The organism is Streptomyces cellostaticus (genome assembly GCF_023630175.1).
Lineage (GTDB): Bacteria > Actinomycetota > Actinomycetes > Streptomycetales > Streptomycetaceae > Streptomyces > Streptomyces cellostaticus_A.
In genome coordinates, this window is record NZ_JALLIN010000056.1 from 1 (window position 1) to 41453 (window position 41453).

The window sequence follows — 41453 nt, forward strand, 5'->3', positions numbered from 1 at the left end:
TTAGCTGAGAAGTTGTTCGTGAGGTAACTCTGCGCCGCAGCCGGCCAGCACGGACAGCAACAGGAACCGGGACACTTCCCGTCACGCTGAGCTGCAGCCGGCCAGCGCGGAGCGTGAACAGAACCGCGCAACGGTTGTCCAGCTTGACGCTTACCGACCAGCACCCAAGCCTGCGCCGGAACCGAAGCGACCGGAACCGCTCGGGGACACGAATCCCTTCCTTGCGCTGCTCTAGGCAAACCAAGCAGGCCCCGTCCATTCGGACGGGGCCTTTCACTGTTTCGACTACGCGACTGGGCAGGCCGCTCCAGGAAGCGCACGATTCGGGGAGCACGTCACCACTGCCAGGGACAGATACGAGGGACGTTCCAGATAGAAGCCGTACGACACATCAGCGCCCGAGTGCAGGTGTTCGGCAGCAGAGACCACCAGGCGGGCTAGGCGGGTTGTGTCTCGGTCCCGTTCCGCCGCGAACCGGGGCGCGTACTCGGCCAGCCGCTCACCGAGCCAGGTTGCAGCCTCCTTGGCTTCCTCCCATGTGCCACGAACGATGGAACGGGGCTTGATCAGCCAGTACGCCGTTTCAAGGGGCGGCAGGTCGACGGTCGGGAACTCCGCTGCGACCTCCCGGTAACGCTGGATCAGTTCTGGCCTGCTTCCGGCCGGGGGCGGCTCAGGATGTGGAGGTCGCCGCAGGGCCTCATTGTCGAAACGCTCTTTCGGGCCGGTCCATAGATAGCCGTGGTGGTGCACCAGTCGTTCCGTTCCGAGGAGTGCCAGCCGGGCCGGACCCAGGGACAGGAGGACCCGGCCCGGCTGGCGGGAGGGGGAGGCTCAGACGTTCAGGCCGAAGCGCGCCGGGTCGATGCCGGCCGCGTCCAGTTCCTCCGTGGTGAACCGCAGCGGTTGGGCGTCCGGCCGCTTGCTGTCACCCAGGGCCCAGGCGTCGTCACCGATCCGCGCCAGGGTCACGCACCCTTCGGTGCAGGGGCCGCCGCACGCCTTCACGAACGACGCCCCGTTGATGTCGAGCGCGTACAGATCACTTCCGTCCAGCATCACTGCACCTTCCTGCTCAACTGATCACGGCCATGACTGACCGTCGCCGCCCATACCGGGCGGGAGTTCAGGGATTCCACCGCAGGGGCGGTGTCTCACTCGGCGCGAACGACCATGGCGAACGAGGTCCGGATGCGCCGGAAACCGGCGTGCCCGGACCGGCCCGTGTGGCTCATGCACTCCACGTCGACGGAGGCCGAGTCATCGGCGGGAGTCGCCTTCCAACCGCAGTGCAGACACTCGGCCTCGAACGTCACGTCCGTGTCGGGATGCTCGATGATCCGGTGCATGACGTACCGCATAGCCGCTCTGACGCTCACAGCCCACCCCTACGGCTCCGCGCGTTGGCTGCGGCGACTCTGCCGCTCAGTCCCGCTGACGGGCTATTCGGCGGGGGCTTGTAGTCAGGACACTTCGGGCTCCCGCACTCACACCGAGGCCAGCGCAAAGCCGAACTCGGCGCCAGGTCCGCGCCTTCGGGGCCAGGGTCGCTCTTCTGCACCATGAGCACGCCGCCGACACCGAACGCTCCGGAGAGACGGGAGAGGAACTGTCGGGCCTCACTGCTGCCCAGATGATCAGCCGCTTCGGTCCTATGTGCCTTGCTGTCGCTCACCATGGCCCCCATCTTCGGCGGCCCACGATTGCGCCTCTAGCCTGTTTCCTGTTCCCGCAAAAAGTCGTTGCGGATGCTTTCGATCAGATCCCGCATTTCGTCGCCGGCCAGCGCGGCTCGCGCGAATCCTTCGAACTTATCAACGTAGAGACTCACATCTCGCGGGTCCGTAACGACGACTTCGGCATGGACGGTTTCAACCGTCACCATGCGGTCGTCACGGATGACGAAGGCATGATTTGCGATGTCATGTTGCTGAATTCGCAGAGGGACTATCCGGATGTCCACGTGGGAGAGTCGCGAAATGGAGACGATGCGATCAAGCTGAGCAGCCATCATCTGCGGTCGCACGATGCGCCAGCGCAGAACAGGTTCGGTGATGATGAACCGGAGCGACTTTGCGTTGTCGTAGAGAACCGCTTGCCGTTCGAGTCGCCCATTGATCGTTCGCGTGAGTGCGTCTTCACTCAGATTGTGCCGTTGCAGAATGGCCCTGATGTACTCGGGCGTCTGGAGCAGGCCCGGAACGAGCGCGGGTTGAAACAGCCGCAGTACAGACATCTGGGCTTCCAGAGCCTTGGCGGCCTGCTGGCCCTTGTGGACCCCGATTCGCTTGAGCAGGCGCCACGCCGTCGCTTCCGTCGCTGACGCGCGTGCGGCTTCCGCGTACTCCGCTTTGACCTCGTCCGAGACACCGATGGCGGTCAGGATGCGCTCTACGTCCGTCGAGCTGGGTGCCAGCTTCGCATTCTCGATCTTGGACAGCTTGGACGGAGACATGAGGGCGCTGCGGGCCACCGCTTTGGCTTCCTTGCCGGATGCCACTCGCAGCGCCCGCAGCGCGGCTCCAAGCTGTGCTCTGTTCACGTCCCGTACTTGGCCCACCATTCGGTGAACGGTTCCGCGTGCGCGAGAGCCGCATCACGGTACCGCGTGAATTCCGCTGTCCGTTCCGGCGGTAGCACTTCCGATCCCAGGTACTTTCCGCTTCCGTCGTAGTTCATCACGGCCACGGATTCGGAGTCGAAGAACCAGAAATCCGGAACGTTCTCCAGGGGGTTGGGTTTGTCGGTGATGTCGAGGATGAAGAACTCTTCACCCCCGCTCACATTCTTGTGGTAGCCCCAGTCGAGTTCGAACCTGAGATAGTCCGTGAGCGGGCGGGACAGGATATGGACCCGGTATACCCGCTTCCCCTTCTCGGTGTGCGAGCGTAGTTCTTCGATCCAGCCTGCGTTGTAGTCGTCTGGCTGTGTCTCCCCGGCCAGGAATGCCTGATAGGCGTCGACGCTCCCGGACTTGCTGTAGTCGTCCAGGGTCTCCAGCCGGAATGCCTCGCGTTCGAATGCCTCGAAGAGGTCGCCGAGGGTCCTAGATGAGGTTGTCACGGATGGCCTTCTGGATCAGTTCCATCGGGATCTCGACCAGGGTTTCGTGCGCGGGAATCTGAAGCCCGTGGTCGGTCGGCGTCTCGCCCTGTACCAGGAAGGTGCCGCGATCCGTGGCGTAGATCGTCGGGCAGTCCTTGATGTCGCACGTGCTGACCAGCTTGGTGACCTTCATGGTCTGGGTTCCCCTCTCCCGTGCCGCTGCCAGTACCCCGCCTCTGGGTTGATGCTCCCGAGGGTTGTGCGCACCGGTCAAGCGATCACGGTTGACGGAACGGGAAACCGCGTAACTTGCGTCGGGCCTGCTCGTATACCGCGCGACTGGCGGCGGGGCCTCCAGCGCGCCTCGGGCCTGCACAGACTGTTGACGATCATGGGGAAATGCTGGGGAGGCCCTCTCTAGGAGGGGTCTTCGTGCAGGTCAGGGTCGTATGACCTGTAAAGCACACAGATCTACGAGGGCACGAACCAGGTCCGGCGCATCGTCATGGCGCGCAACCTGCCGTAGCCGGTCTCGGAACCACGGTCCCCGGAAGGCGCCCCGCGGGGCGCCTTCCGTTCGTCTCGGGGCGCGTGACGACCGGTCGGTCACATGCGGGCCGGTGCGGGTGGGCGTAGGACGGAAGCACACGGGGCCCGATCCGGGTCCCCGCCTTCCCAGGAGGAGCCATGACCCAGCCCGGAACCATGACCCCGATGAGCAAGGAGATGCAGGACTGCGTCGAGGCCTGCATGACGGCGCACACCATGTGCGAGGAGGCCATGAGCTCCTGCATGCACATGGGCGGCCAGCCCCAGATGCAGATCATGCGCGCGCTCATGGACTGCTCCGAGATGACCCGGATGTGCTCCGACATGATGATGCGCCGCTCGCCCATGACCCAGGAGATGTGCGCGATGTGCGCCAAGGCCTGCGACATGTGCGCCGAGGCGTGCATGTCCATGCCGGACGACCAGCAGCTCATGCGCTGCGCGGAGGCGTGTCGCCGCTGCGCGGAGATGTGCCGGACCATGGCGGGCGCCCGGATGTGACGTCGCGCCTGCGTGTGATCAAGGGCACCTTCGCGGTGCCCTTGATCGTTCGTGCGGCAGGCTGACCGCATGACCGAGACGGATGCGACGACGGCCTTCGACGCCGCCGAACGAGCCATGTGGGCGGGGCGGACCGACGCCTACGCCCGCAGCTTCGGGCGCCTGTGCGCTCACACCGTGCCCGATCTGCTGGACGCCGCCGGCGTGGACGCAGGCACCCGGGTGCTCGACGTCGGGACCGGGACCGGCACGGCCGCGCTGGCGGCGGGGGAGCGGGGCGCGCTGGTGCGGGCCGTGGACGCCGATGCCGGGATGGCCGCCGAGGCGCGCCGGCGCGGGGTGGCCGCCGAGGTCGCGGTGCTGCCCGAACTGCCTTTCCCGGACGGTGCGTTCGACGCGGTGGTCGGCAACTTCGTGCTGAACCACGTGGGCCGTCCGCGTACCGCGCTCGCCGAGCTGCGCCGGGTGCTGCGGCCGGGCGGGCGGGTCGCGGTGACGCTGTGGGGCGCCCGGCGCGGGGGCGGGCAGGAGCTGCTGGGCACCGCGTGCGCGGCGGGCGGCGCCGTACCGCCGCCCTATCTGCCCCGCCTCGATCCGGACGAGGACTTCGCGCGGACCCCGCAGGGCCTGGCCGGGCTGCTCGCGCAGGCCGGATTCGGTGGGGCCGGGGCCGGGGAACTGGAGTGGGACCACCGGGCGACCGTCGAGGAGTGGTGGGGCGGGGCGGCCGCCGGGGTCGGCAACGTCGGGCTCGTCGTGACCTCGCAGGACGAGCGGACCACGGGCCGGATCCGGAGCGAGTACGAGCGGCTGTCCGCCCGGTACGACGACGGGGGAGGGCTGCTCGCCCTCCCCCATGTCGCGCTGCTGGCCTCCGGGACCGCCTAGTGCCGTGACCGGGAAGCTGCCGGCCGGAAGGCCCGCGGCGTCCGGCGGGCACTCTCGCCGCACCGGACGCCGCTCCTTGACGGGCGAACCTCGGCCGACGCGGCACTAGTCGCCGGAGACGGTCACCTTCTCGTCGTTCTTCAGCTCGTCCACCAGGGTCTTCACCTTCGCCTTGTCCCAGAGGAGGTTGCCGCCCGAGGAGCCGGCGATCGGCATGTTCATGGACGTGCCGTCACCGCTGCTGACACCCTTCATCGCCCAGAACATCGACGCCAGGTCCCACAGGCTCATGTCCTTGTCGACGGTGAGGGAGTCCAGGCCGGCGCCCATCGTCGGGTAGAACTTGAACGGGTTGAGGACCGTCGACGGGGTGGCGACCTGGTGGGCCAGCGCGGACAGGAACTTCTGCTGGTTCTTGGTGCGCTGCAGGTCGCTCGCCGCGAAGGCGTGCCGGGTCCGGACGAAGGCCAGGGCCTGCTCGCCGTTCAGGGTCTGCTTGCCGGCCTTGAAGTCGGCGCCCGACCACTTGTCCTTGAAGCCCTTGTCGAGGTTCATCTCGACACCGCCCACCGCGTCCACGATCTTCGCGAAGCCGCCGAAGCCGATCTCCACGTAGTGGTCGATGTGCAGGCCGGTGTTGAACTCGATCGTGCGGACCAGCAGTGTCGGGCCGTCCTCGGCGTAGGCCGCGTTCAGCTTCGTGTGGCGGCCCTGGTTCGGGTAGACCTTCCCGGACGTCGAGCCCCGGTAGGAGGGGATCGCCACGTCGGAGTCACGCGGCAGCGAGACCAGGGTGTCGCCGTTGGCGCCGACGTGCAGGATCATCATCGAGTCGGTGCGCTGGCCCTCCGCCGAGCCGGTGTGCAGCTTCTTCTTGTCCTCGGCCGTCATGCCCTTGCGGCTGTCGGAGCCGACGATCAGGTAGTTCGTGCCCTCGCCGGTCTCGGGCCGGTCGATGACCTGGGAGAGGTCGACGTCCCGGTTCAGCTTGGAGTCGGCCCAGAAGTAGGTCGCCACCGACGTGACGACGAGCACGGTCACGAGCGTCAGGGCCGTCAGCTTGATCCGCCGCCGCCAGTTCGGGGCGGGGCGCGGGCCTCTGCCATGGGGCTCGTCGGGGCCGCCGGGACCGCCTCCGCCGTAGACCTGGCCGGTGTTGTAGCCGCTGTCGTAGTCGTCGTACCCCTGACCGTCGACGTACGACGGCTGCTGCGGGACCCCGGCGCCACGGGGCGGCGCCGACGGGCCGGGCGTGCCGTACGGGCTCCGGCCGGGCGGTACCGCCGGGCCGCGCTGCACCTGACGCATCACGCGGGCGCCTTCCGGCTGCGCGCCGCCGCTGCCGCGTCCGTAGCGCGGGCCGCGGTTGTCGTCGGACCATCCCTGGGGCCAGTCATTCATGCGCCCCAGTGTGCAGGTCGGGGCCGTATGCCCCACAAGGGTTGTCGGAAAATAAGGGCGCCGCTGTTGCGAAGCTGACACAAATTCCGCGAATGTCACTTCGTCATAAGGTAGGGGCCATGACAGACCAGGCCCCGGACGCGATTCCGGAGATCCCGGGCAAGCCCACGTCCGCTTCCCGCACCACCCTCAGCCACATCATGACCCACAACGACACCAACCTGCTGGGGACGGTGCACGGTGGGGTGATCATGAAGCTGGTCGACGACGCCGCGGGCGCGGTGGCCGGCCGGCACTCCGGCGGTCCCGCAGTCACCGCGTCCATGGACGAGATGGTGTTCCTCGAGCCGGTCCGCGTCGGCGATCTGGTGCATGTGAAGTCCCAGGTCAACTGGACCGGACGGACCTCGATGGAGATCGGCGTGCGCGTGCTCGCCGAACGCTGGAACGAGTCCGCCCCGGCCACCCAGGTCGGCTCGGCCTACCTGGTCTTCGCGGCCGTGGACGCCGACGGCAAGCCGCGCCGGGTGCCGCAGGTGCTCCCGGAGACCGACCGCGACCGCCGCCGCTACCAGGAGGCGCAGATCCGCCGCACCCACCGCCTGGCCCGCCGCCGCGCGATCCGGGAGCTGCGCGAGAAGCGGGCGGCGGAGGGGTTCGAGGACTGACCCGGAGCGGCGGACCCGGCCCGGCCGCGGCGGGCCGGGGACCGGCTTTCCGCGGCCGGCCCCGCGCCGGTGCGCTGCCCCCGCCGGTGAGCGCGCCCGGTCGGCGGCCGTCCCGCCCGCCGGTCCGCCGTCACCGCTCACCCGCCCGCGGGTGCGCCGGTCAGGTGCCCTGCGCGCACACCACCTCGTTGCCGCGCACCACGCTGTGCTCCGGCCCCGCCGGGTCCCCGGACCGCACCTTGCGCACCTTGCGGGCGTCCAGGAAGTCGGACCCGGTGGTCACCTTCATCAGCGGCCCCTGACCGCGCACCGCGCGCAGCTCGCTGCCCGGCAGGGCCGCGGCCAGGGAGTGGGCCGAGCGGTCCCAGCGGGGGTCGTAGGAGATCACCGTGCGTGAGACGTCGTGGACGGCCGCGGTGACCGGCCGGTGGGTGGCGGCGAAGCCGGCCGCGGCGAGCGCCGCGTCCAGCCGCCTGGCGGCCCCCTCGGTGGGGGTGCCGTTCTCCACCTGCACCCGGATCTGCCGCGGGTCCACCTCCACCGGGACCGGTCCGGCGGCGGGCCGCGGCCGCTCCGCGCTGAGCGGCTTGTCCTCGCGCAGCGCCGTGAAGAGCCGGCCGGACGCCGCGTCGTCCCACTTCAGGGTCGAGCCGATCCCCTTGACCCGGTAGTTCATCTGCGCGATGGGGACGGTGGTGAACTCGGAGGAGGACGGGGAGAAGTTCCGCATCGCCCGGCCGAGGTCGAGCAGCTCGTCGGTGCCGAAGCCCACGTCGGCGCGCACCGAGCCGAGCACCGCCCGGGTCACGTCGCGGAACCGCATGGGGTTGAGCAGCACCCCGGAGGAAGTGGCCCGGTCGATGAGCGCGGCCAGGAAGCGCTGCTGCCGCTTCATCCGGCCCAGGTCGCTCGCCCCGTCGACGTGCCGGGCGCGCACGTACTGCAGGGCCTGTCCGCCCCTGAGGGTGTGGGTGCCGGGCGCGAGGTCGAGTCCGGTGTAGGAGTCCTTCAGCGGCGTCGTGGTGCAGACCCGGACACCGCCGAGCACGTCCACGGTGCGCATGAAGCTGGTGAAGTCGACCTCCAGGTAGTGGTCGATCTTCAGGTGGGTCATGTTCTCCACCGTGCTGACGGCGAGCTGGGGGCCGCCCTCGGCGTAGGCCGCGTTCAGCCTGACGGGGTGCGCGGCGCGCCGCCGGCCGGTGGCCGGGTCGTCGCGCGCGGGCACCTCGGCGAAGGAGTCGCGGGGCAGGCTCACCACGCTCGCCCGCTCCCGGTCCTCCGAGATGTGCACGATCATCATCGTGTCGGTGCAGTGGCAGGGCTGGCCGCCGAGGTGGTAGGCCCGCCGCTCCCCGTCACTGATCCTGTCGCGGCCGTCGGTGCCCACCAGCAGGACGTTCATGCCGTGCCCCGCCCGGGGCCGGTTCTTCATGTCCTTGAAGGCGTCGACCCGGGTGATGCCGGCGTCCAGGCTGGTGACGACCGCGTGGCCGATCCCGGCCGAGGCGAGGACCACCACGGACAGCGTGGTCATCGCACGCATCGCCCAGCGCGGCCGCCTGGGCCGCATCGCCCGGCCGCCCGGCCGCCCGGACCTGGGTGGCCCGGGCGGCCGGGGCGGCCTGGGCACGCGGGGGGACGGCTGCGCCCGGCGTTGCGGCCTGGGGGCGCGTCCCACGCCCTTGGCGGCGGGGGAGGGGGACCGTGGCGGGCTGGGCAAGGGGAACCTCCGGACGACGGCCGTACGTGGGATCCGTGAGCACGGTAGGCCGATACGATCCTCAGCCCGGTGATCGGCCCCGGCGGCGCGCACCGGTGTCCCCCGTTCGCGGTAACGTGAGCCCCCTATGAACACCAAGCCCGACGTGCGGCACCCCGCCGTGTCTGTGATCATGCCCGTCCTCAACGAGGAGCGGCATCTGCGCGGGGCCGTCCAAGCGATCCTCGCGCAGGAGTACGCCGGCGAGCTGGAGGTCGTGATCGCCCTCGGTCCGTCCACGGACCGCACGGACGAGATCGCCGCCGAGCTGGTCGCGGAACATCCCCGCGTGCACACCGTCCCGAATCCCACCGGCCGCACCCCCGCGGCGCTGAACGCGGCGATCAAGGCCTCCCGGCATCCGATCGTGGTCCGCGTCGACGGCCACGGCATGCTCTCGCCGAACTACATCGCCACCGCCGTCCGGCTCCTCGACGAGACCGGCGCGCAGAACGTCGGCGGTGTCATGCACGCCGAGGGCGAGAACGACTGGGAGCACGCGGTCGCCGCCGCCATGACCTCGAAGATCGGCGTCGGCAACGCGGCCTTCCACACCGGTGGCGAGGCGGGCCCCGCCGAGACGGTCTACCTCGGGGTGTTCCGCCGTGAGGCCCTGGAGCAGCAGGGCGGCTACAACGAGGAGTTCATCCGCGCCCAGGACTGGGAGCTGAACTTCCGCATCCGCGAGGCGGGCGGCCTGATCTGGTTCTCGCCGGAGCTCAGGGTGTCGTACCGGCCGCGGCCCAGCGTGAAGGCGCTCGCCAAGCAGTACAAGGACTACGGCCGCTGGCGTCATGTCGTGGCCCGGTACCACGAGGGCTCGATCAACCTGCGTTACCTCGCCCCGCCGACGGCGGTGTGCGCGATCGCCGCGGGCCTCGTGGTGGGCGTCGCCCTGACCCCGTGGGGCCTGGTGGTCCCCGGTGGCTACCTGGCGGCGATCCTGGCGGGCTCGGTCCCGGCGGGCAAGGGGCTGCCGCTCCGGGCGCGACTGCGGATCCCGGTGGCCCTCGCGACCATGCACATGACCTGGGGATGGGGTTTCCTGACCAGCCCCAGGTCGCTGGCCAAGCGGGTGATCGCCTCACGGCGCCCGGCGGTGCTCGAACCCCGCTGACGACGCGACACGAAGAGGGCCCCACCTGTGCGAGGCGGGGCCCTCTTCCGTGCGCTCACCGTCCTACCACCGGTAGGGCTTGTACACGTCCATGCACGGGGAGGTGTCCGAGCCGTTGAGGGCGTCGGAGTTGCTCGGCAGGTCACCGGCCCGCGGCGCCGACTTCTTCGGGTAGGCCGTGCCCGTGCGCCAGTCGGCGCCCACGACGACGGTGACCCCGGACACGTCGGTCGACCGCTCCACCTGGCCCGCCGGGATGCCCAGCGCCTTGGCCACGGCCTGTGCGTCGCCCTCCAGGTCGGCGCTGGGGTAGCGCACGAGGGTCCGGTCCGCCGAGACCGCCGCCGAGGTGTCGGTGCCCGCCCTCGCGTACCCGTGCCGCACGAGGACCTGGCCGATCGCGCGCGCCCGGCCCGGCACCGCGGCCTCGGCCGCGGACCGGGTGGCGTTCTGCACGAGCACTCCCAGCCGGGCCGCGTCCGTCGAGGGGGTCCGGGCCGGTTCGGCCTGGCCCTTCTTCTTCGTTTCCCCGCCGTTGCCGTCGAAGGGCACGTCGTCGCGGAGCATCCGCCACATCCTGTCCGCGCCGGCCTTGTCGGGGACCACGTGCTGGCCGTTCAGCGGGTCCTCGACGCTGGGCATCGTCACCGACGTGATGCGGTCGGACGGCACCGACTTCAGCTCCATGCCGAGGTCGTAGAGCTTCTTGACGGTGCCGATCTCCTCCGACACCGTCAGCGACCTGGTGGCCGCCTCGGCCAGGTCCGTCAGCCGGCCGGTGTCGGTGAAGACGCTCTGCTGCCGCAGTGTCCGGAGCATCGAGTTCAGGTACATGTGCTGGGCGCGGGCCCGCATCAGGTCACTGCCCCAGGCGTGCCGCGTGCGCAGCCACTGCAGGGCCTGCACGCCCTGGACCTTCTTCCGCCCGGCCCTCAGCTTCAGTCCCGAGCCGCCCCGCTGACTGGGCGTCGAGCGGTCCCAGACGTTCTGGTTCACGCAGACCTCGACACCGCCTATGGCGTCCGCCATCCGCACCACGCCCGCGAAGTCGATCGTCATCCAGTGGTCGATGTAGACCCCGGTGAGGTTCTCCCAGGTGGCAAGCGTGCAGCCGGCGCCGCCCCGGGCCAGCGAGGTGTTGATGATGTCGTTGGTGGCCGGGTACGACTTGCCGGTCCCGGGGTCCTCGCACTCGGGGATGTCGACGCGGGTGTCCCGGGGGATGCTCACCATCGCGGCGCTTCTGCGGTCCGCGGAGAGGTGGATGAGCATCTGCACGTCGCCGAGCGGCGGGTTCCCCCGGTTGTCCCTGCTGCCGCCGAGGGCCACGTTCGCGTCCGAGTTACGGCTGTCGGAGCCGATCAGCAGGATGTTCAGCGGTGTCTGGCCGGCCGCGTTCGGGCGGGTCCGCTGCGCCTTGGAGTCGTCGGCACCGGTGCGCCGGCCCTTGTGGATGTTGCCGTTGAGGTGCTCGTAGTACAGGTAGCCGGCACTCGCGGTGCCGAGTATCACCACGGCCAGCACGATCGCCGACCAGCGCAGTGCGCGCCGCCGGGGCGGGCGCCGGGCCGTCTCCGGGCCGCCACCACGGCGCCCCCCACCGTGCCCGTGCCGTCCGGACCCCTCCGGCGCGGCCGCCGGCCGCGGCGTGAGCGACATCGTGTCCCCGATCGCGGGGGGTTCCCCCCGCACACCGCTCTGCGACAACTCCCTGCCCTCCCCCACTTGCGCCCTGCAACGGGTCCGTCCCGCGTGGGGTTAGACGCACGACGGACCCGATGGGTTACCTGTGAGTCGCGCCGGAGCGTGAGCCGTGCCGAGCCGCGGACCGTCCGGGCCGGGAACGCTCCGGACCGCGGACGTCCCGGCCTACGAAGCGCACTGCACCTTGTCCGCCGTGGACTGGCCGTCCACCTCGGGTGCCTTCGTCGAAGCGGTCAGCGGGACACCGGCGCCCTTGAAGTCCTTGCCCAGGGTCAGCGTCATCGCGGGCAGTCCCTGGGAGTTGGTCACGCTCTCGCCCGGCTTCAGGGCCGAGCCGGACAGGCCCATGACGGCGGCCAGCCGGCGTGCCTGGGCCGCCTGGTCGGGCGCGTACTCGAGCGTGGTCCTGCTCAGCTGGGCGGGAGCGTTTCCGCCGTTCTCGGACTTGAGCACGCCCGCTTCGTTCTGCAGCCAGTTCAGCTCGGCCTGCGCGCTGCCCTGCGGGGCACCGCCGTTGAGGATCCGCACCCGCACCTCGGAGGCTGCGGACTTGGTGCCCTTCAGGCGGGCGGCCGCCTCGTCCTTGGCCTTCTCCCTCTCCGCCTTCTGCTTCTTCTTCACGTCGGTGAAGGAGACGTCGTTCTTGATGGCGTCGAAGACCGCGGGCCCCTTCTCCTGGTTGACGACGACGGTCGCGTGGACCTTCTCGGCGGGGTTGTCGACCACGGGCACCGTGAGGAACGAGATGTTCTTCGGCGGCACCTTCTTCAGCTCCAGTGCCACGTCCTTGAGCGTGCTCACCGAGCCGATGCCCTGGTCGACGGTCAGCGCCTTGGTGGCGGCCTCCGCCAGCTTCACCAGCTTGGTCGGGCTGGTGAGGGTGTCGCTGGACGACATCTTGCGCATCAGCGAGGCCATGAACTGCTGCTGCACCTTGATGCGGTCCAGGTCGCCCTGATTGCCCCAACTGTGCCGGGTACGGACGAAGGCCAGCGCCTGCTCGCCCGCGATCTTCGAGGGGCCGGCGGGCAGGTCGAGGTGCGAGTCCCTGTCCTTCACGGCGTGCTTCAGGCACACGTCGACACCGCCGACCGCCGTCGTCAGCGTCTTCACCGCGTTGAAGTCGACCATCATGAAGTGGTCCGGCACGATGCCGGTGACCGCCTTCACGGTGTTCATGGTGCAGCCCGGGTCCCGGCCGTCCTGGCCCAGGCTGGTGTTGAACCGGACGCCGCTGGTGCCCGCGATGACCTTCTTGCTGCCGTCGGGCTGGTTCGTCTCGCAGTCCGGGACGTCCACGATCAGGTCGCGCGGGATGCTCAGCGCGGTCGCGTTCGTCCGGTCCTTGGCCACGTGCAGCAGGATGTTGGTGTCCGCGTGGCCGACGCTGCCCTTGTCCCCGTAACCCTCGTTGCCCTTGCCGGTCCGCTTGTCCGTGCCGATGATCAGGATGTTGAAGGCGTCGTCCTTGCTGAAGCCGTCCTTGGCCGCGCTGGTGTCCGTCGTGGTGACGTTGCCCTCGAGGTGCTTGAGGTAGAGATAGCCGGCCGCGCCGGCGGCGACGAGCACGAACGCCGTGCCGCCCGCGGTCCAGGCCAGTGCCTTCTTGGCCGTCGACTTCTTCTTCACCGGCCGCCGGTTGCGCCGCCCCTGCGGCGGCTCCGGCTCGGGCTCGGCGCCACGGCGCCGCCGCGGAGCCGGCACGTCCGCGCCGCGAACCTGACGCATCTCCCGCGTCCCGCCCGCCGCCGGGCCGCCGCGCCCGCGCGCCGCGCCGTCGGCGGCCCGGGAGCCCGCCCTGCGCGGACCGGGAACCGCCGATTGCGGAGCGGAAGGGCTCAGTCGCAATTCGTATTCGCCGGTGTTCGGATTGAGCACCCACTGGTCTGCGGGATCGATGTTGTCCGCCCGCCCACGGCCTTGCGCGTCCACGGTTGTCCGAATCCTCCGTCGGGGCCACGCGGCGCCTTCCCCCTCGAGGCGCTCGGGTCTCGGTGAAACAGTGCACGACCCCAGGACGGACCTCGCGGCCGGGTGCACCGGATCGCTCACACTATCCGCCCAGTTCAGCGTCGAGCGACGACGGTGACAAATTCCACCTTCCTACAACCGGGCAATCCCCCTCATATTTGCGAACAAAAGTTTGTAGACCCGGTCGACGCCTTACTCGCAGGCGTGCTCGTCGGCGGTTTTGCCGCGGAAGACCGGAGTGGGGGAGGGGGCATTCTTACGGTTTTCTTCCCCGCCGCCGGGAACCGGCCGCGGGTCGGCCTCCACCGCGACCGGCCGGTCGGCCCGCAGCCGCGCGAACAGCCTCTCGGCCTCGGGCTCCACCAGTTGATCGCGATTGGCGTCGTAGACGTACGACTTCCGCGGCACCGTCAGGAACTGGACGTGGTCCGTGGGGATGTCGCGCAGTCCACGCACCAACTGGTACAAACCGCGCAGACTTGCCAGTTCCGGATCGGTGGTGAGCGAGGAGGTCGCCGCGTCCAGCAGCGGGTAGAGCTTCACCGGGTTCAGCAGGACGCCGCTGCTCTGCACCTTGTTCACGAGTGCGCCGAGGAACTGCTGCTGCCGGTCGATCCGGTCGGTGTCGCTGCCGTTGCCGAGCGTCTTGCGGGCCCGTACGTAGCCGAGCGCCTGCTCCCCGTCGAGCGTCACCTTCCCGGCCGGCAGCCTGAGTCCGGCGTCCTTGTCGTCGATGGGCTCCGGCAGGCACACCCGGACCCCGTCGACGGCGTCCACCATCTCCTTGAAGCCGCTGAAGTCGACCACCATGTGATGGTCGACGCGGATGTCCGTCAGCTTCTCGACGGTGCGGACGGTGCAGGCGGAACCGCCCACCTGGAACGCCCGGTTGAACATCGCGAACACCGGCTCGCTGCGGCTGCCGTCCGGTCTGTGGCAGCCGGGGATGTCCACCATCAGGTCCCGGGGCAGCGAGACGGCGGTGGCGCTGCGCCGGTCGGCGGCCAGGTGCAGCAGGATCGTGGTGTCGGACCGCTCGCTGCCCAGGTCCCGCCCGTACCGCCGGTTGCCCTGCCCGGCCCGCGTGTCGGAGCCGATCAGCAGGATGTTCTGCGCGCCCCGCACCAGCGAGGTCGGCCGCTCCCGCTCGTACCGGGCGAGTTCGGCGGCGGCCGCCTCGTCGGCGGTGATGTTGCCGTTGAGCCTGGTGTAGACGACCCAGCCGACGCCCGACGAGGCCATCAGGAACAGGGTCGCCCCCAGCGCCGTACCCCGCACCCAGCGCCGCCGGTGCCGCCGGGCCAGACCCTCCCCGCCGGCCGAGGACCCGAGACCGGGGCCGAGGGGCTTGCCTGCGCTGTCGGGCACGTCCGGTCACACCCCTCCATGGCGTACGAGCGTCACGTGCTGCTCCTACGACGATGGCGGCAAGGGGCGTGGCCGGCCGCCCTTTGTTACTCCGTTCGGGTGATGGCGGTGGGGTCGGTCCGGCCGGTCCGGCGCGTGCGGGGCGCGTCGGGCTCAGTGACGGGACGCGGTCACCCGTTCGCTCTCGATCCGCTTGTCCAGGCCCTCCGCGTCCAGCCGGTCCAGGTTCCGGCACAGCACCACGGACCCGCCGACGGCCAGCGGCGCGTAGAGCCCCGCGCTGAGCCCGTCCCACGTGTCGTACGGCAGGCCCGACAGCAGCCGGGCCCCCGGCCCCGTCAGATCCAGCGACGGCGCCTCGGACAGCGCCCGCTCGACCACCTCAGCCCCGCTGAACTCCGCCCCCGCGACGATCAGCGCGGGCTCCTCGGGGTCCACCGGGGCGAACGGCGTGAACCGGTCCCCCTGGCTCGGCGCCTCCACGGCGTAGTCGACGAAGCCGTCGGGCGTCCGCGGGAACCGCCCGCCGAGCGGCCGCAGCGCGAGCGCGACCCGCTCGCCGCGGCAGGCCAGGGCCGCCTCCAGGGTGTCCGGCCCGCTCACGACCAGATCGGCGGCGGCGGGGTCGCCGGCCATGTCCGCGACCGCGCCCACCGACGAGCAGGCGAGCAGCCACACCGCCGTCTGCCAGTGGGCGGGCAGCAGCAGCGCGACCCGGTCACCGGGCCCGATGGACAGGTCGCCCTGCAGGAGGTTCGCGGTCTTGGCCACCCAGTTGGCGAAGGTGGCCACGGACAGTTCCACGCGCTCGCCCGTGGCGTCGTCGTAGAAGGTCACCAGGGGGCGTCCGGCGTCCGCGTCGAGGGCGGAACGCAGCAGGTCGGCAGGGGTGCGATCGGTGGCATTCACCCGCGCAAGGGTACGCCGGGACGGTCCCGCGCACCGCGTGCCCGGGCCACCGGTTCGGCGCAACGGCAGCCGACGCACCGTCAGTTCCCCGATGGCGGAGCGCGGCCGCCGTGCCGAGGATCAAGGGCATGCGCGGATTCCTCGGCCTCCCGGCCGGCATCACCTCGATCGGCGTCACCTGCGCCGTCGCCCTCGTCCTCCCCCTCGCCCCGCCCGCGACCGCCGCGGCCCCGCCCGGCGGGAGTCCGGCCGGGGCCGCGGTCCCGGGCGGCACGCAGTCGCTGCCGCTGGCCCCGCTCGGCCGGGAGCGCACCCCCGGAGCCGTCCCCGAGCGGGGCCTGTACCGCACCGGCGTACGGCACTTCTCGCTCGTCGGCGTGATCTGGGACGATCCGGACGCCGCGCTGCGCGGCACGGTGCAGGTCAGGACCCGGTCGGCGGCGTCCGGCGCGTGGTCCGGCTGGCAGGACGTGGAGACCCACAACGAGGACCACGGCGCCGACCCGGCCACCGCCGAACGCTCCTCGGGCCGGGTGCGCGGGGCCACCGCGCCGCTGTGGGTGGGCGACTCGGACGGCGTGGACGTACGGGTGCGCGCCGACTCCGCGCCGGACCGGGCCGTCACGGACCGGGGCCGGGGCGGCGACCCGAGCCCCGCCCTGCCGTCCGGGCTGCGGCTGGAACTCGTCGATCCCGGCGGCGGGACGTCGGCCCGGACGCGGGCGGACAGCCCCCGCGCCCTGCCCGCGCTGAGCCGGCCCGGCACCGAGCCGGAGACGGACCGCCCGCGGGCCGAGGGCGAGCCGGGCGCCGCGGGCGGCCGCGCGCCCCAGGTCAAGCCGTACATCGGGCCGCGTCCGGGCATCGTGACGCGGCGGGGCTGGGGTGCGGACGAGTCACTGCGCGAGCGCGCGTTCGTGTACACGACGAAGGTCAAGGCAGCCTTCGTGCACCACACCTCCACGGGCAACAACTACTCCTGCTCGCAGGCCCCGTCCGTCATCCGCGGCATCTACCGCTACCACGTCAAGAGCATGGGCTGGCGGGACATCGGCTACAACTTCCTCGTCGACAAGTGCGGAACCATCTACGAGGGCCGGGCCGGGGGCGTCGCCCTGGCGGTCCTGGGCGCCCACACCCTCGGGTTCAACAGCAACAGCATGGGCGTCGCCGTCATCGGCAGCTACGGCTCGAGCAAGCCGTCCGGTGCCGCGGTGACGGCCGTCGCCAAGCTCACCGCGTGGAAGCTGGGCCTCTTCGGCGCCGACCCGCGCGGAAAGACGTACCTGACGTCGGGCGGCGGCAATCGCTACCCGAAGGGCAAGAGCGTACGACTCAACGTGATCTCCGGACACCGGGACGGGTTCGCCACCTCCTGCCCGGGCGCGCGGCTCTACGCCAAACTCGGCTCGGCCCGTTCCAGCGCGGCCCGGTACCAGGGCCGCTGAGGCCCGGGACGCGGCCACCGCCACGGGGAGAAACGCGCAGAGGAGGGAATCCCGGAGCCGATCCTGCCGGACATCGCGCGGCCGTCGAGGGCGTCGCCCGCCGTTCTGCCTACACTGACCGGCCGAAACGAGAAGTTCGGCCGGTCCCGGCAGGAAGCGGAGACGACCCGTGACAGAAGCGATCCTCCTGGTCGGCGGCAAAGGCACCCGGCTGCGCCCGCTCACGGTGCACACGCCCAAGCCCATGGTCCCGGCCGCCGGGGTGCCGTTCCTCACGCACCAGCTCGCGAGAGCGAGGGCGGCCGGGGTGGAGCACATCGTCCTCGCCACCAGCTACCTCGCCGAGGTCTTCGAACCCTGCTTCGGCGACGGCGCCGCGCTGGGCCTGCACATCGAGTACGTCACCGAGGAGGAGCCCCTCGGCACGGGCGGCGCCATCCGCAACGTGGCCCCGCTCCTGCGCTCCGGGCCCGACGACCCGGTGCTGATCTTCAACGGCGACATCCTGACCGGCCTGGACATCCGGGCCCTGGTCGGCACCCACGAGTCGACGGGCGCCGACGTCTCCCTGCACCTGACCAGGGTGACGGACCCGCGCGCCTACGGCCTGGTCCCGACCGACGAGACCGGCCGGGTGCTCGCCTTCCTGGAGAAGCCGCAGGCGCCGGAGGAGATCGTCACCGACCAGATCAACGCGGGGGCGTACGTCTTCCGCCGCTCGGTGATCGACACCATTCCGGCGGGCCGGCCGGTCTCCGTGGAGCGCGAGACCTTCCCGGACCTGCTGTCGGCCGGAGCCCATCTGCAGGGCATGGTGGACTCGACGTACTGGCTCGACCTCGGCACCCCCGCGGCCTTCGTGCGCGGCTCCGCCGACCTCGTCCTCGGCCGGGCCCCGTCCCCGGCCGTCCCCGGCCGCTGCGGCGACCGGCTGGTCCTGCCCACGGCCGTCGTCGCCCAGGACGCCAAGCTGACCGGGGGCACGGTGGTCGGCGAGGGCGCGTTCGTCGCGCAGGGCGCCCGGGTCTCCGGCTCGACGATCCTGCCCGGCGCGGTCATCGAACCCGGCGCCGTCATCACCGACTCCCTCATCGGCAGCCGCGCCCGGGTGGGCGAGCGCTCCGTCCTCACCGGCACGGTCGTCGGCGACGGCGCGGTGGTCGGCCCCGACAACGAACTCCGCGAGGGCGTCCGCGTGTGGTGCGACGCCCACATCCCGCCGGCCGCCCTCCGTTTCTCCTCGGACCGGTGACACCCCCTCCGTAGCCGCGGGCGCCCGCCCGAGCGCGGGTCGCCCGCCGCCGGGAACGGCAGCGGGGAGAACGGCTGGGACGGCGGCACCCCGCCGGCGCGGGCGAGCGGAACACCCCCGGGCCGGCACCGGCGCCGAGCACCCGACGGCCGCGTTCGGCACCGACACCGAGCACCCCGGGAACCCCGGGCCTGACGGAACACCGCGGACCTGGTGCGGCGTCGGCCGGGGTCCGCCCGCCGGGCGCCGCGACGGGGCGGACCCCGGCCGACGCGGCGCTGGTGCTGTGACCGGAAGGGTTCACCGGCTCGCGGCGCCCGGCACGGCACCTCGCCGCGTCGTCGCATCACCCGAGTACGTCCGGTACGCGGACGATGCTCCGCCTTGCGCTGCACCGCACCGGACGCCGCGAGCCTTCCGGCAAACCCTTCCGGTCACAGCACTAGAGCAACCCGATGTCCACCCGGGGCATCTTCGGCGCCCGCCGCCCCGGCACCTGCCCACTCAGCAGGATCAACCGAGCCGCCCGATGCCGCTGCCCCGCGTAGGGCTCCAGCAACCGCAGCATCTCCGTGTCGTCGGCGTCCCGGTTCCGGGCCAGCGCCCACCCGACGATCCCCGGCAGATGCAGGTCCCCGACGGTCACCGCGTCCGCCGCCCCATGACTGCGCTGGACCACCTCGGCCGACGTCCACGGTCCGATCCCCGGGACGACCTCCAGCCGGGCCCGCGCCTCGGCCGCCGGCATCCCCACCGCCTGCTCGAGCCGCGCGGCGACCCGCACGGCCCGCAGGATCGTCGAGGCCCGCTTGTCGTCGACCCCGGCCCGGTGCCACTCCCAGGAGGGGATCAGCGCCCACGCCCGCGGTTCGGGCACGACCCACATCGGACGCTCGAACGCGCCCGCTGGGCCCGGCGCCGGCTGACCGAACCTGCGCACCAGCAACCGCCACGCCCGGTAGGCCTCGTCCGTCGTGACCTTCTGCTCCAGCACCGACGGGATCAGCGACTCCAGCACCAGCCCGGTCCGCGTCAGCCGCAGCCCCGGCCGGCGGTGCCGCGCCAGCGCCACCACCCGGTGCCGGGGCACGAACGCGTCCGGATCGTCGGCCGCGCCCAGCATCCCGGGCAACTGCTCCAGCAGCCACTGCGCACCGGGTCCCCACGCCTCGCCGAGCACCTCACCGCCGCAGGCGCGTACCCGCAGCGTGCCCGGCCCGACGGGAGTCAGGGCGGTCCGCCACACGGACCCGTCCGGTGTGGTCCGGAACGTCGGATCGCCGGGCCCGCGCCGCAGCGGACCCAGCACCAGTCCTAGATCGAGCGGCCCCTGCGGCACCCAGCGCCGCACTTGCGCCGGCCCCGCGGCCTGCCGGGGTATCCCGGCAGCGGCACCGGCGGGCACACCGACGTGCCCGCCGCGCACGGTCGTGCGCGTGGGACGCGGAGCGAATCGTCCTGCCACTGGTGGACTCCTGGAGGGGGGCCGGGGCGGGGCTGTCCTAAGAGACTAGTGCCGCGTCGGCCGAGGTCCGCCCCGTCGCGATGCCCGGCGGGTACTCCCGCCGCACCGGCCGAGAGCCCGGGTACGCCCGGTACGGGGGCTTCCGGCCGGCACGCCGGGAGTACCGGACACCGCTCCTTGACGGGCAGACCTCGGCCGACGCGGCACCAGCCAGGCGGTCGCCGGGGCCGCCGGACACGACCCGGCGCATCTCGCGGCGCGGCAGCCGGAACCACCAGGCGTCCATCGGGCAGTCGAAGCGGCGCAGCCCCAGTTCCGGCCGGCCGCGCGCCAGGGAACCGCGGCCGTCGCAGGCGACGGTGAGCACGGCGCGCAGTTCGCCGGTGCGGCCGTCGCCGGTGCGGTAGCGCACCCCGGCCTCACCGCACCTCGATGAACGCCTGCGCGTCCCGCGGCGGACGCGGCCGCGGCTCCTCGGCCGGATGGCCCACCGCCACCGCGCCCATGGGGTCCCAGTCCGCGGGCAGTCCCAGTACCCCGCGCACCGTGTCCCGGCAGAACATCGTCGACGACACCCAGGCCGAGCCCAGCCGCTCCCCGGCCAGTGCGACCAGCAGGTTCTGCACGCCGGCGCCCGTGGCGACCACGAACATCTCGCGCTCCGCACCGTCCCGCCGCGCGTCCCCGTAGGTGTGCGAGCCGTCCATGACGAGGCACGGCACGACCAGGTACGGGGCGTTGCGGAGCACGTCCCCGCGCCGGACCCGCTTGGCGATGGACTCCTCGCTCTTGCCGTCCCGCCGCAGGTCGTCGATCCAGGCGTCCCGCATCGCGTCGAGCAGCCGCACCCGCGACTCCGCGGACTCCAGCAGCACGAACCGCCAGGGCGTGGTGTGGTGCGGGGCGGGCGCGGTGACCGCCGCGGCCACCGCGCGCCGGACCGCGCCGGGGTCCACGGGCTCGTCGGTGAAGGCCCGCACGGTACGGCGCTGGGTCACCGCCTCCCGCACGGCCTCGGACGTGCCGAGCCGGAACATGTCGTCCCGCGTGGCACGCACCAGCACCCGCGCTCCCTCGCCGTCCTCGCCGTCCACGACGTGGGGCAGCCCGCGCACCACGGCGACCGGGAGTCCGGCGGCCTTGCCCTTGACCAGGTCGCCCGCGGCGGCCAGTTCGTCGGCGGTGGCGACGACGGTGGCGCCGAGCGGGTTGCCGTGCGCGTCCGTGCCCCCGCGCAGATCGTCCAGCACCCGCACTCCGGCGGCACCGATCGCGACGTCCGTGAGCCCCGAGCGCCAGGGCCGGCCGAAGGTGTCCGTGACGACGACACCGACCCGGACGCCGAGGGCGTCCCGCAGTCCGTCGCGGATCGCGCGCGCGGACGCGTCCGGGTCCTCGGGGAGCAGCAGCACGGTTCCGGACGGGGTGTTGGAGGCGTCGACCCCGGCGGCCGCCATCACCAGGCCCTGGCGGTTCTCGACGATGCGCAGCGGACCGCGTCTGGCCACCACTCGCACGGTCTCGGCGTCGATCGCGGACTCGCGGTCGTCCGCCCGGACGACGCGGCCCTCCGCCTTGGACACGATCTTGGAGGTGACGAGGAGCACGTCCCCGTCGGCCAGCCCGGGTTCGGCGGCGGCGATCAGCTTGGCCAGGTCGTCACCCGGCTGCACCTCGGCGATTCCGGACGGGGCCCAGACCCGGTACTCGGGGCGCGGGCCGCTCACGCTCCCCGCACCTCCTCGGCCAGTGCCAGTGCCTCCCGCGCCATCTGCGCGGCCGCGTCCACGTCGGTCATCATCAGCGGCACCGCCCGGCAGCGGATGCCGTCCGCCTCGACCCGCTCCACCACGCCCGCGTCGACGGTGTCGACGAGCCAGCCGTCCAGCAGTCCCGAGCCGTAGTGCTCGGCGACCGCGGCGGCCGTCGACTCCACACCGACCGCGGCGAGCACCTTGTCGGCCATCCCGCGCACCGGCGCGTCCCCGACGATGGGGGACAGGCCGACCACGGGCACCCCGGCCTCCGCGATCGCCTCACGGATGCCGGGGACGGCCAGGATGGTGCCGATGGACACGACCGGGTTGGACGGCGGGAAGAGGATGACGTCCGCCTCCGCGACGGCCTCCAGGACGCCCGGCGCCGGCTTGGCCTGCTCGGCGCCCACCGGTACGACCGCCTCGGCCGCGACCGAGGCGCGCAGCCGCACCCAGTACTCCTGGAAGTGGATCGCCCTGCGTTCGCCGTCCGTCTCCACGGCCACGTGGGTCTCCACGCGGTCGTCGGTCATCGGGATCAGCCGCACGCCCGGCTTCCAGCGGTCGCAGAGCGCCTCTGTGACCGCGCTCAGCGGAAACCCGGCGCCCAGCATCTGCGTCCGCACGATGTGGGTGGCGAAGTCCCGGTCGCCGAGCCCGAACCAATCCGGGCCGACCCCGTAGGCCGCCAGTTCCTCCTTGAGGTGGAAGGTCTCGTCCGTCCGCCCCCAGCCCTGCTCCTCGTCGATGCCGCCGCCCAGCGTGTACATCACCGTGTCGAGGTCCGGGCAGACCCTCAGCCCGAAGAGGTGGATGTCGTCGCCGGTGTTGCCGATGACCGTGACGTCCGCGTCCGGCACGGCCCGCTTCAGGCCGCGCAGGAACCGGGCACCACCGATGCCGCCTGCCAGAACCACAATGCGCATGGGCCGATTCTCGCAGGCGGGTGCGACATCGTGTCAGGCGGTCGCCGGACGCGGTTCGGTCCGCGCCTCGCAGTGCGGGGAGCCGTGCATCGGCATCTCGGTCAGGCCCGGGTGGTAGACGTGCAGGCTCACCGCGGGCTCCAGCGCGTCGTTCACCACCTCGTGCACGTAGCCCGGCGCGAACACCCGCTGGGCGCCGGCCGCCAGCGCGCGCGTGCCCCGTTCGGTGCGCTCGGTCAGCGTCCCCTCCAGGACGGTGAGGACACCGGAGGAACGGCCGTGGTCGTGCCGCCCGCTGCCCTGACCGGGCACCCAGGACAGCAGCCAGACCTCGTAGCCGGGGCCGGTACGGAGCCGGTGGTACCAGCGGGTGGTGGCGTCGTAGCGGACGAGGTGCGCCCACTGGGAGCGGTCGGCGGCGACGGCGCGGGCGAGGCCCACGAACTCGGCGACGGTGGCGGGGTGCTCACGCGGAGGCTGGAGCAGGTGCGGGACTTCGAGGATGTCGCCGGCGATCTGGAGGTCGTTGTCGCTGTTCATCGGGTGAGGGGATTCCTCGGCGGGGAGTGGGGTCTGGGTGTCGCTCCGCGTCCGCCCGGGTCACGGGCGAGGAGCGGGGTCCCGGATGAGGGTCAGGGACGGGGAAGAGCGGCCGAGCCGGGATGGACTCGGGAGCAGCCGGAGCGCGATGGGCTCAACGGCTGGGACAGCAACAACAGCTGCGGCGCGCGCGTGCGGCACCGAGGGACCCGGCGGTGCGGGTCGAGACGGATGCCAAGTTCGCGAGCATGCCCCCAAGGACACCGGCTCACACCCGGACTGTCAACTCGACGCCCGGAAAGTGGGACATGGTTCACCTCATCCGGTTCATCTGTCAGGTGAAAGGTTTGTTCACCCGGATCCGGGGACACATGGCGCACAACCGAGCGCTCGACCCTCGTCGGAACGGGATCGAACGCGGGGGCGTCCTTCCTCGTACAGGGAACTGCGCGAGATCCGCCGCCCCGCCGGGCCGCTTTCCGTGTGTCAGGGTTTATGGCGATTTGAACACTTTCCGCATGGCCTTGGTTCCGCAGAGTGAATAACGGGCTCAATAGCAGATCTCGGCTTGACTCGCCCGGAGCAGCACACTTGTAATTTCACTCGTGTCGTTCAGCCGAAATCGGTAGCGGCTACGCACGGGGACGTGAAGACAGACGAGGGGCGCACATGACCGAGCTGGTGCAGCAACTGCTGGTCGACGACGCGGACGAGGAACTCGGCTGGCAGGAGCGCGCACTGTGCGCCCAGACCGACCCCGAGTCCTTCTTCCCGGAGAAGGGCGGCTCGACCAGGGAGGCGAAGAAGGTCTGCCTCGCCTGCGAGGTGCGCTCCGAATGCCTCGAGTACGCCCTCGCCAACGACGAGCGCTTCGGCATCTGGGGCGGTCTGTCCGAGCGTGAGCGCCGCCGGCTGAAGAAGGCCGCCGTCTGACCGGCCCCGGCCCCCGGCCGCGCTCCCGCCACCGCACGGCCGAGCGGCCGGACGGCGCCCCCGCAAACGTCGCGAACGGCCCGTCGCCCGTGGGTTATCCACAGGCGGCGGGCCGTCGTCGTGGTCAGCCGATAGTGTGGTCGCTCGTCCGAGACGACCCGCTGTCCCCTCGGGGCACAGGCGTCCACCGCAGTCCATCGAACCGGGGCCCGTACCTCGATGTCCGTGCACAGCCAAACGGCAGCTCAAGACCCGGCTGCCCATCCTGAGTTCCCGCGCCATGTGGTGACCGCGGTCCTCGTGTCCCACGACGGCGCCCGCTGGCTGCCCGACGCGCTGGCCGGGCTGCTCGGCCAGGAACGCCCCGTGCAGAACGCGGTGGCGGCCGACACCGGCAGCGCGGACGACTCCGCCCAGCTGCTCACCGAGGCCCTCGGCGACGACCGCGTGCTGCACCTGGCGCGCCGCACCGGCTTCGGCCAGGCGGTGGAGGAGGCGAGCCGCGTCGCCCCCCTCCTCACCCCCGAGGAGCTGCCGTACCTCAGGCGCCCCGGCGGCTGGGACCCGGTCACGCGCTCGTGGCGCGACGACGCCTACGACCTGCCCGAACTGCCGCACGGCGAGCCCGTCCAGTGGCTCTGGCTGCTGCACGACGACTGCGCCCCCGAGCCGGACGCCCTCGCCCAGCTCCTCCGGGTCGTCGACAACGAACTCGAACTCGGCCGCGACGACGTGGCGATCGTCGGCCCCAAGCTGCGCGGCTGGTACGACCGCAGGCAACTGCTGGAGGTCGGCGTCTCCATCGCCAACTCCGGCCGCCGCTGGACCGGCCTGGACCGTCGCGAACAGGACCAGGGCCAGCACGACCACGTGCGTACCGTGCTGTCCGTCTCCACCGCCGGCATGCTCGTCCGCCGCGACGTCTTCGAACAGCTCGGAGGGTTCGACCGCCGGCTGCCCCTGATGCGCGACGACGTCGACCTGTGCTGGCGGGCCCACACGGCCGGCCACCGGGTCCTCGTCGCCCCCGACGCCGTCGTACGGCACGCCGAGGCGGCCTCCCGTGAGCGCCGCACCGTCGACTGCGTGGGCCGCACCGCCGCCTCCCCGCACAAGGTCGACAAGGCCGGCGCCATCTACACCCTGCTCGTCAACACCCGCACGGCCGCGCTGCCCTGGGTGCTGCTGCGGCTCGTCCTCGGCACCCTGCTGAGGACCGTCGCCTACCTCGTCGGAAAGGTCCCCGGGCAGGCCGTCGACGAGATCCGCGGTCTGCTGGGGACCCTGCTGCGGCCCGAGCGGATCCTCGCCGGCCGGCGCGGCCGCGGGCCCTCCCGGATCGACAAGGCCGAGCTGCGCCGGCTCTTCCCGCCCCCCGGCGCGACCGTCCGCGCCACCGTGGAACAGGTCGCGGGCAACTTCTCCCGCCGCTCCGACCACGAGACCTCCTCGGCCGGCCGGCACGGCGGCGCCGTGGAGTCGGGCCCCGGCGGCGACGACGCCGACTTCCTGGAGATCGAGCAGTTCGCCCGGCTGAAGCGGATCGCCCGCAAGCCCGGGCCGGTGCTCTTCCTTGCCCTGCTGCTGGCCTCCCTCGTCGCCTGCCGCGCCCTGCTCGGCGGCGGCGCCCTCGCGGGCGGCGCCCTGCTGCCCGCCCCGGCGGGCGCCGGCGACCTGTGGTCCCGCTACCTGGACGCCTGGCACCCGGTGGGCGCCGGCGGCACCGCCGCCGCACCGCCCTACCTCGCCGTCGTCGCGACCCTCGCCTCGATCCTGTTCGGCTCCACCGGACTGGCCGTCACCGTGCTGCTGGTCTGCTCGGTTCCGCTGGCCGGCCTCACCGCCTACTTCGCCTCCCGGCCACTGGTCACCTCCCGCCTGCTGCGCGCCTGGGCCGCGATCGCCTACGCCTTCCTGCCCGCCGCCACCGGTGCCCTCGCCGGAGGCCGCATCGGCACCGCCGTCCTCGCGGTGCTGCTGCCGCTCATCGCGCGCGCCGGCGTCGCCGCGAGCGGCCTCACCCAGGCCTCGGGCGCACGCGGCAGCTGGCGAGCCACCTGGGCGTACGCGCTGCTGCTGACCATCACCACCGCGTTCACCCCGATCGTCTGGCCCATCGCGCTGATCCTCGGCCTCGGCGTACTCGTCCTGCGCCGCCGCGACCTCGTCGCCCACGGCCTGCGCTTCCTCGCCCAGCTCGGCACCCCGCTGCTGGTCCTGGCGCCCTGGTCGCTGACGCTGCTGCCGACCGGCTTCCTCAGGGAAGCGGGCCTGGAGTACGGCGCCTCCAGCGCCTCCGCGCTCGATCTGCTCGGGGCCGGCCCCGGTGGTCCCGGCACCGTCGACGGCGTGCTGCTCATCGGTATCGTCCTGGCCGCCCTGGCCGCACTGCTGCGCTCCGAGCGTCGGCTGGGCATCCGGACCGCGTGGGCGGTCGCCCTGGTGGGCCTCGTCTTCGCCGTCGTGTCCAACCACTCCACGTGGGCCGGACCGGCCACCCTCGTCTACGGCATCGCCCTGCTGGCCGCCGCTGCCCTGGGGGCCGACGGGGCACGCGCGCGCGTGGCCGAGCAGAGCTTCGGCTGGCGCCAGCCCGTCGCCGCCCTGATCGCCTTCGCCTCGGCCGCGGGCCCGCTGCTCGTCGCCGTCGGCTGGATGATCGGCGGCGCCGACGGCCCGCTGGAACGCCGGGACCCGGTGCAGGTACCCGCGTTCGTCGCCGAGGACGCCACCACCCGCGACCAGGCCCGCACCCTGGTCCTGGACAGCGACTCCACCGCACACGTGCGCTACAGCCTGGTCCGCGGCTCCGGCGCCCGCATGGGTGACGCCGAACTCGCCGCTGCCGACGGCGAGAACACCAGGCTCGACAAGGTCGTCGCCAACCTGGTCGCCGGCTCCGGCGCCGACCAGGCGGGCCAGCTCGGCGGCTTCGCCGTGCGCTACGTCCTCGTGCACAAGGGAGCGCCCCGCCAGATCCCCCGCGTCCTGGACGCCACGCCCGGCCTGAGCCGGCTCAGCCAGCAGGACGGCGGCGCCCTGTGGCGCGTCGACCAGCAGGTCTCCCGTGCCACCATCGTGCCCGCGGGCGGCACCGGCGCCGCCCGGTCCGTCGCCGCCGGGCCCGTGGAGATCCACACCACCGTCCCGTCCGGCTCCGCCGGCCGTGTCCTGCGCCTGGCCGACGCCGCCTCCGACGGCTGGACGGCCACCCTGGACGGCAAGCCGCTCACCGGCACCACCGTCGACGGCTGGGCTCAGGGCTTCCAACTGCCCTCCACCGGGGGCCGGCTGGACGTCGTCCACGACGCCCCGATCACCCACACCGCCTGGCTGTGGGCCCAGGGCGCGCTCGCCGTCGTCCTGGTCGTCCTCGCCCTGCCGGGCCGTCGCCGCGACATCGACGACGACCTGCCCGAGGAGCAGCCGCTGCCCGCCCAGGCCACCGCCGGAGAGGGCCGCCGCGCCCGCCGGCTGCGCGCCCAGGCCGAGGACGCGGCCGTCCCCGAGCAGCCCGGGGTGGCGGTTCCCGACCAGCCCGGGGCGGGCGTCCCGGGGCAGCCCGCCCCCGGCGACGTGCCACCGCCTCCCGGGGAGGCCCCGGCGGCCGTCCCCCAGCAGCCGGCGTACGGCGAGTGGGACTACCCGGGCAGCGACTACGCCGGTTACGGCACCGGCCAGTACCAGGACGCCGGACAGTACTCCGCCGGGGGCTACGACCAGCAGGCGTACCAGCCCGACCCCTACCAGAACGGCCGGTACGACCCCTACGCCTACGGAGGCACGACCGACCGGCAGGCGTACGACCAGCAGGCCTACCAACAGGGTTACGACCCGGCCGAGCAGCAGTACGGCACCGGCAGCGAGCGTCCCGACGGGAGCCAGCAGTGAACCGCACCACCCTGTCCCTGATCGCCTGCACGACCGCGCTGGCCGCCGTCACCGCCTTCGCCGCGCTCGACACCCCGTCCGCGTCCGGCACGGCCCCGGCCAGGGCGGCCGCCGAACTGCCCGTGGAGCGCACCAGCCTGCTGTGCCCCGCACCCAGCTCCTCCGACATCGCCGACACCTCGTACACGTCGTTCACGCCTGTCACGAAGGGCACGGCGAGCGGGGGCACGGCCCGACTCCAGGCGGCCACCGGGCAGTCGGCGGACGCGTCGAGCGGTGCCGGGAAGGGCAAGGACGCCGGGAAGAAGCCTGCCCAGGCGCTCCTCACGCCGAAGACCCCCGGCACGCCGGCCACCGGCGACACCTCCGGCGCCGACACCCCCGCACAGGTCGGCACCGCCGACGGCAAGTACGCGCCCGGCTGGACCGTGCAGGAGACCACCGAGGTGGTCGCGGGCACGGGCCGCGGACTGCAGGGCGTCAACTGCACGGCCCCCGACACGGAGTTCTGGTTCCCGGGCGCCAGCACGGCCATCGACCGCACCGATTACGTGCACCTCACCAACCCCGAGGACTCGGCCGCCGTCGTCGACATCGAGCTGTACGGCAAGGACGGCGCGATCAAGTCCTCCGTCCCGGACGGATTCACGGTCCCGCCGCACGGGAGCGAGCCGATCCTGCTCTCCACGCTCACCGACGAAAAGCAGACCGATCTCACCGTGCACGTCAGCGTGCGCAGCGGCCGGGTCGGCGCGGCGGTGCAGGCCCTGGACGACAAGGTGGGCGGCGACTGGCTGGCCGCGGCGGACGACCCGTCCGGCAGCCTGGTCCTGCCCGGCATCCCCAAGGACGCCACCGACGTCCGGCTGGTCGCCTTCACCCCCGGCGACGCCGATGCCGACCTCAAGGTCCGCCTGGCCTCGCCCGGCGGCCTGATCACGCCCGCCGGGAACGAGACCCTGCACGTGAAGGCGGGGATGACGACCGCGACCGACCTCGGCGACGTCACCCGCGGCGAGGCGGGCTCCCTGGTGCTCACGCCCACCGACCGGTCCGTACCCGTGGTGGCGGCGCTGCGCGTGGTGCGGGGCAAGGGGGCCAAGCAGGAGACGGCCTTCATCCCCGCCACGGCCCCCGTCGGCAAGCGGGCGACCTCGGCCGACAACCGCGGCAAGGCCTCGACCCTCTCCCTGGCCGCGCCCACGGCCACCACCACGGTCCGGGTCACGGCCTCGGCGGGCAGCGAGGGCGGCACCCCCGTGACGAAGACCTTCACGATCAAGACCGGCACCACGCAGGACGTAACGTCCCTCGTTCCGTCCGGCCTGAAGGGCACCTACGCCCTGACCGTGGAACCCGTCTCGGGAGGCCCCCTCTACGCCTCCCGCGCCCTGACGTCCACGGCGGGCGGGGTCTCCGCCTTCACCATCCAGAGCCTGCCCAGCGACCGGGGCCTGGTCTCGGTCCCCCGGACGCGGGAGGACCTGTCCCTCCTGCAGGAGTGACCCGGGGCAGGCGACGCCCGCGCGGCCGCGGCCACCCGAGCCGCGCGGCCGCGGGCGCGTGCCGGGTGCCCCGGGCTCAGTCCTCCCCGTACCGGGGATCGACCGTCTCCGGAGTCAGCCCCAGCAACTCCGCCACCTGCTCCACCACGACCTCGTGCACCAACGCGGCCCGCTCGTCCCGCCCCTTGGTACGGATCTCCACGGGCCGCCGGTACACCACGACCCGGGCCTGCCGTCCCTCCCGGGCCGGAACGATCCCGCCCAGGGGCACGGCCTCGTCGCTCCAGGCGTCCGGTCCCCGCACCTCCAGGCGCGGCACCTCGAGCACCAGGAAATCCATGTCGGCCAACTGCGGCCACCGCCGCTCCAGCCGCTCCACGGAGTCCCGCACCAGATCCGCGAAGACCTCGGCCCTGCTGGCCGCCAACGGCACCTGCGGCGGCGCGATCGGCCCTCGCATGCCCCGCCCGTGACGATCACGGCGACGGGGCCCGGGGCCGGTGGCGCGGGGCGGTACACGGTTGTCCATCACCGCAGAAGCCTAGTCGCCGCACGCCCCGCCCGCCCGAACCCACGCGGCAACCGGCCACCGGCGCTCCCGGTCCCCGGGCGCGGCACGACACGTGTCGCAGGACGTGTCACACGTTGACCATTCCGGCCAAGCTCTGGCTCGATTCCGTAACCCTCCAAGACCGGTCGACTCAAGGCAATTGACGGTGTTTGTGCCGACTCATGACCGAGAGCTTCCCTTCCCGGAACCCCGCCCGACCCCGTCGTCGCAGGTCAGCCAGGCCTGTTCGAGGGCTCCTGTGGGACGTCTCACACTCCGACACGGTGGCGTGACCTGGAGGAGAGTCGTCGCGGCCCGCTCAAGAGTGCGGTACCGTCCATCGTCGTGAGCCCTGTACGTCGCTGTTCGCGCACCGCCTGCGGCCGACCCGCCGTCGCGACGCTGACGTACGTCTACGCCGACTCGACCGCGGTCCTCGGCCCGCTCGCCACCTACGCCGAACCCCACTGCTACGACCTGTGCGCCGAGCACTCCGAGCGCCTCACCGCGCCCCGCGGCTGGGAGGTCGTCCGCCTCCTCGACGGCTCCGCTCCCGCGCGGCCCAGCGGGGACGACCTGGAAGCCCTTGCCAACGCCGTGCGCGAGGCGGCCCGTCCCCAGCAGCGGGCGGCCGAGGCGGGCGGCGGCGGGGCCCGTACGCCGGACCCCATGGAAGTCGCCCGCCGCGGGCATCTGCGCATCCTGCGCTCACCCGACAACTGAGTCCTGCCACGCGGAGAACCGATCCCGCACCCATCGGGACGGCGCGCGGGCCCACTTGCCCGCCATCCGACGTCCCGCGTCGGCCGACCGCCGGTCCGCACGTCCGCCCGCCGGGTGTCCGCACACCTGCCTCTCACCCCCGACGGGTAGTTTGTGGGCACCCATCGGACCTCAGGAAGGTTGGCCGTGACTGCTGATCTGTCGCAGATCGTGAAGGCGTACGACGTACGCGGAGTGGTTCCGGACCAGTGGGACGAACCGCTGGCCGCCCTCTTCGGCGCCGCCTTCGCCGAGGTGACGGACGCGACGGCCATCGTCGTCGGTCACGACATGCGCCCCTCGTCCCCGGGACTGTCCCGTGCCTTCGCACGCGGTGCCGCCGACCGCGGGGTGGACGTCACCGAGATCGGCCTGTGCTCGACGGACCAGCTCTACTACGCCTCGGGCGCGCTGAACCTCCCGGGCGCGATGTTCACGGCCTCGCACAACCCGGCGCAGTACAACGGCATCAAGATGTGCCGTGCGGGCGCCGCCCCGGTCGGTCTGGACACGGGACTGACCCAGATCCGCGAACTCGTCGAGCGGTGGCTGGAGTCGGGCGCTCCGGAACCGGCCGCCGAGCCGGGAACCCTCACCGGGCGCGAGACGCTGGAGGACTACGCGGCCCACCTCCGCTCCCTCGTCGACCTCACCTCCGTCCGACCGCTGAAGGTCGTCGTCGACGCGGGCAACGGCATGGGCGGCCACACGGTCCCCACGGTCTTCGCCGGTCTGCCCCTCACCCTCGTGCCGATGTACTTCGAACTGGACGGCACCTTCCCGAACCACGAGGCCAACCCCCTCGACCCGGCCAACATCGTGGACCTGCAGAAGCGGGTCCCGGCGGAGGGCGCCGACCTGGGCATCGCCTTCGACGGCGACGCCGACCGCTGCTTCGTGGTGGACGAGAACGGCGTCCCCGTCTCCCCGTCCGCGATCACCGCCCTCGTCGCGGTGCGCGAGCTGGCCCGCGCCGGCGGCAGCGGCACCGTCATCCACAACCTGATCACGTCCCGCACCGTGCCGGAGGTGGTGAAGGAGAACGGCGGCACCCCGGTCCGCACCCGCGTCGGGCACTCCTTCATCAAGTCCGAGATGGCCCGCTCCGGGGCGATCTTCGGCGGTGAGCACTCGGCCCACTACTACTTCAAGGACTTCTGGAACGCCGACACGGGCATGCTGGCCGCCCTCCACGTCCTCGCGGCCCTCGGCGGCCAGGACGGCCCCCTGTCGGCCCTGACCGCCCAGTACGACCGCTACGCGGGCTCGGGCGAGATCAACTCCACCGTCGCCGACCAGTCCGCCCGCCTCGCCGCGATCCGCGCCGCCTACGAGGGCCGACCGGGCGTCACGCTCGACGATCTCGACGGCCTCACGGTCTCCGCCGCGGACTGGTGGTTCAACGTCCGCCCGTCCAACACGGAGCCGCTGCTGCGCCTGAACGCGGAGGCCAGGGACGAGGCGACGATGGCGGGGATCCGCGACGAGGCACTGTCGATCATCAGGGCCTGAGCCGGCCGGCCGCCCCGGACCAGGGGGCGGCCGGACCCCGGGCCGGCGGGCGGCGCGCCGCCGGGAGCACCCGCGGGCCCGGCCCGACCCCGCCACCAGCGGTACGCTGACCAGCACATCGGCAATAGCACCTGCGCCCCGAAGGGACACCCTCATGCCGCTCGAAGCCGGCCTTCTGGAGATCCTCGCCTGCCCCGTCTGTCACGCCCCCCTGGAGGAGCAGGACACCGAGCTGATCTGCACCGGTCAGGACTGCGGCCTGGCGTACCCGGTCCGCGACGGCATCCCGGTCCTGCTCGTGGACGAGGCCCGCCGCCCCGCCTGACCGCTGAGCTCCCGCCCCGCGGGCAGCGCGGCGGCACCGCCGCGCACCGGCGAGGCGCCCGCCCCGCGTTCGAAGACCCCGTAACAGGAACCCGGCGACCGGAGGCTGCCGCCCATGCTCGACGAATCGCTGCTGGACAGCCCGGAGGGCCTCGCCACCGCCGACCGCCGCGGCCTCCTGCGGGGCGCGGCGGAGGCCGGTGCCCGTGTACGCACCGCCGTCCGGCACGCCACCGAGGCCGGTGTGGCCGAGCTCAGGCCGGACGGCCGACCCCGCGCCGTGCTGATCGCGGGCCCCGGTGCCGCCGCCACCCACACCGCCGACCTGCTCGGCACCCTGGCCGGCCCCGGCAGCCCCGTCATCCGGCTGGCGCCCACCGGCGTCGCGCCCGCCGCCGGCGCGCTGCGCTGGGAGATCCCGGGCTGGGTCGGCTCCGTCGACCTGCTGCTCATCGCCACTCCGGACGGCACCGAACCCAGCCTCTCCCTGCTCGCCGAGCAGGCCTACCGCCGAGGCTGCTCGGTCGTCGCCGTCGCCCCGGCCCACACCCCGCTCGCCGAGGCGATCGCCGCCGCCCACGGCATGTTCGTACCGATGGCCACGACGCCCTACGACCAGGAGGAACCCCTCGCCGCGTCCTCGCCGGGCGTCTTCTGGGCCCTGTTCACCCCGCTGCTGGCGCTGCTGGACCGCATCGGCCTGCTCGGCGCCGGGCCGGAAGCCCTGGAGAAGGTCGCCGACCGCCTGGACCACATCGCCGAGCGCTGCGGCCCGGCCATCGCGGCCTACAGCAACCCGGCCAAGACCCTGGCCGCCGAACTCGCCGACGCGCTCCCCGTCGTATGGACGGAGGGCCCCGCGACCGGCCCCGCCGGCCGCCGGTTCGCCGCCGCCCTCGCCGAACTCGCCGGCCGCCCCGCCCTCGTCGCCGAACTCCCCGAGGCACTCGCCGAGCACAGTGCCCTGCTGGCCGGCCCGCTCGCGGCCAGCGCCGACCCGGACGACTTCTTCCGCGACCGGGTGGAGGAGCCACCCGCGATGCACGCACGCGTGGTGCTGCTCCGCGACCGCCCGATCGGCGGCCTCACCGCCGCCCCCGCCGCCCGCGACCTGGCGCTCAGCCACGACACGCCGATCAGCGAACTGGAACCCGAGGAGGGCGACGCACTGGAGACCCTCGCGGAACTGATCGCCGTCACGGATTTCGCCGCCGTTTACCTGGCGCTCGCCTCCGGGGCCTGACCTTGCTCAGGGCGTCGCGCCCGGGCCCGCCCGGACCGACCGCCCCGTGCCCCACCACCGGGACACCGACCGGCACCGGGACACCGACCGGCACCGGCACACCGTCCGGCACCGGGACACCGTCCGGCGCCGGCACACCGTCCGGCGCCGGCACCGGACGAGCAGCGTACGTACGGAGACAGAGAAACCACATGGACCGCCTCGACAACACCGTCCGCCCCTACGCCTGGGGTTCCGCCACCGCCATCCCGCACCTCCTCGGCGTCGAGCCGAGCGGCGAACCGCAGGCCGAGATGTGGATGGGCGCCCACCCGGGCGCTCCCTCCCGCACCGCGCGCGGAACGCTCGTCGAGGTGATCGACGCCGACCCCGAGCGCGAACTGGGCGCCGCCGCGGTCGCCAGGTTCGGCCCGCGGCTGCCGTTCCTGCTCAAGCTCCTCGCCGCCGGCGCGCCCCTCTCCCTCCAGGTGCACCCGGACCTGGAGCAGGCCCGGCAGGGCTACGCCGACGAGGAGCGGCGGGGCGTCCCGGTCGACGCTCCGCACCGCAACTACAAGGACGCCAACCACAAGCCCGAACTGATCTGCGCGCTCACCGAGTTCGACGGCCTGTGCGGGTTCCGCGCCCCGGCCGAGGCGGCCGGCCTGCTCGACGGACTGGGCGTCGACTCCCTGAAGCCGTACGTCGACCTGCTGCGGGCGCACCCCGAGGACGCCGCCCTGCGGGAGGTCCTCACCGCCGTCCTCACCGCCGACCCGCGGGAAATGGCGCACACGGTCGCCGAGGCCACCGCCGCCTGCACCCGTCTCGGCGGCGACTACGCCCCCTACGCCGGCCTCGCCCACCACTACCCGGGCGACCCCGGCGTCATCGCGGCCATGCTCCTCAACCACGTCCGGCTGCAGCCCGGAGAGGCACTGTTCCTCGGCGCCGGCATCCCGCACGCCTACCTCGACGGCCTCGGCGTCGAGATCATGGCCAACTCCGACAACGTCCTGCGCTGCGGCCTGACCCCCAAGCACGTCGACGTCCCCGAACTGCTGCGCATCGTCCGCTTCGAGGCGGGCGACCCGGGCGTGCTGCGCCCCGAGGCCGCCCCGGACGGCGAGGAGGTCTACGAGACCCCGATCGACGAGTTCCGGCTCTCCCGGTTCGCCCTGTCCGAGGGCGGCACCACCCACGACCTCACCCTCGGCACCCCGCAGATCCTGCTCTGCACGGCCGGTTCCGTCCGGGCCGGTGAGCACGAGCTGACCCCCGGCCGGTCGGTCTTCGTCCCGGCGGGGGAGAAGGCCGAGGTGTCCGGGGCGGGTACGGTCTTCCGCGCCACTGTGATCGTATGACCGAGACTGTGGACACCTGACACGTCGCCACCCGTACGGGCTGCAACAATGACCCACCGGCAAAGCACGGGCAAAGCCGGGTACACGCCTGGACGGCGTGGACGGACGAGGGCGAAGGGACAACGCGGACACATGAGCGCGTCAGGCAGTACCAGGGCGATCATGGCGGCACTCGGCGCCAACCTCGCGATCGCGGCGTCGAAGTTCGTGGCGTTCGCGTTCAGCGGCTCGTCGTCGATGCTCGCCGAGGGTGTCCACTCCGTCGCCGACTCCGGCAACCAGTTCCTGCTGCTGATCGGCGGCAAGAAGGCGCAGCGCGAGGCGACCCCCCAGCATCCCTTCGGCTACGGCCGAGAGCGCTACATCTACGCGTTCCTCGTCTCGATCGTCCTGTTCTCCATCGGCGGCATGTTCGCCATCTACGAGGGCTACGAGAAGATCACCCACCCCCACCCGGTCGAGCACTGGTACTGGCCGGTGGGGGTCCTGCTCTTCGCGGTCGTCGCCGAGGGCTTCTCCTTCCGCACGGCCATCAAGGAGTCCAACGAACTGCGCGGCAAGCTGTCCTGGTCGCAGTTCATCCGCCGCGCCAAGGCCCCCGAACTGCCCGTCGTCCTGCTGGAGGACTTCGGCGCACTCATCGGTCTGGTCCTCGCCCTCGGCGGGGTGGGCCTGGCCCTGCTCACGGGCGACGGCGTCTGGGACGGCGTCGGCACCGTCTGCATCGGCGTCCTGCTGGTCTGCATCGCCCTCGTGCTCGCCGCCGAGACCAAGTCGCTGCTGCTCGGAGAGGCCGCGGGCATCGAGGAGGTCCGGAAGATCGAGGCCGCGATCGTCGACGGCGACACCGTCACCGGCGTCATCCACATGCGCACCCTCCACCTCGGCCCCGAGGAACTGCTGATCGCCGCCAAGATCGCCGTCCAGCACGACGACACGGCCGGCGAGGTCGCCAACGCCATCAACGCGGCCGAGGCCCGCATCCGCGCCGCCGTCCCCATCGCCCGCGTGATCTATCTCGAACCCGACATCTACAGCGAGGCCGAGGCCGCCAAGGGCCCGGACCCGGAGGCGACCCCGGGCGGGCCCGCCCCGCAGGAGGCCGGCCACTGATTGACGGGAACTCTTCGAAGGCGGACTGGGGGCTCCACCGTCTCCCGGTGTAGCTTGGGACGGAGCCAGACGTCGCTGCTGATGGCGGTCGGGCGGTCCCGCAGCGGACCGTCCGAGGGAGAGAGGGCCTCCGACGGACTGCGCTGCGCGCACGCGGGCATGCCTGTGTCCTCTTCTCGGGCACCCCTGTGTCCGCCGCCGCGCAGACCAGCCGTACCCACCTCGACCCAAACCCCGAGGAGCAGCTCGCAATGACGACTGTCGACAACCGACAGGACTTCAAGGTCGCCGACCTCTCCCTGGCCGAGTTCGGCCGCAAGGAGATCACCCTCGCCGAGCACGAGATGCCGGGCCTGATGGCGATCCGCAAGGAATACGCCGAGGCCCAGCCCCTCGCCGGCGCCCGCGTCACCGGCTCGCTGCACATGACCGTGCAGACCGCCGTCCTCATCGAGACCCTGGTCGCCCTCGGCGCCCGGGTCCGCTGGGCCTCCTGCAACATCTTCTCCACCCAGGACCACGCGGCCGCCGCCATCGCCGTCGGCCCGAACGGCACGCCCGACAACCCGCAGGGCGTCCCGGTCTTCGCCTGGAAGGGCGAGACCCTGGAGGAGTACTGGTGGTGCACCGAGCAGGCGCTGACCTGGCCCGACAGCGCCACCGGCGGCCCGAACATGATTCTCGACGACGGTGGCGACGCCACCCTCCTCGTCCACAAGGGCGTCGAGTACGAGAAGGACGGCAAGGTCCCCGGCCTGGAGACCGCCGAGTCCGACGAGCACCGCGTCATCCTCCAGCTCCTGCACCGCACCCTGGGCGAGAACCCCCAGAAGTGGACCCAGCTCGCCTCGGAGATCCGCGGCGTCACCGAGGAGACCACCACCGGCGTCCACCGCCTGTACGAGATGCAGCGCGACGGCGTGCTCCTCTTCCCGGCGATCAACGTGAACGACGCCGTCACCAAGTCGAAGTTCGACAACAAGTACGGCTGCCGCCACTCCCTGGTCGACGGCATCAACCGCGCCACCGACGTCCTCATCGGCGGCAAGACCGTCGTCGTCTGCGGCTACGGCGACGTGGGCAAGGGCTGCGCGGAGTCCCTGCGCGGCCAGGGTGCCCGCGTGATCATCACCGAGATCGACCCGATCTGCGCCCTGCAGGCGGCGATGGACGGCTACCAGGTCACCACCCTGGACGAGGTCGTCGAGACCGCCGACATCTTCGTCACCACCACCGGCAACAAGGACATCATCCTCGCGTCGGACATGGCGAGGATGAAGCACCAGGCGATCGTCGGCAACATCGGCCACTTCGACAACGAGATCGACATGGCCGGCCTCGCCCGGATCCCGGGCATCGTCAAGGACGAGGTCAAGCCGCAGGTCCACACCTGGACGTTCCCCGACGGCAAGGTCATCATCGTGCTGTCCGAGGGCCGCCTGCTGAACCTGGGCAACGCCACCGGCCACCCGTCGTTCGTGATGTCCAACTCCTTCGCGGACCAGACCCTGGCCCAGATCGAGCTGTTCACCAAGCCCGACGAGTACCCGACCGGCGTCTACGTGCTGCCCAAGCACCTCGACGAGAAGGTCGCCCGCCTCCACCTGGACGCGCTCGGCGTCAAGCTCACCAAGCTGCGCCCCGAGCAGGCCGCGTACATCGGCGTGGAGGTCGACGGCCCGTACAAGTCGGACCACTACCGCTACTGAGTCCGCAGTCCCGCTCGCCGGGGAGCGCACGGGTGCACCCCCACGCTCCCCGGCGGCAGGTCCGCCGATCCGCAGAGGCAGGCCCCCGCACCCCCGTGCCGGGGGCCTGACCCTTCGGCCCCGGACGGGGCCTCGGACCGGACCAGCAGCCGCAGCCGGACCGCCGGCCCGTCAAGACCCAGGACCCCCATGCCACGCGGCCGATATTCGCTCCACGATCCGCACGATCACACCCCCCTCGGGGAAGAGCACTTCCAGTGCGCGCCGGGCCCCTCCGGCTGGCGCTACGTCTCCCAGCTGACCACCCCCGCCGGCGACCACCAGGGCTCGGTCGATCTCACCCTGGACGACCTCGGCCGGCCCATCCGCCTCGAACTGCACGCGGGAGGCTGGCAGGTGCGAGGCGCCGCCCTCGAAGGCGTCACCTGGGTCCGCACCGACGCCACCGGAACCCATGCCGCCGAAGGCAACGTGCGCGCCCACGCCTTCACCGGCACGTCCCCCGCGTTCCTCGTCGCCACCGCCCGTCTCCTGCGCCTCACCCCCTCCTCGGCGACCCGTGTGCGCCTCGTGGCCTTCACCGACCCGGTCCTCGCCCCCCGGACCCTGGACCAGTCCTGGACCTTGCTGGACAGCGAAGCACACGACACTGACAACGGCCCCCTCACCGTGGACGCATACCAGGTCACAGCCCTGGACACGGGCGAGAGGCACACCGTGCACATCGCCGGGGACGTGGTTCTGTCCGCGCCCTGGATCGAGCTGGAAGACCTCCGATCACCGCCGTCCCGCTCCGACTGAGCGGCCGCCGGTGCCTCAGGCCGGCGGCGCGAATCCGGTGGCCGGGCGCCCGGCGGGCGACTCCGCAACCGGCGCGGACGGCGCGGACGGCGTGGACGGCGCCACGGGAATCCGTGGTGGAGCCGAGGCCGGGGGCCGACCCGTCTCCGGCGCGGTCGGCGGCGAGTGGCCGGACGCACCACCGGCGGCCCCCCAGGGCCCAGTGGACTCCCCGGGCGCCCCGGGCGCGGAGGCAGCGGACGATCCCTCCGGCGCACCCTCCCCGGCCCCGCCGAAAGCCCTCCTGGCCTCGCGGGACTGCCGTTCCTGGACCACGGCGGCCAGGAAGGCCGCCGGGTGCTCGCCGTGCGGCACCGGAGCACCCGTGCGCGCCGCGACGTCCGCCGCGAGCCGCTGCGCCATCTCCCAGGACACCTGCGGATCCAGTTGCCGCATCCGCGTCAGGTACTGCCGGACGGCGAGCCACAGCCCGTCCGGTACGGCCGACAGGTCCAGCTCGGCGAACCGTCCCGCGAGCCACGGCGGCGGCGGAGGCACCTGGCCGGTCTGCCCGGCGGGAATCCGCTCACGCACGACCAGGGTGCCCGCGAACACGTCGCCGAGCCGCCGCCCCCGCGCCGACACGAGCGAGGCGATGCAGGCCACCACTCCGAACGTCATCAGGATCTCGACCACACCGATGGCGCCGCGCACCAACGAGTGCCGGAACCGGACGGGCCCACCGTCGTCCCGCACCACACGCAGCCCGAACACCAGCTTCCCCAGTGAGCGGCCGTGGCTGAGGGTCTCCACCGCGATCGGCCCGCCGACCAGCACCAGCAGGAAGGAGGCGATCGACAGCGCGATCTGAGCGGCCTCGTCGAGAGACGACGTCGCCGCCACCAGCGCGAGCGTCACGCCCATGTACGCGAACACGGCCACGACCAGGTCGAGCAGCACGGCCAAGGCCCTGCTCGGCAACTTCGCGGGCCGCAATTCGAGCGCCACCGCCTCGCCGGTCACCAGCTCACTCACGCCTGTCGTCCTTCCCCTGGCCTGCCCCGTGAACCGCAAGTCTGCCAAGCTGAGGGCGCATCGCGCCGCAGTACGACAAGCTGAACGCAACAAGAGCATCCACGACGAGCAGTGGACGACCAGCCGAGGAGCAGGCAGACCCCATGGACCTGGACGTCTTCGTCTCCGCCCACCGCGCCGAGTGGGACCGCCTCGACGCCCTGCTCCGCCGCCGGCGCCGCCTCGACGGAACCGAGGCGGACGAGCTCGTCGTCCTCTACCAGCGCACCGCCACCCACCTCTCGCTCATCCAGTCCAGTGCTCCCGACCCCCAGCTGACGGGCCGGCTCAGCCAACTGGTGGCACGCGCGCGCAGTGCCGTGACCGGCACCCGCCGCGCGTCATGGCGGGACGTCACGCGGTTCCTGGGGCAGGGGTTCCCGGCCGCGGTCTATCGCGCGCGTCGCTGGTGGGTGCCCACCGCGCTGGTCTCCACCGCCGTCGCCGTCCTTCTGGGCTGGTGGATAGGCACCCACCCGGAGGTCCAGTCGACCATCGCGGCTCCCAGCCAACTGCGTGAGCTGACCCGGCCCGGCGGCGAGTACGAGACCTACTACTCCAGCCATCCCGCGGCGTCCTTCGCCGCCCAGGTATGGACGAACAACGCCCAGGCGGCGGCGATGTGCCTGGTCCTGGGGATCTTCCTGGGCCTGCCGGTGCTCTTCATCCTCTTCGAGAACATGCTCAACCTGGCGGTCGGCATCGGCCTGATGTCGTCCGCCGGCCGCCTCGACACCTTCCTCGGGCTGATCCTCCCGCACGGACTGCTGGAACTGACCGCGGTCTTCGTCGCCGCCGGCACCGGTCTGCGCCTCGGCTGGACCCTCGTCGACCCGGGTCCGCGCAGTCGCCGTACCGCGCTCGCCGAAGAGGGCCGGGCCGCGGTCGGCATGGCCATCGGCCTCGCGCTCGTCCTCTTCGTCTCCGGTGCCATCGAAGGCTTCGTCACTCCGTCCGGGCTGCCCACCTGGGCCCGTATCGGCATCGGGATCGCAGCCGAGCTGGCCTTCCTGGCGTACGTCTTCGTCCTGGGGGGCCGCGCGGTGCGGGCCGGCGAGACGGGCGACATCGAGGCGGCCGAGCGCAGCTCCACCGTGCCCCTGGCCGCCTGATGTGCATCCACGGTCTCTGAGCTGCTAGTCTCTGGTTCGCCCCGCAAGAGCCGTTGACACGGCCCGAGCGGGGAGGTAGATTCAAACAGTTGCCTAGAACTGGACAGGTTCGGGGCTGATCGTTTAGAATCTACTTGCTTCCCAAGGATCGCGGACGCGATCGAGGAGAAGCACCCCCTCCGAATTACTCAGAAATGAGTGGCCGGTCAGATCGGCCAAAAACTTCTGATAAAGTCGGAACCGCCGGAAAGGGAAACGCGAGAGCGGGAACCTGGAAAGCACCGAGGAAATCGGGTCGAGAAAAGATCTGATAGAGTCGGAAACGCAAGAC

The 41453-nt window shown here is 72.3% G+C and carries 37 protein-coding genes; 18 read left to right on the plus strand and 19 right to left on the minus strand.

Translation table 11 applies throughout. The features are described from left to right. Window positions 1–285: 285 nt before the first annotated feature. The 6 genes from MXD57_RS27690 to MXD57_RS27715 all read right to left on the minus strand — a co-directional run bounded on the left by MXD57_RS27690 (window position 286) and on the right by MXD57_RS27715 (window position 3238). Window positions 286–753, minus strand: coding sequence for a hypothetical protein (locus MXD57_RS27690; RefSeq protein WP_250404820.1), 468 nt, complete (start codon window positions 751–753; stop codon window positions 286–288). 81 nt (window positions 754–834) lie between these two features. Beyond that, entirely contained in the window at window positions 835–1059 is a 225-nt protein-coding gene (locus tag MXD57_RS27695) for a DUF397 domain-containing protein (RefSeq protein ID WP_046427928.1), read from the minus strand. Window positions 1060–1154: 95 nt separating this feature from the next. Then, entirely contained in the window at window positions 1155–1379 is a 225-nt protein-coding gene (locus MXD57_RS27700; protein ID WP_250404821.1) for a DUF7848 domain-containing protein, read from the minus strand. A 332-nt stretch (window positions 1380–1711) separates the two neighbouring features. Beyond that, a complete protein-coding gene (locus MXD57_RS27705; RefSeq protein WP_250404823.1) occupies window positions 1712–2542 on the minus strand; it encodes a helix-turn-helix domain-containing protein in 831 nt (276 codons plus the stop codon). Beyond that, on the minus strand, window positions 2539–3063 hold the full coding sequence (locus MXD57_RS27710) for a DUF6879 family protein (protein WP_250404825.1): 525 nt from the start codon (window positions 3061–3063) through the stop codon (window positions 2539–2541). The genes MXD57_RS27705 and MXD57_RS27710 overlap by 4 nt, the downstream gene beginning before the upstream one ends. After that, entirely contained in the window at window positions 3047–3238 is a 192-nt protein-coding gene (locus MXD57_RS27715) for a hypothetical protein (RefSeq protein ID WP_030115393.1), read from the minus strand. The genes MXD57_RS27710 and MXD57_RS27715 overlap by 17 nt, the downstream gene beginning before the upstream one ends. A 494-nt stretch (window positions 3239–3732) precedes the next feature. Between MXD57_RS27715 and MXD57_RS27720 the strand changes: the two genes are divergently transcribed. After that, a complete protein-coding gene (locus tag MXD57_RS27720; protein ID WP_250404827.1) occupies window positions 3733–4095 on the plus strand; it encodes a four-helix bundle copper-binding protein in 363 nt (120 codons plus the stop codon). Window positions 4096–4164: 69 nt separating this feature from the next. Then, complete coding sequence (locus tag MXD57_RS27725; RefSeq protein WP_250404829.1) at window positions 4165–4983, plus strand: class I SAM-dependent methyltransferase; 819 nt, start codon at window positions 4165–4167, stop codon at window positions 4981–4983. 105 nt (window positions 4984–5088) lie between these two features. On the opposite strand, the gene MXD57_RS27730 is transcribed toward MXD57_RS27725, so the two are convergent. Further along, window positions 5089–6384, minus strand: coding sequence for an LCP family protein (locus MXD57_RS27730; RefSeq protein ID WP_250404831.1), 1296 nt, complete (start codon window positions 6382–6384; stop codon window positions 5089–5091). 119 nt (window positions 6385–6503) lie between these two features. Here MXD57_RS27730 and MXD57_RS27735 point away from each other — a divergent pair, with 119 nt between their 5' ends. Next, window positions 6504–7052: an acyl-CoA thioesterase gene (locus MXD57_RS27735; protein WP_374114756.1), complete on the plus strand. Its 549-nt coding sequence runs from the start codon at window positions 6504–6506 to the stop codon at window positions 7050–7052. Between the two features lie 160 nt (window positions 7053–7212). Here MXD57_RS27735 and MXD57_RS27740 read toward each other — a convergent pair whose 3' ends face one another. Continuing rightward, the gene (locus MXD57_RS27740; RefSeq protein WP_284506179.1) at window positions 7213–8775 is read right to left on the minus strand and encodes an LCP family protein; all 1563 of its coding nucleotides are present in this window, start codon (window positions 8773–8775) and stop codon (window positions 7213–7215) included. 127 nt (window positions 8776–8902) lie between these two features. Between MXD57_RS27740 and MXD57_RS27745 the strand changes: the two genes are divergently transcribed. Continuing rightward, on the plus strand, window positions 8903–9931 hold the full coding sequence (locus tag MXD57_RS27745) for a glycosyltransferase family 2 protein (RefSeq protein WP_250404838.1): 1029 nt from the start codon (window positions 8903–8905) through the stop codon (window positions 9929–9931). 63 nt (window positions 9932–9994) lie between these two features. On the opposite strand, the gene MXD57_RS27750 is transcribed toward MXD57_RS27745, so the two are convergent. The 4 genes from MXD57_RS27750 to MXD57_RS27765 form a co-directional block, all read right to left on the minus strand. Next, entirely contained in the window at window positions 9995–11590 is a 1596-nt protein-coding gene (locus MXD57_RS27750; RefSeq protein WP_250404840.1) for an LCP family protein, read from the minus strand. A 210-nt stretch (window positions 11591–11800) separates the two neighbouring features. After that, window positions 11801–13567, minus strand: a complete 1767-nt coding sequence (locus MXD57_RS27755; RefSeq protein WP_250404842.1) for an LCP family protein — start codon at window positions 13565–13567, stop codon at window positions 11801–11803. A gap of 231 nt (window positions 13568–13798) precedes the next feature. Continuing rightward, entirely contained in the window at window positions 13799–14974 is a 1176-nt protein-coding gene (locus tag MXD57_RS27760; RefSeq protein ID WP_250404844.1) for an LCP family protein, read from the minus strand. A gap of 153 nt (window positions 14975–15127) precedes the next feature. Continuing rightward, on the minus strand, window positions 15128–15883 hold the full coding sequence (locus MXD57_RS27765; RefSeq protein ID WP_250404846.1) for a TIGR03089 family protein: 756 nt from the start codon (window positions 15881–15883) through the stop codon (window positions 15128–15130). 128 nt (window positions 15884–16011) lie between these two features. Here MXD57_RS27765 and MXD57_RS27770 point away from each other — a divergent pair, with 128 nt between their 5' ends. Then, window positions 16012–17331 carry a peptidoglycan recognition protein family protein gene (locus MXD57_RS27770; RefSeq protein ID WP_250404848.1) on the plus strand — a complete coding sequence of 440 codons (1320 nt, stop codon included), beginning with the start codon at window positions 16012–16014 and terminating at the stop codon, window positions 17329–17331. Between the two features lie 169 nt (window positions 17332–17500). Continuing rightward, entirely contained in the window at window positions 17501–18583 is a 1083-nt protein-coding gene (locus MXD57_RS27775) for a sugar phosphate nucleotidyltransferase (protein WP_250404850.1), read from the plus strand. A 442-nt stretch (window positions 18584–19025) separates the two neighbouring features. Here the strand turns inward: MXD57_RS27775 and MXD57_RS27780 are convergent, their stop codons facing one another. From MXD57_RS27780 to MXD57_RS27800, 5 genes are read right to left on the minus strand one after another with little or no spacing between them, the layout of a single operon-like run. After that, on the minus strand, window positions 19026–20048 hold the full coding sequence (locus MXD57_RS27780) for a DNA-3-methyladenine glycosylase family protein (protein WP_250404852.1): 1023 nt from the start codon (window positions 20046–20048) through the stop codon (window positions 19026–19028). Between the two features lie 37 nt (window positions 20049–20085). Continuing rightward, window positions 20086–20460 (minus strand): hypothetical protein, encoded by a 375-nt coding sequence (locus MXD57_RS31640; protein WP_284506181.1) that lies wholly within the window; start codon window positions 20458–20460, stop codon window positions 20086–20088. Between the two features lie 7 nt (window positions 20461–20467). Next, window positions 20468–21775 carry a coenzyme F420-0:L-glutamate ligase gene (locus tag MXD57_RS27790; RefSeq protein WP_250404854.1) on the minus strand — a complete coding sequence of 436 codons (1308 nt, stop codon included), beginning with the start codon at window positions 21773–21775 and terminating at the stop codon, window positions 20468–20470. Further along, window positions 21772–22731, minus strand: coding sequence for a 2-phospho-L-lactate transferase (gene cofD / locus MXD57_RS27795; RefSeq protein WP_250404856.1), 960 nt, complete (start codon window positions 22729–22731; stop codon window positions 21772–21774). Before cofD ends, MXD57_RS27790 begins: the two co-directional genes overlap by 4 nt. A gap of 33 nt (window positions 22732–22764) precedes the next feature. Beyond that, complete coding sequence (locus MXD57_RS27800) at window positions 22765–23271, minus strand: cysteine dioxygenase (protein WP_250404858.1); 507 nt, start codon at window positions 23269–23271, stop codon at window positions 22765–22767. A 669-nt stretch (window positions 23272–23940) separates the two neighbouring features. Here MXD57_RS27800 and MXD57_RS27805 point away from each other — a divergent pair. The 3 genes from MXD57_RS27805 (at window position 23941) to MXD57_RS27815 (ending at window position 29600) form a co-directional block, all read left to right on the plus strand. After that, a complete protein-coding gene (locus MXD57_RS27805) occupies window positions 23941–24204 on the plus strand; it encodes a WhiB family transcriptional regulator (RefSeq protein ID WP_003975777.1) in 264 nt (87 codons plus the stop codon). A gap of 219 nt (window positions 24205–24423) precedes the next feature. Beyond that, complete coding sequence (locus MXD57_RS27810) at window positions 24424–28095, plus strand: glycosyltransferase family 2 protein (RefSeq protein ID WP_250404860.1); 3672 nt, start codon at window positions 24424–24426, stop codon at window positions 28093–28095. Continuing rightward, window positions 28092–29600 (plus strand): DUF5719 family protein, encoded by a 1509-nt coding sequence (locus MXD57_RS27815; RefSeq protein ID WP_250404862.1) that lies wholly within the window; start codon window positions 28092–28094, stop codon window positions 29598–29600. The genes MXD57_RS27810 and MXD57_RS27815 overlap by 4 nt, the downstream gene beginning before the upstream one ends. Window positions 29601–29676: 76 nt before the next feature. Here MXD57_RS27815 and MXD57_RS27820 read toward each other — a convergent pair whose 3' ends face one another. Next, window positions 29677–30060: a metallopeptidase family protein gene (locus tag MXD57_RS27820; protein ID WP_250404863.1), complete on the minus strand. Its 384-nt coding sequence runs from the start codon at window positions 30058–30060 to the stop codon at window positions 29677–29679. 435 nt (window positions 30061–30495) lie between these two features. Between MXD57_RS27820 and MXD57_RS27825 the strand changes: the two genes are divergently transcribed. The 8 genes from MXD57_RS27825 (at window position 30496) to MXD57_RS27860 (ending at window position 38957) form a co-directional block, all read left to right on the plus strand. After that, window positions 30496–30873 (plus strand): DUF3499 domain-containing protein, encoded by a 378-nt coding sequence (locus MXD57_RS27825; RefSeq protein WP_250404864.1) that lies wholly within the window; start codon window positions 30496–30498, stop codon window positions 30871–30873. A 186-nt stretch (window positions 30874–31059) separates the two neighbouring features. Then, complete coding sequence (locus MXD57_RS27830; RefSeq protein WP_250404865.1) at window positions 31060–32424, plus strand: phosphomannomutase/phosphoglucomutase; 1365 nt, start codon at window positions 31060–31062, stop codon at window positions 32422–32424. A gap of 154 nt (window positions 32425–32578) precedes the next feature. After that, window positions 32579–32749 carry a Trm112 family protein gene (locus tag MXD57_RS27835; protein ID WP_250404867.1) on the plus strand — a complete coding sequence of 57 codons (171 nt, stop codon included), beginning with the start codon at window positions 32579–32581 and terminating at the stop codon, window positions 32747–32749. A 114-nt stretch (window positions 32750–32863) separates the two neighbouring features. Then, the gene (locus tag MXD57_RS27840; protein ID WP_250404869.1) at window positions 32864–33991 is read left to right on the plus strand and encodes an SIS domain-containing protein; all 1128 of its coding nucleotides are present in this window, start codon (window positions 32864–32866) and stop codon (window positions 33989–33991) included. A 191-nt stretch (window positions 33992–34182) separates the two neighbouring features. Further along, window positions 34183–35334 (plus strand): mannose-6-phosphate isomerase, class I, encoded by a 1152-nt coding sequence (gene manA, locus MXD57_RS27845; RefSeq protein WP_250404871.1) that lies wholly within the window; start codon window positions 34183–34185, stop codon window positions 35332–35334. 132 nt (window positions 35335–35466) lie between these two features. Beyond that, a complete protein-coding gene (locus MXD57_RS27850) occupies window positions 35467–36447 on the plus strand; it encodes a cation diffusion facilitator family transporter (protein ID WP_250404873.1) in 981 nt (326 codons plus the stop codon). Between the two features lie 251 nt (window positions 36448–36698). Beyond that, the gene (gene ahcY / locus MXD57_RS27855) at window positions 36699–38156 is read left to right on the plus strand and encodes an adenosylhomocysteinase (RefSeq protein ID WP_250404874.1); all 1458 of its coding nucleotides are present in this window, start codon (window positions 36699–36701) and stop codon (window positions 38154–38156) included. A 189-nt stretch (window positions 38157–38345) separates the two neighbouring features. After that, window positions 38346–38957 (plus strand): hypothetical protein, encoded by a 612-nt coding sequence (locus MXD57_RS27860; RefSeq protein WP_250404876.1) that lies wholly within the window; start codon window positions 38346–38348, stop codon window positions 38955–38957. A gap of 15 nt (window positions 38958–38972) precedes the next feature. Here MXD57_RS27860 and MXD57_RS27865 read toward each other — a convergent pair whose 3' ends face one another. Beyond that, window positions 38973–39971, minus strand: coding sequence for an RDD family protein (locus MXD57_RS27865; protein ID WP_250404878.1), 999 nt, complete (start codon window positions 39969–39971; stop codon window positions 38973–38975). A 143-nt stretch (window positions 39972–40114) separates the two neighbouring features. On the opposite strand from MXD57_RS27865, the gene MXD57_RS27870 reads away from it, so the two are divergent. Beyond that, window positions 40115–41122 carry a stage II sporulation protein M gene (locus MXD57_RS27870; RefSeq protein ID WP_250404880.1) on the plus strand — a complete coding sequence of 336 codons (1008 nt, stop codon included), beginning with the start codon at window positions 40115–40117 and terminating at the stop codon, window positions 41120–41122. The last annotated feature ends 331 nt before the right edge of the window (window positions 41123–41453 follow it).

Bases quoted from the DNA above. Each gene is read 5' to 3' on its own strand.
- MXD57_RS27800 (WP_250404858.1), bottom strand. From the start codon at position 23,271: ATGAACAGCGACAACGACCTCCAGATCGCCGGCGACATCCTCGAAGTC.
- cofD (WP_250404856.1), bottom strand. From the start codon at position 22,731: ATGCGCATTGTGGTTCTGGCAGGCGGCATCGGTGGTGCCCGGTTCCTG.
- ahcY (WP_250404874.1), top strand. From the start codon at position 36,699: ATGACGACTGTCGACAACCGACAGGACTTCAAGGTCGCCGACCTCTCC.
- MXD57_RS27695 (WP_046427928.1), bottom strand. From the start codon at position 1,059: ATGCTGGACGGAAGTGATCTGTACGCGCTCGACATCAACGGGGCGTCG.
- MXD57_RS27850 (WP_250404873.1), top strand. From the start codon at position 35,467: ATGAGCGCGTCAGGCAGTACCAGGGCGATCATGGCGGCACTCGGCGCC.
- MXD57_RS27730 (WP_250404831.1), bottom strand. From the start codon at position 6,384: ATGAATGACTGGCCCCAGGGATGGTCCGACGACAACCGCGGCCCGCGC.
- MXD57_RS27745 (WP_250404838.1), top strand. From the start codon at position 8,903: ATGAACACCAAGCCCGACGTGCGGCACCCCGCCGTGTCTGTGATCATG.
- MXD57_RS27770 (WP_250404848.1), top strand. From the start codon at position 16,012: ATGCGCGGATTCCTCGGCCTCCCGGCCGGCATCACCTCGATCGGCGTC.
- MXD57_RS27715 (WP_030115393.1), bottom strand. From the start codon at position 3,238: ATGAAGGTCACCAAGCTGGTCAGCACGTGCGACATCAAGGACTGCCCG.
- MXD57_RS27735 (WP_374114756.1), top strand. From the start codon at position 6,504: ATGACAGACCAGGCCCCGGACGCGATTCCGGAGATCCCGGGCAAGCCC.
- MXD57_RS27870 (WP_250404880.1), top strand. From the start codon at position 40,115: ATGGACCTGGACGTCTTCGTCTCCGCCCACCGCGCCGAGTGGGACCGC.
- manA (WP_250404871.1), top strand. From the start codon at position 34,183: ATGGACCGCCTCGACAACACCGTCCGCCCCTACGCCTGGGGTTCCGCC.
- MXD57_RS27720 (WP_250404827.1), top strand. From the start codon at position 3,733: ATGACCCAGCCCGGAACCATGACCCCGATGAGCAAGGAGATGCAGGAC.
- MXD57_RS27750 (WP_250404840.1), bottom strand. From the start codon at position 11,590: ATGTCGCTCACGCCGCGGCCGGCGGCCGCGCCGGAGGGGTCCGGACGG.
- MXD57_RS27805 (WP_003975777.1), top strand. From the start codon at position 23,941: ATGACCGAGCTGGTGCAGCAACTGCTGGTCGACGACGCGGACGAGGAA.
- MXD57_RS27810 (WP_250404860.1), top strand. From the start codon at position 24,424: ATGTCCGTGCACAGCCAAACGGCAGCTCAAGACCCGGCTGCCCATCCT.
- MXD57_RS27820 (WP_250404863.1), bottom strand. From the start codon at position 30,060: ATGCGAGGGCCGATCGCGCCGCCGCAGGTGCCGTTGGCGGCCAGCAGG.
- MXD57_RS27860 (WP_250404876.1), top strand. From the start codon at position 38,346: ATGCCACGCGGCCGATATTCGCTCCACGATCCGCACGATCACACCCCC.
- MXD57_RS27840 (WP_250404869.1), top strand. From the start codon at position 32,864: ATGCTCGACGAATCGCTGCTGGACAGCCCGGAGGGCCTCGCCACCGCC.
- MXD57_RS27835 (WP_250404867.1), top strand. From the start codon at position 32,579: ATGCCGCTCGAAGCCGGCCTTCTGGAGATCCTCGCCTGCCCCGTCTGT.
- MXD57_RS27725 (WP_250404829.1), top strand. From the start codon at position 4,165: ATGACCGAGACGGATGCGACGACGGCCTTCGACGCCGCCGAACGAGCC.